This window comes from Dyella sp. 2HG41-7 (assembly GCF_021390675.1).
In the GTDB taxonomy this organism is placed as follows: Bacteria; Pseudomonadota; Gammaproteobacteria; order Xanthomonadales; family Rhodanobacteraceae; genus Dyella_B.
In genome coordinates this window covers 2,233,539-2,291,209 of sequence record NZ_JAJEJV010000004.1, presented here as the reverse complement: position 1 = coordinate 2,291,209, position 57,671 = coordinate 2,233,539, and the positions used below count along the sequence as shown (strand labels likewise).

General features: G+C 59.2%; 54 protein-coding genes (2 of these 54 cut by a window edge). 23 read left to right on the top strand and 31 right to left on the bottom strand.

Translation table 11 applies throughout. The features are described 5' to 3' along the window. The 3 genes from L0U79_RS11705 to L0U79_RS11695 all read right to left on the bottom strand — a co-directional run. On the bottom strand, positions 1-539 hold the 5' portion of the coding sequence (locus tag L0U79_RS11705; protein WP_233842455.1) for a DUF3857 domain-containing protein. The gene continues 2,170 nt to the left of window position 1, outside the view; only the first 539 of its 2,709 coding nucleotides appear in the window; the start codon lies at positions 537-539; its stop codon lies beyond the left edge, outside the window. 201 nt (positions 540-740) lie between these two features. Further along, on the bottom strand, positions 741-1,157 hold the full coding sequence (locus tag L0U79_RS11700) for a hypothetical protein (protein WP_233842454.1): 417 nt from the start codon (positions 1,155-1,157) through the stop codon (positions 741-743). A gap of 169 nt (positions 1,158-1,326) precedes the next feature. Then, a complete protein-coding gene (locus L0U79_RS11695; protein WP_233842453.1) occupies positions 1,327-2,769 on the bottom strand; it encodes a hypothetical protein in 1,443 nt (480 codons plus the stop codon). Between the two features lie 253 nt (positions 2,770-3,022). On the opposite strand from L0U79_RS11695, the gene L0U79_RS11690 reads away from it, so the two are divergent. Beyond that, positions 3,023-3,628 (top strand): DUF4124 domain-containing protein, encoded by a 606-nt coding sequence (locus L0U79_RS11690; protein ID WP_233842452.1) that lies wholly within the window; start codon positions 3,023-3,025, stop codon positions 3,626-3,628. Positions 3,629-3,718: 90 nt separating this feature from the next. Here the strand turns inward: L0U79_RS11690 and L0U79_RS11685 are convergent, their stop codons facing one another. Next, entirely contained in the window at positions 3,719-3,919 is a 201-nt protein-coding gene (locus L0U79_RS11685; protein WP_233842451.1) for a hypothetical protein, read from the bottom strand. A 217-nt stretch (positions 3,920-4,136) separates the two neighbouring features. Here L0U79_RS11685 and L0U79_RS11680 point away from each other — a divergent pair, with 217 nt between their 5' ends. From L0U79_RS11680 to L0U79_RS11665, 4 genes are all read left to right on the top strand, one after another. Next, positions 4,137-4,406: a hypothetical protein gene (locus tag L0U79_RS11680; protein ID WP_233842450.1), complete on the top strand. Its 270-nt coding sequence runs from the start codon at positions 4,137-4,139 to the stop codon at positions 4,404-4,406. Positions 4,407-4,719: 313 nt separating this feature from the next. After that, positions 4,720-6,132, top strand: coding sequence for an alpha-L-fucosidase (locus L0U79_RS11675; RefSeq protein WP_233842449.1), 1,413 nt, complete (start codon positions 4,720-4,722; stop codon positions 6,130-6,132). Positions 6,133-6,369: 237 nt separating this feature from the next. Further along, positions 6,370-6,561, top strand: coding sequence for a hypothetical protein (locus L0U79_RS11670; RefSeq protein WP_233842448.1), 192 nt, complete (start codon positions 6,370-6,372; stop codon positions 6,559-6,561). A 67-nt stretch (positions 6,562-6,628) separates the two neighbouring features. Continuing rightward, on the top strand, positions 6,629-7,279 hold the full coding sequence (locus L0U79_RS11665) for a dihydrofolate reductase family protein (protein ID WP_233842447.1): 651 nt from the start codon (positions 6,629-6,631) through the stop codon (positions 7,277-7,279). Positions 7,280-7,349: 70 nt separating this feature from the next. Here L0U79_RS11665 and L0U79_RS11660 read toward each other — a convergent pair whose 3' ends face one another. Continuing rightward, positions 7,350-7,754 carry a hypothetical protein gene (locus L0U79_RS11660; protein WP_233842446.1) on the bottom strand — a complete coding sequence of 135 codons (405 nt, stop codon included), beginning with the start codon at positions 7,752-7,754 and terminating at the stop codon, positions 7,350-7,352. A gap of 302 nt (positions 7,755-8,056) precedes the next feature. Next, entirely contained in the window at positions 8,057-8,299 is a 243-nt protein-coding gene (locus L0U79_RS11655; RefSeq protein WP_233842445.1) for a hypothetical protein, read from the bottom strand. Between the two features lie 298 nt (positions 8,300-8,597). On the opposite strand from L0U79_RS11655, the gene L0U79_RS11650 reads away from it, so the two are divergent. Both L0U79_RS11650 and L0U79_RS11645 read left to right on the top strand, forming a co-directional pair. Then, a complete protein-coding gene (locus L0U79_RS11650; RefSeq protein WP_233842444.1) occupies positions 8,598-9,623 on the top strand; it encodes an aldo/keto reductase in 1,026 nt (341 codons plus the stop codon). Between the two features lie 97 nt (positions 9,624-9,720). Continuing rightward, positions 9,721-10,110, top strand: a complete 390-nt coding sequence (locus L0U79_RS11645) for a DUF4440 domain-containing protein (protein WP_233842443.1) — start codon at positions 9,721-9,723, stop codon at positions 10,108-10,110. An 11-nt stretch (positions 10,111-10,121) separates the two neighbouring features. On the opposite strand, the gene L0U79_RS11640 is transcribed toward L0U79_RS11645, so the two are convergent. Beyond that, positions 10,122-10,526, bottom strand: coding sequence for a hypothetical protein (locus tag L0U79_RS11640; protein ID WP_233842442.1), 405 nt, complete (start codon positions 10,524-10,526; stop codon positions 10,122-10,124). 394 nt (positions 10,527-10,920) lie between these two features. Here L0U79_RS11640 and L0U79_RS11635 point away from each other — a divergent pair, with 394 nt between their 5' ends. Beyond that, entirely contained in the window at positions 10,921-13,854 is a 2,934-nt protein-coding gene (locus tag L0U79_RS11635) for an EAL domain-containing protein (protein ID WP_233842441.1), read from the top strand. 6 nt (positions 13,855-13,860) lie between these two features. On the opposite strand, the gene L0U79_RS11630 is transcribed toward L0U79_RS11635, so the two are convergent. From L0U79_RS11630 to L0U79_RS11615, 4 genes are all read right to left on the bottom strand, one after another. Continuing rightward, positions 13,861-14,169 (bottom strand): DUF3247 family protein, encoded by a 309-nt coding sequence (locus tag L0U79_RS11630; RefSeq protein ID WP_233842440.1) that lies wholly within the window; start codon positions 14,167-14,169, stop codon positions 13,861-13,863. A 99-nt stretch (positions 14,170-14,268) separates the two neighbouring features. After that, positions 14,269-14,538 (bottom strand): hypothetical protein, encoded by a 270-nt coding sequence (locus L0U79_RS11625; RefSeq protein ID WP_233842439.1) that lies wholly within the window; start codon positions 14,536-14,538, stop codon positions 14,269-14,271. A 311-nt stretch (positions 14,539-14,849) separates the two neighbouring features. After that, positions 14,850-15,788, bottom strand: coding sequence for an alpha/beta hydrolase (locus L0U79_RS11620; RefSeq protein WP_233842438.1), 939 nt, complete (start codon positions 15,786-15,788; stop codon positions 14,850-14,852). A 153-nt stretch (positions 15,789-15,941) separates the two neighbouring features. Continuing rightward, a complete protein-coding gene (locus L0U79_RS11615; protein ID WP_233842437.1) occupies positions 15,942-16,439 on the bottom strand; it encodes an Lrp/AsnC family transcriptional regulator in 498 nt (165 codons plus the stop codon). Between the two features lie 152 nt (positions 16,440-16,591). Between L0U79_RS11615 and ald the strand changes: the two genes are divergently transcribed. Further along, complete coding sequence (ald, locus tag L0U79_RS11610) at positions 16,592-17,710, top strand: alanine dehydrogenase (protein WP_233842436.1); 1,119 nt, start codon at positions 16,592-16,594, stop codon at positions 17,708-17,710. 79 nt (positions 17,711-17,789) lie between these two features. After that, positions 17,790-18,266: a GNAT family N-acetyltransferase gene (locus L0U79_RS11605; RefSeq protein ID WP_233842435.1), complete on the top strand. Its 477-nt coding sequence runs from the start codon at positions 17,790-17,792 to the stop codon at positions 18,264-18,266. Positions 18,267-18,308: 42 nt separating this feature from the next. Here L0U79_RS11605 and L0U79_RS11600 read toward each other — a convergent pair whose 3' ends face one another. The 3 genes from L0U79_RS11600 to L0U79_RS11590 all read right to left on the bottom strand — a co-directional run bounded on the left by L0U79_RS11600 (position 18,309) and on the right by L0U79_RS11590 (position 21,654). Next, entirely contained in the window at positions 18,309-18,662 is a 354-nt protein-coding gene (locus L0U79_RS11600; RefSeq protein ID WP_233842434.1) for a general stress protein, read from the bottom strand. A gap of 236 nt (positions 18,663-18,898) precedes the next feature. Next, a complete protein-coding gene (locus L0U79_RS11595; protein WP_255682795.1) occupies positions 18,899-21,232 on the bottom strand; it encodes a heavy metal translocating P-type ATPase in 2,334 nt (777 codons plus the stop codon). Then, positions 21,229-21,654 carry a heavy metal-responsive transcriptional regulator gene (locus L0U79_RS11590; RefSeq protein WP_233842433.1) on the bottom strand — a complete coding sequence of 142 codons (426 nt, stop codon included), beginning with the start codon at positions 21,652-21,654 and terminating at the stop codon, positions 21,229-21,231. The genes L0U79_RS11595 and L0U79_RS11590 overlap by 4 nt, the downstream gene beginning before the upstream one ends. 228 nt (positions 21,655-21,882) lie before the next feature. Between L0U79_RS11590 and L0U79_RS11585 the strand changes: the two genes are divergently transcribed. After that, the gene (locus L0U79_RS11585; protein ID WP_233843892.1) at positions 21,883-23,655 is read left to right on the top strand and encodes a chloride channel protein; all 1,773 of its coding nucleotides are present in this window, start codon (positions 21,883-21,885) and stop codon (positions 23,653-23,655) included. Positions 23,656-23,700: 45 nt separating this feature from the next. Here L0U79_RS11585 and L0U79_RS11580 read toward each other — a convergent pair whose 3' ends face one another. After that, positions 23,701-25,542: an ABC transporter ATP-binding protein gene (locus tag L0U79_RS11580; RefSeq protein ID WP_233843891.1), complete on the bottom strand. Its 1,842-nt coding sequence runs from the start codon at positions 25,540-25,542 to the stop codon at positions 23,701-23,703. A 173-nt stretch (positions 25,543-25,715) separates the two neighbouring features. Between L0U79_RS11580 and L0U79_RS11575 the strand changes: the two genes are divergently transcribed. Further along, positions 25,716-28,142 (top strand): DUF3772 domain-containing protein, encoded by a 2,427-nt coding sequence (locus tag L0U79_RS11575; RefSeq protein WP_233842432.1) that lies wholly within the window; start codon positions 25,716-25,718, stop codon positions 28,140-28,142. 94 nt (positions 28,143-28,236) lie between these two features. Further along, positions 28,237-28,665 (top strand): VOC family protein, encoded by a 429-nt coding sequence (locus L0U79_RS11570; RefSeq protein ID WP_233842431.1) that lies wholly within the window; start codon positions 28,237-28,239, stop codon positions 28,663-28,665. 61 nt (positions 28,666-28,726) lie between these two features. Here the strand turns inward: L0U79_RS11570 and L0U79_RS11565 are convergent, their stop codons facing one another. From L0U79_RS11565 to L0U79_RS11550, 4 genes are all read right to left on the bottom strand, one after another. Beyond that, on the bottom strand, positions 28,727-29,218 hold the full coding sequence (locus tag L0U79_RS11565; protein WP_233842430.1) for a hypothetical protein: 492 nt from the start codon (positions 29,216-29,218) through the stop codon (positions 28,727-28,729). A gap of 193 nt (positions 29,219-29,411) precedes the next feature. Next, the gene (locus L0U79_RS11560) at positions 29,412-31,052 is read right to left on the bottom strand and encodes an alpha/beta hydrolase-fold protein (protein WP_233842429.1); all 1,641 of its coding nucleotides are present in this window, start codon (positions 31,050-31,052) and stop codon (positions 29,412-29,414) included. Positions 31,053-31,127: 75 nt separating this feature from the next. Next, positions 31,128-32,804 (bottom strand): serine hydrolase, encoded by a 1,677-nt coding sequence (locus L0U79_RS11555; RefSeq protein ID WP_233842428.1) that lies wholly within the window; start codon positions 32,802-32,804, stop codon positions 31,128-31,130. 127 nt (positions 32,805-32,931) lie between these two features. Further along, positions 32,932-33,927, bottom strand: coding sequence for a hypothetical protein (locus L0U79_RS11550; RefSeq protein WP_233842427.1), 996 nt, complete (start codon positions 33,925-33,927; stop codon positions 32,932-32,934). A 164-nt stretch (positions 33,928-34,091) separates the two neighbouring features. Here L0U79_RS11550 and L0U79_RS11545 point away from each other — a divergent pair, with 164 nt between their 5' ends. From L0U79_RS11545 to msrA, 4 genes are all read left to right on the top strand, one after another. After that, a complete protein-coding gene (locus L0U79_RS11545; protein WP_345778431.1) occupies positions 34,092-34,529 on the top strand; it encodes a ribonuclease domain-containing protein in 438 nt (145 codons plus the stop codon). Further along, a complete protein-coding gene (locus L0U79_RS11540) occupies positions 34,526-34,969 on the top strand; it encodes a barstar family protein (protein ID WP_233842426.1) in 444 nt (147 codons plus the stop codon). Before L0U79_RS11545 ends, L0U79_RS11540 begins: the two co-directional genes overlap by 4 nt. Beyond that, entirely contained in the window at positions 34,966-35,190 is a 225-nt protein-coding gene (locus L0U79_RS11535) for an RNA-binding S4 domain-containing protein (protein WP_233842425.1), read from the top strand. The genes L0U79_RS11540 and L0U79_RS11535 overlap by 4 nt, the downstream gene beginning before the upstream one ends. Positions 35,191-35,276: 86 nt before the next feature. After that, the gene (gene msrA, locus L0U79_RS11530) at positions 35,277-35,960 is read left to right on the top strand and encodes a peptide-methionine (S)-S-oxide reductase MsrA (RefSeq protein ID WP_233842424.1); all 684 of its coding nucleotides are present in this window, start codon (positions 35,277-35,279) and stop codon (positions 35,958-35,960) included. A gap of 177 nt (positions 35,961-36,137) precedes the next feature. Here the strand turns inward: msrA and L0U79_RS11525 are convergent, their stop codons facing one another. From L0U79_RS11525 to panE, 5 genes are all read right to left on the bottom strand, one after another. Next, on the bottom strand, positions 36,138-38,885 hold the full coding sequence (locus L0U79_RS11525) for an EAL domain-containing protein (RefSeq protein WP_233842423.1): 2,748 nt from the start codon (positions 38,883-38,885) through the stop codon (positions 36,138-36,140). Positions 38,886-38,978: 93 nt separating this feature from the next. After that, positions 38,979-39,767, bottom strand: coding sequence for an iron-containing redox enzyme family protein (locus tag L0U79_RS11520; protein ID WP_233842422.1), 789 nt, complete (start codon positions 39,765-39,767; stop codon positions 38,979-38,981). Between the two features lie 314 nt (positions 39,768-40,081). Then, positions 40,082-41,764, bottom strand: coding sequence for a hypothetical protein (locus L0U79_RS11515; RefSeq protein WP_233842421.1), 1,683 nt, complete (start codon positions 41,762-41,764; stop codon positions 40,082-40,084). 412 nt (positions 41,765-42,176) lie between these two features. Beyond that, positions 42,177-44,009, bottom strand: a complete 1,833-nt coding sequence (locus L0U79_RS11510) for an FAD-binding oxidoreductase (protein WP_233842420.1) — start codon at positions 44,007-44,009, stop codon at positions 42,177-42,179. Between the two features lie 122 nt (positions 44,010-44,131). Beyond that, positions 44,132-45,061: a 2-dehydropantoate 2-reductase gene (gene panE, locus L0U79_RS11505; protein WP_233842419.1), complete on the bottom strand. Its 930-nt coding sequence runs from the start codon at positions 45,059-45,061 to the stop codon at positions 44,132-44,134. Positions 45,062-45,211: 150 nt separating this feature from the next. Between panE and L0U79_RS11500 the strand changes: the two genes are divergently transcribed. From L0U79_RS11500 to L0U79_RS11475, 5 genes are all read left to right on the top strand, one after another. Further along, on the top strand, positions 45,212-45,766 hold the full coding sequence (locus L0U79_RS11500) for a hypothetical protein (RefSeq protein ID WP_233842418.1): 555 nt from the start codon (positions 45,212-45,214) through the stop codon (positions 45,764-45,766). An 83-nt stretch (positions 45,767-45,849) separates the two neighbouring features. Beyond that, on the top strand, positions 45,850-47,352 hold the full coding sequence (glpK, locus tag L0U79_RS11495; protein ID WP_233842417.1) for a glycerol kinase GlpK: 1,503 nt from the start codon (positions 45,850-45,852) through the stop codon (positions 47,350-47,352). An 89-nt stretch (positions 47,353-47,441) separates the two neighbouring features. Next, positions 47,442-48,650 (top strand): M48 family metallopeptidase, encoded by a 1,209-nt coding sequence (locus L0U79_RS19265; protein WP_304488653.1) that lies wholly within the window; start codon positions 47,442-47,444, stop codon positions 48,648-48,650. Between the two features lie 123 nt (positions 48,651-48,773). Next, positions 48,774-49,322 carry a YbhB/YbcL family Raf kinase inhibitor-like protein gene (locus L0U79_RS11480; RefSeq protein WP_233842416.1) on the top strand — a complete coding sequence of 183 codons (549 nt, stop codon included), beginning with the start codon at positions 48,774-48,776 and terminating at the stop codon, positions 49,320-49,322. Between the two features lie 66 nt (positions 49,323-49,388). Continuing rightward, entirely contained in the window at positions 49,389-49,874 is a 486-nt protein-coding gene (locus L0U79_RS11475) for a GyrI-like domain-containing protein (protein ID WP_233842415.1), read from the top strand. Between the two features lie 24 nt (positions 49,875-49,898). Here the strand turns inward: L0U79_RS11475 and L0U79_RS11470 are convergent, their stop codons facing one another. From L0U79_RS11470 to L0U79_RS11440, 7 genes are all read right to left on the bottom strand, one after another. Beyond that, positions 49,899-50,309 (bottom strand): hemerythrin domain-containing protein, encoded by a 411-nt coding sequence (locus L0U79_RS11470; protein ID WP_233842414.1) that lies wholly within the window; start codon positions 50,307-50,309, stop codon positions 49,899-49,901. Between the two features lie 121 nt (positions 50,310-50,430). Beyond that, on the bottom strand, positions 50,431-52,635 hold the full coding sequence (locus L0U79_RS11465) for a hypothetical protein (RefSeq protein WP_233842413.1): 2,205 nt from the start codon (positions 52,633-52,635) through the stop codon (positions 50,431-50,433). 92 nt (positions 52,636-52,727) lie between these two features. Then, a complete protein-coding gene (locus L0U79_RS11460; protein WP_233842412.1) occupies positions 52,728-54,026 on the bottom strand; it encodes an amino acid permease in 1,299 nt (432 codons plus the stop codon). Further along, complete coding sequence (locus tag L0U79_RS11455; RefSeq protein ID WP_233842411.1) at positions 54,023-55,111, bottom strand: SRPBCC family protein; 1,089 nt, start codon at positions 55,109-55,111, stop codon at positions 54,023-54,025. The genes L0U79_RS11460 and L0U79_RS11455 overlap by 4 nt, the downstream gene beginning before the upstream one ends. 71 nt (positions 55,112-55,182) lie before the next feature. After that, complete coding sequence (locus L0U79_RS11450) at positions 55,183-55,629, bottom strand: hypothetical protein (RefSeq protein ID WP_233842410.1); 447 nt, start codon at positions 55,627-55,629, stop codon at positions 55,183-55,185. Next, on the bottom strand, positions 55,626-56,045 hold the full coding sequence (locus L0U79_RS11445) for a DUF302 domain-containing protein (RefSeq protein ID WP_233842409.1): 420 nt from the start codon (positions 56,043-56,045) through the stop codon (positions 55,626-55,628). Before L0U79_RS11445 ends, L0U79_RS11450 begins: the two co-directional genes overlap by 4 nt. A 3-nt stretch (positions 56,046-56,048) precedes the next feature. After that, a complete protein-coding gene (locus L0U79_RS11440; RefSeq protein WP_233842408.1) occupies positions 56,049-56,711 on the bottom strand; it encodes a hypothetical protein in 663 nt (220 codons plus the stop codon). A gap of 169 nt (positions 56,712-56,880) precedes the next feature. Between L0U79_RS11440 and L0U79_RS11435 the strand changes: the two genes are divergently transcribed. Further along, positions 56,881-57,671, top strand: the 5' portion of a protein-coding gene (locus tag L0U79_RS11435) for an amidohydrolase family protein (protein ID WP_233842407.1). The gene runs 544 nt beyond the window's last position; only the first 791 of its 1,335 coding nucleotides appear in the window; its start codon is at positions 56,881-56,883; its stop codon lies off the right edge, out of view.

The window sequence follows — 57,671 nt, the reverse complement described above, 5'->3', positions numbered from 1 at the left end:
CTATAGGAGTAATCGACCGTGTCGCCCACGCGAACATCGTCCAGCGCGACGTTGACCGTCTTGGTGCCGTCGTATACGCGCGCTTCAAGTTCCGTTTCTCGTTGCAGAATTTGGATGCGTGCCGTCTTCAGCTTGGAAATGACGTGGCCGTTGCGCACGACATCTAGCGAATGCAACACCAGCGTCTGGTACGCCGGATCAAACGGAATTTCGATGTTCGCGACCGCGTCCACGCCATTTGCATTCAGCGCAGTGGTGACCACTCGACGGTACGTAACATGGTGCTGGCCGCCGGCCAACACCTGAGTGTCGGTGAGAAGGTACAGCTCGCCGTTGCTGGCTTGGCTGACCAGATCCGGCGTTGGGGCGCCGGGCGCAACGGAAACGATCCAGGCAGGCGCAGGACCGACGGTGTAGTCGGCGGCGTGCGCGGCGGTTGGCATTAACGCCGCCATCCAAATCAGCATCACCGCCGCCAGCAAGCCGCCCCTTTGGCGCACGCCGACTGCCCCCTTGGCGAGGCGCAACACGTTCCTCATCAATACCCCCAGATTCCCCTTGTGCCTGGAATCCTACCGGATTCGGCGTCCGTCGCCAGCGGTCCCAGAGATGTGCTCAGGACGCGCAATGCAATGCCTATGGCGTCACTTCATCTAACTCTTTCACATGCACCAGTTCGAACGCGCTAGCGGGGTAATCGCTAACCCCAAGGTCCACTGTGGGTCGGATGCGGACATGTCCTAGTGCGTCAAATCTCGATCGGTTTCTGCTTGAATTACATAGATGCCGTACGGGCCATTTATCGATAGATAGAGGTTCTCTCCAACGTTCTTAAGGAAGAACAGGTAAGTCTCTCCGACCTTGCAACACAGCGGATTGTCTTCAGCAATGTAGCCGTTGTAGAGCACCCTCAATCCAGGGGCGACCGTTCCTTTTAGTTGCTTCAAAACATGGACAGTTGCGCATGATGACTTCCTTTCGCACTTCTCTAACGTCGTTTCCACGCGAGCAATCATCACGACGTCGGAATCTCTAACCTTCTCTTCGAGCGACATTTCGCGCACATAATTTGCACGAGCAGGATCTACTAGCCCAGCAACTAAGATGCTGAATACCGCTATTGAGAAAGCAAAAAAGCGAGATCGAACGAGATTCATACATCAGGATCCTCTCATGCGATGATGCGTGGCCAAAACTGTCCGCTTCGGGTCGAAAGCGGACATTTCAAATTCTACCCACGATGAAAGACCAAGTGCTTGCCGATTAGAAGACGCACTCTGCTTTTCATGAATATCAAAGCGATTCGAACAGTTTATTGGACCGCATCTAGTGCAAAACCGAATAGCCAGTCAGGTGCAAATACGCCCCACCCTCTTTCCCATTCTCAACCCCAGGCATAAACCGAATCGTGTGATGCCCCGCTTTCGGCCAACGCCACGCAAACAAAATCGCATCTGGGGTTTTCCATCCGCTACTGGATTTGTTTTGCCAAATCCCGGTTTGATCGAAGGTCTCGACACCATCCACAAACACGCGCGCATGCCCTGCTTCGCAGCAGTTGTCGCCGATGGTGCCGATGAGGGTGATGGCGGAGCCGTCGAAGGTGATGGGTTCGGAGTTGAGGGTGATGTCGCGGGTGGTGGTTTGGGCTTTGGACCAGTCGTTGGTGTTTTCGATGTTGGTATTCGGCGCGACGGCTGCGGCGGCGACCTCAATGGCGAAGCCGCCGTTGCTTTGCCATACGCTGGTTAATGCCGTGGGTGCGGGGCCGTCGAAGAAGCGGCTGAAGGTGCCGTCTTTTCCGCGTGCGGACCACGCGGCGGTGGCGTTGCGTATCAACCACTGTTTGGCTTTGGCGTCGTGGTGGTCGGTGGCGAGTTCGTAGAAGGCTTCGACTAAGGGTTCGACGATGTCGTTTTCGGCTTGCAGGTCGGCGAAGATGCCGCGGGGGTCGGAGAGGTGTTGCTCGACGGCGTTGGCGGTGGCGAAGGCTTCGTGCAAGTACATGTCTTTCTTTGTCGCACGATACAAATGCAATCCGTTCCAGATCATGTCGCCGTTGACGGAGGCGAAGAAGCGGTGCGGGGTTTGTTCGCAGGTTTTGCCGTTGTCGAAGACGTACACGCTATAAAGCGGCACTTTGGGGTCGAGATAATATTTGCGGATGGCTGCGTAGCGCGCGGTTGCAGCCTTTAAATAGCGCTCTTCATGAGTGGTTTCGTAAAGCAGGATGGCGGCTTTGACGCCGTTCGCATCGGTTTCTAGAGTTTTTAGATTATTGGTGCCACCGTCTGTGAGCTGATAATTGATACTGGGACAGGCGCCGCGCGCGAACACTTGGGCGTTTTCGACAAAGTCGAATGCTGCACGCGCTTTTTGCAAGGCGACGGGATCGTGCGTGATTTCGTATTCGCGCGATGCGGCGATCGAATCCCATTCGGGTACGTCGCTCCACGAGCTGCACTTGGTGCCTCCGGTACATGGCGCGGGATACGACGGCGCGGTTTTAATCAGCGCACTCATCAACGGCGCGACTTTCGCATCTTGGGTGGTCTTCCAATCGAGCCACAGCGTGTACGTCATCGAGTCGACACCCCAATCCTGATTGGATGTGTGGCAATCCGCCGCGCCGCATTCTCGCCATTTTCCGTCGCCGGTGTAGAAGACGCGCACCAGGGTGTCGACGGCCTCGGGGCCGGCTTGCTGAAACGTGGTGGCGCCCGCGGCGGCGGAGGCCAAGGCCAAGCTGGCAACTATCAATCGGATCACGCCTACTCTCCATTCGCTCGATGTGCGTCGAACATCCCAGCACAGAAAGAGGTTTAGCGGGGTCATTCGGCATTAGCTCTGCGAGAGGAAACGATGCGCGCCGTAGGCTTCGACAACGCCTCAATAAAATGCATGGCAAGCACCCGCACATATTGCGAGTAGCAACCCAGGCTTGATAGCTTACGCGCTGGCCTGGACACCCAGGCAACGCAGCCGGAAAGCTGCGACCATTCGTTGCCACAGGGGGCACGTCGTGGGTTCACTGACCGGATCGATCTGGTTCAAGCTTTGTTGCGCTTTGCTTTTGCTGTTGATCGCCACGCTGCCGGGCAATGCGCGGGCGGATATCTACAAATGCACCAAGGGCGGCGCCGTCACCTATCAAGACTCGCCGTGCACGGGTGCCAATGTGCAGGCCACGCAGGTGGATACGCCTGGCTCCAGTCATTTCGTCGGCTGCTTTGGTGCAGTTTCGAATAACCGTTATGGGGCATCCATTGAAGTGCGCGCCAATGGCGCGGGCACCTATCAAATGATCGACGAACATAATCCGCTGTCATCCGGCATCACGCTGCGCGCGGCGACCGATGAAGAACTGCGAGCCGTCAGCCAAGGGCTCCATATACATATTATCGAAGGGCTGAGCCGCGATACGGGGCGATCGACCTTGGTGAATGTGTATTCGATTCGCGCGCGTCATTACATCGTGACCAGCTCGCCGGGCTCCACGGCCATTTCGCCTTCCAGTCTTTACGGCATTTACCAAGGTATCGGTTCGGAAGGACAACCGGTGACGTTGCTTTATCGCGGCGGCGGCGAACCGCAAACGGTGATGAAGGGCGCGTGTCCCACGTATTGATGGAACACATCCGTCTTGGTTAGTAGCGAAAACGAACGATAGATAAGGCGCGTTGCTCGACATGCCGTGGTCGAAGCGCGTCCCGCGCACTCATGCATCAGCTTTACCGCCGACACAATTCCGCATCCGCTTACAGATAACCGCACTGCGTTGTGCGAAGGTTTCGAAGTCGGGCGTGTCCATCCGGTTCAAAGTAGCCGACACGCCCGACATGAGTGAAACAGCGCGGATCGCCTGGGTTGCACCCCAAACGATCCGCTGGCCACCACCAACTATCGAGAAGTTGATCATGGTTATTTCCGATCATACGGCACGCTCGCATTCGCGAGCCCTCGCCACGCCGCGTTCTTCACTGTTTCACCGCCGCTCATACTGGACGGCGTCGGGCCTAAGTGGGCGCTTGTAGAGCTCTCAGTAAGAAAACCCCTCTACATAGGCAGGATTTTTCCTGTAGCCCTTCGCGCCACGCGCAATGCGTGGCGCGACCTACGCGTTTGGACTAAAGCCGATGAAAAACTTCTTGATCGATCTTCCCTCCGAGGGAGGCTACGCCCTGTCCCAGGGTGACTACGAGCAATTGTGCGACGTGCGCGACAGGCTGTTTTTGATGGCGCAGTTTGCGGGCGTGGCGTCGTGTGATGTCGATAATCAAGCGTTGCTTGTTATTCGACGCATGCCTTTGGGGCATTTATTTGGCGATTTGAGTTGTCAGGTTGGTGAGGTACTGGCCGCTTTGACGCACATCGTGCCGCTTGCGAATTCGGCGCAGGCGCATTGAGTGAGATTGATGCGACCAACGTTCCTCACATTTTCATAGTCCGTCGCCTTGGCGAAAGCCGGGGCCTAGTGTCTTTCGCTTTTAAGAAATGCAAAGTCGCTGGGTCCCGGCTTTCGCCGGGACGACGGTGAGGTGGCTTGAAAGATCGCGGAGGAATTGAGCGGCGCGCCTGCGCACGAGCCACCTCACACCGTGATCACTTGTAAATCTATATTTCATAGGCGCACACTACCCGGCATTAGGGAGGCAAGTCTGCCCAGGGGCGCAGGCGATCCGATTCCACTGGCGCAGCACCACCGGAGCAGCACAACCTATGAAACGCCGCATTGCTCGATTCGCCGTTGTTTGTTCGATCGCTACATCCGTCGCCGCCGCACTCGCGCACGCCGATGCGCCACCCTCGCCCGCTAAGCATCCGGTGGCCGCCATCCAGGACACCGAGACCGCCGCGCAGCGTGATGCGCGCATGGCGTGGTGGCGCGACGCGCGTTTCGGCATGTTTATTCACTGGGGTCTTTATTCGGTGCCGGCCGGTTACTGGAAAGACAAACCGGTGCCCGGTCTCGGCGAGTGGATCATGAATGACGCGAAGATCCCCGTCGCCGATTACAAGAAATTCGCCGCGCAATTCGACCCCACGCAATTCGATGCGCACACGTGGGTGTCGCTCGCCAAAGCCGCCGGCATGAAATACATCGTGATTACATCCAAGCATCACGATGGTTTTGCGATGTTTCCATCGAAGGCCAATCCGTTCAACATTCACGACGCTACGCCGTACAAACACGATCCGTTGCGCGAACTGGCCGATGAAGCGCGGCGGCAAGGTCTGAAATTCGGCTTGTATTACTCGCAAGATCAAGATTGGACAGCGCCTGGCGGCGCGGCGATGGACGGTCGTTGGGATAAAGCGCAAGACGGCGATTTTGCGCAGTACTTGCACACCAAAGCCATTCCGCAGTTGAAAGAAATCCTGGCGCACTATCACCCGGATGTACTGTGGTTCGACACGCCCACCAAAGAGATGACGCCGCAGCTCGCGTCGGAAATCGTCGCCCTGCTCAACCAATATCCACAGCTCATTTGGAACAACCGCCTTGGCGGTGGTTATCCGGGCGATACCGAAACGCCGGAGCAATTTATTCCCCCGCAAGGTTTCCCCGGCAAAGATTGGGAAACCTGCATGACGATCAACGATACGTGGGGCTACAAATCGCACGACACGAATTTCAAATCGACCGACGTGTTATTGCGCAATCTGGTCGATATCGCCAGCAAAGGCGGCAATTATTTGCTCAATGTCGGCCCGGATTCGCACGGCGTGATTCCCGCGCCCGAAGCCGAGCGCTTGCGCGCGATCGGCCATTGGCTCGACGTCAACGGCGAATCGATTTACGGCACGCATCCCACACCGTTCGCCGATGCGCACGGCAGCTTCTCGTCAACCGAAAAAGACGACAACGGCAAGCCGCGATGGATTCCCACCTGGGATTGGCGCGCGACCAGCAAGCCGGGCAAGGTGTATGTGCATTTGTTCGAATGGCCTGGCAAAACGTTCCATGTCGCCGACGCCACGGTTCATGCGACGGGCGCTTATCTGCTCGCCGATCCGCATCACACGCCACTGAAGGTTACGCAGCATGGCGAGCAACTCGATGTGCAGTTGCCGGCTAAGGCGCTCGATCCGATTGATACCGTGTTGGTGATTGAGACAAAGGCTGGCTAACAAAGCCACCTCTCACAATCACCTTATCGTCGCTCCGGTTTGACCAGCTTCACCGTTGAAAAGCGCCTCGCCGGAGCGACGAACATTGCTGCGATGTCAGCTATTGCTTTTTGTATCGGTTTAAACATTGATACGGCACGCTGCGCGCTCAAGTGAAGAAGTCGTGACGACTTCTATGACGCCACGTTGCCTTACCAGGCCGCATGATCGCGGCGACCTTTATGTAAGGAGTCGTGCATGAGCACCATAACGTTTTCGCATCAGGACAAAGCGCGAATGCGCGAGGCTTATCGAGAATTCAAGGCTGCGAATCCCGGCACGGTAGATGGCATGGGCGCCGTCAAATCCTTCAAGGATTCCACTTACTTTCAATGGAGTGGAACCGCCGAAGACATTTATCATGTGGTGATCGGTCGCCAAGGCGATTAAATTACGCTTCTCCAATCCCCGCAGCAAAAACTGCTGACCTCCCTCATTGGCAAAAAAGGAATAGGCCATGTCGAAGTTGGTTGTTCGAAGCTTTGCAGTATCCCTCGATGGTTACAGTGCCGGCCCGCATCAGAGTCTGGAGAATCCATTAGGCGTACGCGGCCCCGAGTTGATGGAATGGTTTTTCCACACGCGGGTTTGGCAGTCGATGCACGGTAAAGGCGAAGGCGAAACCGGTATCGACAACGACATGGCGGAAACGGGCTTCGCTAATCTCGGCGCGTGGATTATCGGGCGCAATATGTTCGGCCCCATTCGCGGTTCGTGGCCAGACGACAGTTGGAAAGGTTGGTGGGGCGACGAACCGCCTTACCACGTGCCGGTATTCGTGCTCACACAATATCCTCGCGCGCCGTTGGAGATGAAAGGCGGCACCACGTTTTACTTTATTACCGACGGCATCGAATCCGCGTTGGCGCAAGCCACCGATGCCGCGCATGGTCGCGATATTCGATTGGGCGGCGGCGTGGCGACGATTCGTCAATATCTCAGCGCAGGGCTGGTGGACGAGATGCATCTCGCCGTGCGGCCTTTGTTGCTCGGCTCGGGAGAGCGGCTGTTCGACAACAGCCTTGATATGCACGCGCTCGGTTACGCGTGCTGGAAAACCGTTGCTGGCGAGCGCGCTACGCATACGTTTATACGTAAGCAGTCGTAATGCATGCATTCAAAAGAAAAGCCCGGCATTAGCCGGGCTTTTCTCGTTCTCCTCTTGGCGACGGCGCTTATCAGTCGTCGTCATCGTCGCCGCGTCGCACCACATAGGGCTGGCTGTACACGACAGTCCGCGTGACGACCGGCGCGCTTTGGTAATACACAGGCGCCGGCTGGCTATACACCACGGTCGGCGGCGGAGGCGGCGCGTAATACGTCGGCGCCGTTGCGCCTTCCACCAAACCTGCGACCGCACCGGCTACGACGGCGCCAGCAATCCAGCGACCGCCGCTCCAATAGCCGCCGCGACGCCAGCCGTCGTGATCGTGATGCCAACCGCCGCGGTCGCCACGATCCCAACCGCGGTGATGCCAATCGTCATGGCCCCACCCGTCGTGCGCCGATGCACCGAACGGCACAGCGACCATCGCCGCAACAGCCAACCCGATCAACATGCGCTTACTTACGTGCTTGGTCATGACATACCTCCGTTGGTTCGGTTCCGATGCTGAGTTTGTGGCGCTTAATAACTACTGAAGAATTTCTTTCACATTCGCGCTTTCACAAAATCAGTTAGCGAGCGTTTTCCCAACGGGGGTTTTCTTAGTCGAGTCTTAGTTGTGACTTACTTGAAACTTAGTGACACGAAAAATCTTTATCTCGTCGCCCCGGCGAAAGCCGGGGCCGAGTGACTTTGAGCTTTGACAAACATGAAGGCGCTGGACCCCGGCGTTCGCCGGGGCGACGAGCGAGGTGTCGCGCGTATCACATGAGTTATGCATCACACTTTTGCAATCGCATCGAACGGCTTCGGCGCTTGCGTTCCATCGGCCGGCAACGATTTGATCGCCATATCGCGCACGGTGCGCGCTAACACCACGCCACGCACAAACGCATCCTTGGCAGGGCCAGGATTATCGGGCGACTGCACCACGCTCATAAAAAACGTGTCGTACAGACCGGCCAGCCGTTGCGCATACGCATCGCCGATGATGTCGGCGTCGGTCCTGTTTGCGTCAGCCATGGTGCTCTCCTTTGACAATAGGACGATCCGCGCGAATGTCCTGCGCGCCGCATCGGGACTCTACCGCATCCGAAATCCAGGCGAGTTGACGCGGCGTGCACGGTTTAATGCGCTTTTACGCCCTGCTCGTTTATCTTCCCCGGGATATAAACGGCCCCCCGCACCTTACTCGATCATCCGATTTTCATGCCCGATTCTCCGAACCGCCGCGCCGCGCGCTTGCAATCGCGCGGCGCGGCGACAAAGTAATCCGCTGATGTGTTTGCTCCCCTAACCTTTCAGACCAAAGGATGCTTGTATGGAATATCGACGACTCGGCGCATCGGGCTTCAAAGTGCCGGTGCTCAGCTTTGGAACCGGCACATTCGGCGGCAAGGGCGAGTTTTTCAGCGCATGGGGTAATACCGATGTCGCCGAAGCGCGTCGCCTGGTGGATGTGTGCCTGGACGCGGGTGTCACCATGTTCGACACGGCCGATATTTATTCGTCTGGCGCATCGGAATCGATTCTCGGCGAAGCGATCAAAGGCCGCCGCGACAAAGTGCTGATTTCCACCAAGGCCACGTTCCGATTCAATGACGAACCGAACAACGTGGGATCGTCGCGTTATCACTTGATCGAAGGCATCGACGCCGCGCTTAAACGCCTGGGTACCGATTATATCGACCTGTTCCAATTGCACGGCTTCGATGCGATGACGCCCGTGGAAGAAACGCTTTCCACCCTGGACGACATGGTGCGCGCCGGCAAGATCCGTTATCTCGGTGTGTCCAATTTCTCCGGTTGGCATTTGATGAAATCGCTGGCCGTCGCCGACCGCTACGGTTATTCGCGTTACGTGGCGAATCAAACGTATTACTCGCTAATCGGTCGCGATTATGAGTGGGAGTTGATGCCGCTCGGTTTAGATCAAGGCGTCGGTGCGGTGGTGTGGAGTCCCTTGGGATGGGGTCGCCTCACTGGCAAACTGCGTCGCGGTCAGCCGTTGCCGGAAACCAGCCGTCTTCACAAGACCGGCGATGTGGGTCCACAAGTGACCGACGAATATTTGTATCGCGTGGTGGATGCGCTCGACGAGGTCGCCAAGGAAACCGGCAAAACGGTGCCGCAGATCGCGCTGAATTGGCTGCTGCAACGCCCGACCGTTTCCACCTTGGTGATCGGCGCACGCAACGAGGAACAACTGCGCCAGAACCTCGGCGCGATCGGTTGGAATCTCACCAAGGAGCAAGTCGCCAAGCTCGACGCCGCCAGCGATATCGCGCCGGTTTATCCGTATTGGCATCAGCGCGGCTTTGCCGAGCGCAATCCGCCGCCGGTTTAACGCCGTCAATGCGCCCCTCTCATTGCGATGAGAGGGGCGATGCGCTCGCACCGTATCGTCGGTATGCTGTTGATCGATTTCCATGCAGCGCGCCGATATGGAACCTCGCCTCGTTACCGACCCCAAGTTGCTGCCGATACTGGATGAGCTTCAACGCCGCGAACCGATTTTCCATCGGCCGGAATTCGGCACGGCACGAAGCGATTTTGAGGCGATGACCGAGACGAATTTTTGGGAAGTGGGCGCGTCCGGCCGTCGCTATAGCCGCGACTACGCGTTGCGTGTGTTGGAAGAACGCTATAGCCGGCCATACGACGATCATTGGGAAACCAGCGATTTCCACTGCCAGGAAATCGCCACCGACAATTACCTGCTCACCTATACCTTGAAGCAAGGCGCGCGCATCACGCGACGCACCACGCTATGGCGTCATGCGTTGCAAGGCTGGAAGATCGTCTTCCACCAGGGCACGGTGGTTGCCGATTAACAGCGAATCGCTTATTTGCCCGGCTGCGTCATCGGAATATCGCCCTGGTTGAGGTTCCCCAGGTCGCTCGGTCCCTGATTGCTTTGCGCAGATGAGTTGGACCATGAGCGAACGAAATGTCCGTTCTGATCGAAGCTCAACATGGTGGAAACGGTTTTTTCCACGTGCTTGGGAACATGCGAGCCGGTGGTCGCCTCACCCGACACTTCGTTGTGCTTGGTCACATATTGCAACTGCTGACCGCCATCCGGCGTTTGAGTGATTTGAAACGGCTGGCCAAGAGCGCTCTCGGCTTGAGCAACGGTTGTTACGCCAGGTTGAAAAGATGAGATCGCTCCCTGATCGCCCTTGGGGCTCGATGAAGCGCAACCTGCAAGAAACATCGTCGCCAGGGCAGACGCAACAACCTTGTTCATTTCCTCTCCTTTTTATCCTGAGACGTTCTGTAAATACCGGGCGGGTCATACTCGGCGAAAACCGGGCATGAAGAAACCTGCCTAAAGTCACATCGGCAACCATCTTTACGTAAATAGATTTATTCGCGCGTTCCTGCGAATCGCGAGCCATTTCTCGCAGAAATCGCAAAGCGTTTCGCGCGCGAATATCCTTTTGAAAGCCTTGCGCAATCAACAATTAAGCCGGCTTACCGTGCCCCGCCGATAATCGGGCATCCATTTTTAAAGTGGTCAGTGGTTTAGCCGATACATTGACAAAGTCACGACAACATTGCCTCATTACTTGCAGGGGTTCACGTTCCTTCCACCGGATGTACTCGTTGATAGGCGTGCGACAAAGGCAGATTGGGTAGCCATGAGCAGAACGCTTCCTGTCCCAGCCAAATCTTTACAAGAGCCGGAGAACACGGCCTGGCTCGGCTGCCTGATCGAAGCCGAAACGCCCGGCGAAGTGTGTACGCTCCTGGAAACCCTGCTTGAAGCTCAGCCTTATTGCATTAATGCCAAAGCGGTCATGCTCAACCATGTGCAGGATGACGCGCAGCCGCTCACTGCCGACGAGCTGAGTCTTGCGCAAACCGCCTTGCAAGCCGCGGACGGCAATCCCGTGACGGTGGATGGCAGGCGTTACGCCGTGCCGTTGCTGGCCGGACAACAGGTTGTCTTGTTGCTCTCGCTCACCGTCGACAGCGCGATCAAAAGCCTGCTTGCCAACGTCAGCCCTTATTTGCAACTGGGTGTGCGTCAGCTTCATCACACCATCAAGCTGGCCGAGCTCCACGATTCGCACAGTCAGCTTGAGCATTCGGAAAATCTGCAGCGCGCGCTGTTTTCGATCTCCGAGCTGTCCGGCTCCAAACGCGACATGCCCGATATGCTGTGCGAGATCCACCATATCGTCAGCGGGCTGATGTACGCGGAGAATTTTTTCATCGTCCGCTATTACCCGGAGCGCGAAACACTGCGCTTTCTGTACTACGCGGATATCAATGATCAGGACAAACCCGATACCAACCGCGATATGCAGTTGGAAGACCGTCGGCACACGCTAACTTGGTATCTGCTCGCCCAGGGCAAACCGCTGATGGGCAGCAACGAGCAATTGCTGGAACAGGTCAATGGCCCCCTCGTGATTGCCGGGCCGGATAGCGACGATTGGCTGGGCGTGCCGATGGTGCGCGACGGTCAGGTCGAAGGCGCGCTGGTCGTGCAAAGCTACGGCACGGGCCTGGTGTATTCGCGCGACGATCTTGCGCTGCTCGAATTCGTCGGCAACCACATCCTTACCGCGCTCGAACGCAAAGAAAGCAAAGACGAACTTGAGCGACGCGTGCGACAGCGCACCGAAGAATTGGATCTGGTCAATCGCGGCCTTCGCGCGGAAGTGCACGAACGGCACCGCGCCGAACGCTTGCAGGAAGCGTTATTCCAGGTCGCGCAATTGGCCACCGCGGATATCGACGAGAACACATTCTACGAACGCGTACATCTGGTGGTCGGGCGATTGCTGGATGCGGAAAACTTTTTTATTGCGTTGCTAAGCGACGATCGCACCAAGCTGGAATTCCCCTATTACATGGATGCCGGAGAACGGCACCAATTGTCGCGCCCGATCGGTCGCGGCCTGAGCGAATTCGTGTTGCGTCGCGGCCAACCGTGGTCCGGCACGCGCGAAGACATCAAGGCGTTGGGACGCAGCGGCGAAGTGGTGCCGCATCATATCGGCGAACCTTCGGCGTTCTGGCTTGGGGTACCGCTGAAAGTGGATGAGGACGTGATCGGCCTGGTCGCCGTCCAGAGCTACGATCCGAATGCCACGTATGGTTCGCAAGAGCAAGAGCTGCTGAGCTTCGTGGCCCTGCAAATCGCCAACAGTATCTACCGCCGCCGTTCCGCCGCGGCGCTGCATCTCGCCAATTTAAAACTGGAGCATCGCGTCGAAGAACGCACGCGCGAACTGCGCGCGGAGATCGTTCGGCGCGAACAGATGCAGCAGCAATTGCATCATCAGGTGATGCACGATCCCTTGACGGGCTTGCCGAATCGCGGCTATCTGCGTGATCGTTTGGATCACGTGCTCAACCGCATTCAGAGCGATCCCGGCCGCCGTTGCGCGCTGCTGTATATCGACGTCGACCGCTTCAAAGTGATTAACGACAGCCTGGGACATCTGGCCGGCGACGAGTTTCTGAAAGCCGTCGCCATTCGTTTGCTGACGCACGTGCGCGAACCGGATATGGTGGCGCGCCTTTCGGGCGACGAATTCGCCATCCTGCTGGAAAATATCGAAGACACCAACACGGCCACCATTATTGCCGACCGCGTATTGCAAGCGGTGGCGGTGCCGCTGCGTATTTCAGGCAAAGAACTCGAACCTTCCGTCAGCGTAGGTATCGCTTGCGGCGATCAAAGTTATCTCGACGCCGATGAATTAATTCGCGATGCGGATATGGCGCTTTACCAAGCCAAAGAACTCGGCCGCAAGCGGTTCGCAGTGTTCGACGAAGCGCTTGCCAAAGGTATGGTCGACGTTCTCGCCATGGAAAGCGAACTGCGCAAGGCGCTGCGACAAAACGAATTCGAACCGCATTTTCAACCCATTTGTCGGTTGGGCGACGGCAAAGTCGTGGGTTATGAAGCCCTGATTCGTTGGAATCATCCGCAACGCGGTTTGTTGCGGCCGTCGGACTTCGTAAAAATCGCCGAGGACAGCGGCCTGATCGAAGCGATCGACTGGCGATTGTTCGAGACCAGCTGCCGCTTGCTGGCGCAGCGTTCGCTTACGGATCGGTTTATTACCTTCAACGTATCGGCGCTGCATTTACGCCATGCCGATTTCGATACGCGCATTTTAAAAATGCTCGAACGCACCGGCCTCGCGCCCGACCGACTAATTACCGAAGTGACCGAAGGCGCCCTGCTGGATAATCCGGAAAGTGTGCGCTCGTTGTTGGATCGTCTGCGCAGCGCCGGCGTTGGCGCGGCGCTGGACGATTTCGGCACCGGCTATTCGTCGCTGAGTTATTTGCATTCCCTGCCCTTGCGCATGCTGAAAATCGATCGCGCGTTTGTGCAGGAATTGGATAAACCCGGCAGCAGCAACACCACAACTGTGGTCGCGGCCATTCTCGCTTTGGCGCATGCGCTCAATATTCAAGTGATTGCCGAAGGCATCGAAACGCAGGCGCAACTCGACGCGCTGGTGAGCATGGGCTGCGAAATGGGGCAAGGTTATTTACTGGGCAGCCCCGCGCCGATTACGCACTGGGTCGACAACCAGAAGAAGTAAGTTTCGCTACGCCCTGCTGGTTCCCGTCCGCACCGAATCCAGGTGTTTGACGTCGCGAATATCTCCCAACCAGATCAACCCATCCCAATCCGGGCGATCCTGATCGATAAGCCGCACGACGCTGTTCATGCCTTCTATGTCGTGCGAATCCAAAAACACCTGCACGGTCGGCGTAACGCTGACGACGCCTTCAATCACTTCGCCATCGTTTTTGACGATGCGCACGGCGGCGTTGACCGCCAATTCGTCCACGCGCTTTTCCAGCATGGCGATATCGTCGGCATCGATATAAACGTGTTCGGCTCTGCGTCCCATGTCGCGCTCCGCTGATTTACATGCCATCAGCGTGGACGCCTGCCCGTAAAACGAACGTGCCCGGCCCGTTACGACACGGGCCGGGCAGATCGGAATCAATCAGGCTTTGAGTTTGGCCGCCTGCGTGGGGTGCTGGTGTTTTTCCTTCACCTCTTGCAATAGCTCCAGAACATGTTCGCGATGTTCTTTGCGCTTTTGCTCTTGCGCCGCAAGCAGCTGCTGCCGACGCGTCATATGCATGGGCGTCATCGGTTTAATGACGGGATGCACCATGCGATTGATGTAATCGGACCACGTACTGAGATGCCAAAGCGACCGGGTCGTACCGGTAGACCTTGAGCCCGGGGTCATTGAGCCAGGGGTATTCATGAATCGGCCTCCACCACGACAGGGTTGCCGTGGGGCAGTCGCCGCACGGGTATTCAATGTGCGCTAAGAGTCGTTAGGCCGCTGTAATCCGGGTGGTGTGCATCACTGACAATTGGCGAACAATCGTCCTTGAAAGCCAGCCCTGACCGGCGCGATTAGCACGCCACATTTTCCTTTCTAATTAAAGGTTTTGATGACTTGCTTCGTGCAAAACATCGCAATTTGATGGGCTGCGTACGGGAAATTTTCCTAGGTCCCGCAGAGCCATTCGGGCGGCATGGATGACAGCGAGACCCGCGCCGGGATGTCCGTTAGTCCGTCACCACGCCAATCGTTCGTAACCACACGTCTACCAGCTTCGGCCAATCGGTAATCGGGAGTTTCGTGTGACGCAATCCAAACGCGTGGCCGCCCTGCGCGTACAAATGCATCTCTGCCGGCACGCCTGCTTTCTTGAGTGCGATGTAGTAACTCAGCGATTGATCCACACCGTCGACATAGTCGTCTTCGGCTTGCACTAAAAATGTCGGCGGTGTGTCGTGGGAAACCGGAACGTTGGTATTGAATACGCCATCGTCGGTCACGAGATGCCCCGGATACACCGCAACGGCAAAATCCGGACGACTGCTTTCTTTATCGGCCGCGTCGATCGGTGCGTATAACGTGTGATTGAAATTCGTGCTGGCTTCCGCGACCAGATAACCGCCAGCGGAAAATCCGAGCACGCCAATCTTGTGCGGATCGATATGCCATTGCGCGGCATGAAAGCGCACCAAACGCAGCGTTCGTTGCGTATCCTGCAACGACGGCACCGATAGCTCGTGGTTGTGCGGGCGACAATCGCAATGCCAATCGTAAGGTTTGCCGGGAACGCGGTATTTCAACAAGACACAGGTGATACCCCGCGACGTGAGCCAGTCGCACACTTCGGTGCCTTCAAGATCCATCGCCAGAATTTCGAATCCGCCGCCGGGTATCACCACCACGGCGGCGCCGGTGTTTTTCCCGGTGGGCGAATACACCGTCATGGTGGGTTGCGACACGTTGTGTTCGGCGAACGCCGTCTTGCTGGCGATCAGGCCTTTGGACGTCTCGCCATATTCCGGCCCCGGCATGGGCTGCAGATCGGGCGCGACTCCAGGCCAGATCGGTACCTGCGTATGTCCGGCAGTCGGCTGCCAAACGGTGGTGGCCGCCTGCGCGCTTACGCATGCGATCAATAAACACAGAGCGATAGCCCACAGCTTCATGACGCGCCTCCCTTCATGCCGAAAATCAAGTGGAAACTCTCTTCCAATCCTGCCGGCCTACTAGGGCGAGCGAAGGTCGTTACTGTGGAATTTTGCGGTCAGCCTCTGCGCAGTCCGATTGACCGCTTCGGCCTTATAGACTGCGGACTATCCCTACAGCGGCAGCGCTGTGGTCCGTTTCACTGTTCGCAACGCCAAGGTCGACTGCACGCGTACCACGCCCGGCAGCTGCGTAAGGATCTCTGTATGGATGCGTTCAAAGTCGACCGAATCGGCGTAGGCGACGCGCACCATGTAGTCCGCTGCGCCAGCCAAAAGACAGCATTCGGTGACCTCCGGGTGTTTTTGGATGGCTTCCTCGAACGCATCCAATGCGGCGCGGCCTTGTTGATCCAGCGTCACCAGCACAAAGGCAGTGCCCGATAGACCTGCCACTTTTTCGTCCAACAGCATCACATAGCGGGAAATCAGCCCCCGCTCCTCCAGCAGCTTTACTCGCCGCAGGCATGCCGACGGCGACAGATTGATCTGCATGGCCAGCTCGGCATTGGCCAAGCGGCCGTCCTCTTGAAGCAGGCGGAGGATGGCGCGATCGCGATCGTCGAGCGGCGGATACGGAGTCGTCATAAATTTCACTTTCTGGCCATTCATTCGCATCCAGTGCGAAAAAATGGCTCAGACCATGGCTTAATCAGCGAGAAATTGCGTGAAGAGTCGATCATACTGCGCGCCGCGTGTGTCAAGAAAGACCGGCGCGCTCACCTTCCACCACCCAGTTTCCATCACCAGAGAGAAGTCCAGCCATGCGTATCGGTGTGCCGAAAGAAATCAAAAATCATGAATATCGCGTGGGCCTGGTCCCCTCGTCCGTGCAGGAACTGGTGCATAACGGCCATCAGGTGATGGTCCAGAAGGATGCCGGCATCGGCGCTGGCTTGTCGGATGCGGACTACGTGGCCGCTGGCGCGACGATCGTCGAATCGGCCGACCAGATCTTTGCCGAAGCCGACATGATCGTAAAGGTGAAGGAACCCCTCGCCGTGGAGCGCAAGAAGCTCCGCAAGGGCCAGATCCTCTTCACCTACCTGCACTTGGCGCCCGATGCGGAACAGACGCACGACCTGATCGCCTCCGGCGCGATCTGCATTGCGTACGAAACGGTCACCGCCAACAACGGTTCGCTGCCGCTGTTGACGCCGATGTCCGAAGTGGCCGGCCGCCTGGCTCCCCAGGTCGGCGCGCATGCGCTAGAAAAGGCCCAGGGCGGTCGCGGCATTCTGCTGGGCGGCGTCCCGGGCGTACCGGCGGCTGAGGTGGTGATTCTCGGCGGCGGCGTGTCGGGCACGCACGCAGCGACCATTGCCGTCGGCATGGGCGCGAAGGTCACCGTGGTGGATCGCTCGCCCGACGCGCTCAAGCGCCTGGCCACGCAATTCGGTACGTCGATCTCCACCGTGTTCTCGACGCGCGCCGCGCTGGAAGAACTGGTTCCGCGCGCCGACCTGCTGATCGGCACCGTGCTGGTTCCGGGCGCAGCGGCTCCCAAGCTCGTATCGCGCGCGATGGTGCAGACGATGAAGAAGGGCTCGGTGATCGTGGACGTCGCGATCGACCAGGGTGGCTGCGTGGAAACCTCGCACGCCACCACGCACTCCGATCCCACTTACGTGGTCGACGACGTGGTGCATTACTGCGTGGCGAATATGCCGGGCGCCGTGGCGCGCACGTCCACGTTCGCGCTCAACAGCGTGACGCTGCCGTTCACCCTTTCGCTCGCCAACAACGGCTGGAAGAAAGCGCTGTCGCAGGACGTGCATCTACGCAACGGCCTGAACGTCTTCGAAGGCAAGGTCACCTGCGAACCCGTTGCTCAAGCGCACAACCTGCCTTACGTGAAAGCGGAAACTGTGCTCGGCATGTAAGCGCTCTCAAGGCGACCACTCCGCAACGGGGTGGTCGCCTGTTTTAATGATGGCGCGGACCATCACAGGATCGAAGGCCATGATGCGAATTGTTTCGGGCGACCTCGATGATCCGCGCGTTGTCCGCCTACTGAATATCCACGTGACAACCGCCCGCGCGGAAACCGCACGAGACAGCGCTCATGCGTTGGATATCGATGCGTTGCGGTCGCCGGATATTCGCTTTTGGGCCGCGTGGAACACCGACGAACTTCTCGCCGTCGGCGCACTGCGACAACTGTCCGCGGAACTGGGCGAAGTGAAATCCATGCACACGGCGCATGCGGCTCGCCGTCTTGGCGCGGGCAGCGCGATGCTTCGCCACATCATCGACGCCGCCGCGAACATGGGTTTGTCGCGCTTGGCGCTTGAAACGGGTTCGTGGGATTACTTCATTCCCGCACGTGCGTTTTACAAGCGCCATGGTTTCGTGGAATGCCCGCCGTTTGGCGACTATGTGGCGGACCCGAACAGCGTCTTTATGACGCTGGCATTGAACCAAGCGAAAAGCGACTAACGGAGACGTACGTCAGATTCCTTGCGACGTACGCCCCTGCGCTCACGTCGTGCCTTGATCTTTGGCAGGCGCTTGAGCCGCGTGTTTTCCGCCGTGGCTGCGCTCGCCGCCTTTGCGGCCGATGGCGGCCATGTGCTCGCGATTTTCGCTGACGGCTTCGCCGCCTTTCTGACCGATGGCGGACATATGTTTACGATTCTGACTGATGGTCTCGCCGCCTTTGCGGCCCGCTTCCCGTGCTTCTTCCGAGCTGAATTCGTGGGCGTGCCCACGCTCGTGCGCTACGCGTCCGCCAAGACGGGCGATTTCGCGCTGCCGCGCTTCGTCCATCCCGGCGAATCCTCGTCCGCCGCTGCGATCGTTGCGAGGGGTGTCTGCGTTTTTGAAATCTGTCATAGCTGTCACTCCTGATCGATGTCACGCACAACACGCTTGCGTGTCGTACGGTTCGATCATGGCGACGCTCATCTATAGCGAAAGTCTCGACATAGTGAAAAGCGTTTGCACAAAATTCAGCGTTCAAACGCCTGCTTGTCTGCGCACAATAATGACTTAAAGCCGTTATGCGCGGGTCGAGCAGCCTCGTCAGCGCGCAGCGCTTAACGAAGCTTTTATTTAACGCGTGTCGCCACTCACGTTGCGCGACGCAAACGCAGCGCGTTGCTCACTACCGATACGGAAGAAAGACTCATCGCCAATGCGGCGATCATCGGCGATAGCACCATACCGAACAGCGGATACAGCACGCCCGCCGCCAACGGCACTCCAAGCGCGTTGTAGACGAACGCAAAGAAAAGATTCTGGCGAATATTGCGCACGGTCGCCTGCGACAACGTGCGCGCGTACAGGATGCCGCCGAGGCTGCCTTTCACCAGCGTGAGTTGCGCGCTTTCCATGGCGACGTCCGTACCCTGCCCCATCGCAATGCCGATATCCGCGGATGCGAGCGCCGGCGCATCGTTGATGCCGTCGCCCGCCATCGCAACGCGCTTGCCTTGCTTGCGCAGCGACTGAATCACGGCCGCCTTGTCGGCAGGCGACATATCGGCGTGAATGTCGTCGATGTCCAATTCGCGCGCCACGCTGCTGGCGGTCGTGAGGTTGTCACCCGTCAACATTACGAGATGCAAACCGCCCGCTTTCAGGTCCGCGACGGCTTGCCGCGTATCAGCCTTGATGCGATCGCTTACCGCGAACAAACCTTCGGCTTTGCCATCTACAGCAAGGAACATGACGGTTGCGCCGCGAGCGCGGTGATCGTCAGCTTGAGCAAGAACGCTTGCATTCAATGCAATGCCGAATTGTTCCATCAGCCGCACATTGCCAAATGCCAATCGACGTTCTTGCACGCGCCCGCTAACACCGCCGCCCACGTGATACTCAAAATCCTCAGCATCGTTGAAACCGACCTGCTCCTTGTTTGCTGCCGCGACGATGGCTTTGGCCAGCGGATGCTCGCTCGAACGCTCGAGACTGGCGGCGAAATGCAGCAGATGCTCGCGACTCACGTCGCCCAAAGCGACGATGGATGCGAGCAAAGGCTTGCCTTCCGTCAACGTGCCGGTCTTGTCCACCACCAGCGTGTCGACATCGCGCAGCGTTTCAATCGCAGCCGCGTCTTTGAACAGCAGACCGTGCTGCGCGCCGCGCCCGCTCGCCACCATGATAGAAATCGGCGTCGCCAAACCCAAGGCGCACGGACACGCGATGATCAGCACGGATACCGCTGCAATCAACGCATGCGCGAAACGCGGTTCCGGCCCAAACGCGATCCATCCGATGGCGGCCAATAAAGCGACACCGATGACGGCCGGCACAAACCACGCCGCCACGCGATCGGCCACGCGCTGCAGCGGTGCTTTGCTGCGTTGTGCCTGCGCAACTTGCGCAACGATCTGCGACAGCATCGTCGATGCGCCGATTTTTTCCACGCGCATCGTCAGCGTGCCCTGCTGATTGACTGTGCCGCCGGTAAGCGGATCGCCTGCCGTTTTAGAGACTGGCATCGGTTCACCGGTCAACATCGATTCGTCCACCTGCGTGGCGCCGCTCAACACGACGCCATCCACGGGAATTTTTTCGCCGGGGCGTATGCGCAATACGTCGTCGATCTGAACATCGCTTACAGGGATATCGTGTTCTTCGCCATGGGTTATGCGGCGCGCCGTTTTCGGCACCAACTCCAATAACGCTTTCAACGCCGCACTGGTGCGCCGACGCGCTCGCCATTCCAGAAAATCGCCCAAGGTCACCAAGGTGACGATGACAGCCGCGGACTCGAAGTACACGCCGACGCGACCGTGCAAATCGCGGAAGCCCAAGGGAAAAAGCTGAGGCGCCGAGAATGCGATCACGCTGTAGAGCCATGCGACACCCGTACCGATGGCGATCAAGGTGTACATGTTCGGTTGCCACGGCCGCAACGAACGCCAGCCGCGCGCAAAGAACGTTGCGCCGCCCCACAATACGACGACGCTGCCGAAAATCGCCTCGATCCACGCGCTCGTCCCCGACCATGATTGCGGCAAGCGCATGCCTGCGTGCGGCAGCATCGCGATAAGGAAAACCGGGAGCGTCAACGCGATCAGCAGCCACAGCTTTCTGCTCATGGCTTGCGCTTCGCCAGCGTCGTCATCCTCCAAGCTCGGCATCATCGGCTCCAGCGCCATGCCGCATTTGGGGCAATCGCCCGGGCCGTTCTGTTGCACTTCCGGGTGCATGGGACAGGTGTAGATCGCGCCGGGAATCGCTGGCGGCAGCGCACGATGCTCGTGCAAATACGCTTCGGGATGCGCGATGAATTTCTGACGACATCCGGCCGCGCAAAAGTGATAGGTGTGTCCGTGGTGGTCGGCGTGATGCGGCGTAGTGTTTGGATCGACCGTCATGCCGCATACCGGATCTTTCGCGGTGGCGTTCACGTCGGTCGAAGGCGTCGCATGGCAGCACGAGTGGTGTGCGCTCATGCTTGCGGCTCCTCGTCCGCCAACGCACGCAAGATCGGGCAATGTTCCGGATCGCCCTTGCCCGGGCAGGCCTCGATCAGCTGCTCCAGCCCCTGGCGGATACGCATGAGCTCGGCGATCCGTGCATCGATGCTGGCGAGACGCTGCTCCGCGCGTTTGCGCACCGCCCGTACACCGCCGCGGCGATAGGATGAGAGCGCCAAAAGATCGCGAATTTCGTCCAGGCTGAAGCCCAGATCCTTGGCGCGCCGGATAAAGCGCAATCGCGCGACCGCCGTGTCGTTGTAACTGCGGTAGCCGGAGGCGCGCCGCAATGGTTCGGGCAGCAGGCCCTCCCGCTCGTAAAAGCGGATCGTGTCGATGGCGACGCCGGCGCGCTTGGCGACGGCTCCAATAGTCAGGGAAGCGGCTTGAGTAGTCATGCGACAAGTCTAGACCCTTGATCTAGGTCCAGAGTCAAGCGATTCGTTTATCCCTTAAAAAAACGGCCGAACGGGTAATTCATTTTCCAGCCAGCTACTTTGCCTCGACCCCAGTAACCTTGCCGCACCGCACAGGGGCTCCACATGCATTCCGAGAACACCGAACAACACACACGCGCCTCGCTTCCGCTGGCGCCTTCGCTTGATCCCACGCTTGCCGCCGCGCATATGCCGCGGCAATTCCGTCCCTTGGACGCCCGCGTGCTCTGGATCGGGTTTGTCGCCGTCTTGCTCGGCGGCGTGGTCGCCGTCGTGGCGAAAGTCCTGACCGCCTTGATCGGTCTGATCACCAATATCGCTTTCTATGGGCGCTGGAGTTACGACTTTGTCAGTCCGGCGAACAATCACCTGGGTTGGTGGGTCGTTCTGGTTCCCGCCGTCGGCGGCTTGATCGTCGGCGTGATGGCACGCTGGGGCTCGCGCGCGATTCGCGGGCACGGCATTCCTGAAGCGATGGAACAAGTGCTGCTCAACGAGAGCCGCATTCCGCCACGCATCACCTGGCTGAAGCCGGTTTCCTCCGCCATCGCCATCGGCACCGGCGGCCCGTTCGGCGCGGAAGGTCCGATTATCGCCACCGGCGGTGCGCTGGGTTCGTTGATTGCGCAGTTGATGCACGTCACCGCCGACGAGCGCAAAACGCTGCTGGCCGCCGGCGCCGCAGCCGGTATGGCGGCGGTGTTTTCCGCACCGATTTCCGCCGTGTTGCTGGCGATCGAATTGTTGTTGTTCGAACGCCGTGCGCGCTCGCTGATCCCCGTGGCGCTGGCCGCGACCGTCGGTACTGGCGTGCGCTATGTGCTCGAAGGCAACGAGCCGATGTTCCCGATGCCGCACGTCGGCACGCCGACGCTGCCTGCCATCGCGACGTATATCGTGCTCGGCTTGATCGTTGGCGTGTTGAGCGTGGGTATTACGCGTCTCACGTACGCCATCGAAGATCATTTCGAAAAACTGCCGATCCACTGGATGTGGTGGCCGGCAATGGGCGGCATCGTGGTCGGCGTGGTCGGCTATTTCATGCCGCTGACGCTCGGCGTTGGCTACACGAATATTTCCACGGTGCTCAGCGGGCAGATCGGCCTGACGGCGATGCTTGCGTTGTGTCTATTGAAACTGTTGTCGTGGTCGGTCGCATTGGGCAGCGGCACCTCGGGCGGTACGCTCGCACCGTTGTTTACCATCGGGGGTGCGATGGGCGGCGTGTTCGGCATGGTGCTAGCGTCGGTCGCGCCGTGGTTGCAGGTCGATCCGCATCTGGCGGCGCTGGTTTGCATGGCGGCCATTTTTGCCGGGGCATCGCGCGCGTTTCTCACCTCGGTGGTGTTCGCGTTCGAAACCACACAGCAGCCCCACGGCCTGCTGCCCCTCCTCGGCGCATGTGCCGCTGCGTATCTCATTTCCGGATTGATGATGCGCAATACGATCATGACGGAAAAGATCGTACGCCGCGGTGTGCGTGTGCCTTCCGACTACGCAGCCGATTACCTGGATCAGATTTTTGTGCGCGACGCGTGCAGCCGCAAAGTGGTGAGCCTGCAAGCCGAGGACACGATCGAACAGGTGCACAACTGGCTTGCCACTGCCGGAAAGAGCACCAAGCATCAAGGTTTCCCGGTGCTCGATGCGAACGGCCAGGTGATCGGCGTGGTAACGCGACGTCAGCTTTACGACGCGACACTGGCCAACGATGCGACGGTTCGTTCGCTCGTGCAGCGCCCGCCGATTGTGGTGCGCGAAGATCACACGCTGCGCGAAGCCGCCGATCATATGGTGGAACGCGATGTGGGGCGCCTGGTGGTGATGAGCAAAAAGGCGCCGCACGAGATGATCGGCATTATCACGCGCGGTGATTTGCTCGCGGCGCATGCGAGACGGTTGCGCGAGGCGCGACTTGCTTCGCGGCATTTGGATTTAACGGGGAAGCCGAGCGCGCCCTGATCCATACGTATTACTCGTCGCCCCGGCGAACGCCGGGGCGACGATCTATGCAAGCGCGTCGTCTGCGGCGACAAAACCGCCCGTTTGCCGCTGCCACAACCTCGCATACAAACCGCCATGCGTAATCAACTCCGCATGCGTTCCGGTCTCTACTACCCTGCCCTTGTCCATCACCACCAATCGGTCCATGCGGGCAATGGTGGAAAGACGATGCGCGATGGCGATAACGGTTTTGCCTTCCATCAGCAGTTCCAGGCTTTCCTGAATCGCCGCTTCCACTTCGGAATCGAGCGCGGATGTCGCTTCGTCGAGCACCAGAATCGGCGCATCTTTCAACAGCACGCGCGCAATGGCGATGCGTTGCCGCTGACCCCCGGAAAGTTTTACGCCGCGCTCGCCGACATGCGCATCCAGGCCGCGGCGTTCTTCGCCGTCGATCAAGTTCGGGATAAATTCGTCGGCGCGCGCCTTGCGAATCGCATCTTGCAACTGCGCTTCGCTTGCGTCAGGACGGCCATACAGAAGGTTGTCGCGCACGGAACGATGCAGCAGTGACGTATCCTGCGTCACCACACCGATTTGAGAACGCAGGCTTTCCTGCGTCACCTGCGAGATATCGCTGCCGTCGATGCGAATATGACCGCCTTCCAGGTCGTACAGGCGCAACAGCACATTCACCAACGTGGATTTGCCCGCGCCCGACGGCCCCACCAAGCCGATCTTTTCGCCGGGACGAACCGCCAGATTCAATCCCGAGATCACGCCGCCCTGCTTGCCATAATGGAAGTGGATATCGTCGAAATGCACTTCGCCCGCGACCACTTCCAACGGCATCGCGCCTTCGCGATCTTGTACGGCGCGCGGCTCTGAAATCGTGGTAATGCCGTCCTGCACGGTGCCGACGTTTTCGAAGATGCCGTTCACCACCCACATAATCCAGCCGGACATATTGTTGATGCGGATCACAAGGCCCGTGGACAGCGCAATCGCGCCGACCGTCACGCGGCCTTCGCTCCACAACCACACCGCCAGCGCCGACGTGCCGACGATCAGAAAGCCGTTCAACGTCGTGATGGTGGTATCCATTGCAGTGGTGAGCCGGGTCATGGCGCGCAGCTTTTCGGTCTGCTCGCCCATTGCATCCGCCACGTAGGCTTCTTCGCGTTGCGTATGCGCGAAGAGTTTGAGCGTGAGGATATTGCTGTATCCGTCGACGATGCGGCCCATCAGCTTGGAGCGCGCTTCCGATGCGAGCCACGAGCGTTGGCGCGTGCGCGGAATGAAGATGTACAGCGTGCCGACGTACAAGAACAACCACACTACCAGCGGCGCGGCGAGCCACACATCGGCCTGTGCAAACATCACGATGGCGCTGCCGGTGTAGATCGCTACGTACCAGATCGCATCCACGATCTGCACCGCCGATTCGCGCAGCGATGCACCCGTCTGCATGATGCGGTTGGCGATGCGCCCGGCGTAATCGTTTTGAAAGAAACCGAGGCTTTGGCGAATTACATACCGATGGTTTTGCCAGCGGATGCGGTTGGTCAAGTTGGGCACTACCGATTGATTGACCAGCAGATCGTGCACGCCGATAAAAAGCGGACGCAGCACCAGCGCCACAAACCCCATCCACATCAATTCGTGGCCGTGCTCGGCGAAAAACGCCTTGCCAGGCGCGCCCTTGGCCATATCGACAATGCGGCCGATAAATCCGAACAACGACACCTCGACCAGCGCGACGCCGAATCCGATGATGATCGCCGCCGCGAACACTGGCCAAACCTGGCGCAAATAAAACGCATAGAAGCGCCACACCGACTTGGGCGGCATGGTGTCGACGGGGTCCTTGAAGGCGTCGATCAGGGATTCGAACCAGCGAAAGATCATGGCGCGGTGTCCATTGGGCGAGCCATTGATATGGGGATGAACCGGCAACTATACAGGGCCGTCGTTTCAGGGCATTCGCGCCCACCTTGCCTGAATGCTGACTACCCCTGAAAGGCCAATTCGGGCGAGAACAATTGACCGTGAGCGACGTCATTCGGATCATGCCCGTTATGCGCACACTCATCTGCAAGCTTTTCGCCTCATCGATGCTGCTCGGCTCACTCTTGCTGAGCGCCCCATCCACGCTCGCGCAGAACGCGCCTGCACCGGCCAGCGCCAGTTCGACGCAAGACCCGGCCCAGGCGCTGAGCGGCCTCAGCAAACAGCTGGACAACATCAAGACGTCGTTCAACAGCAAATCCACGACGGCGACGCTCAACGATCTACGCAGTCAAACCGGCGATGTGCAGCAACACGCCGACCAGCTGATCCAGACGCTGAGCCCGGAGCTCGACGGCGTGCAGACTAGACTCACGGTGCTGGGACCCGCACCCACCGCCGGCGCGCCACCGGAAACGTCGGCGGTCAGTCAGCAGCGGCATCAGCTTGAGCGCGACAAATCCAAGCTCGACGGACAGATCAAGCAGGCGCAGCTGCTGAGCCAGGATGCGTCCAAGTTGGCGTCGCAGATCGTCGAGGCGCACAACGAGCAATTTCAGGCACAACTGGGTTCGCGCACGTACTCGCCGCTCGGCTTGGGTTTCTGGAGCGAGTTGAAGAAAAACTTTCACGACGACATCGGACATATCAGTTACGTCAAAGGCCTGTTGTCCGAAGACGCCAGCATTGCGTGGCAACCCGACAACCGCCTCCCGTTCGCGTTGTGCCTGGTCGGCGCCGTGTTGCTGATTGTGCCGGGCCGCTGGCTGGTGGAGCGTTGGACATTGGCGCTGGCCACACGTTACATGCCCGATGGGCATCTGCGACGCAGCGCGTTGGCGGTGATCTTCACGTTGGCGGTGACGCTGTCGATCGGCTTGGCCGCGCGTCTTGTGTACCTCGCGTTCAACTGGAACGACACGCTGAGCGAGGAAGTCGAAACGTTTGCGCAGTCCATCGTGCGCACCGTGTTTTTCTCGGCCTTTATCGCTGGACTTGGGCGTGCGCTGCTTTCGGTCAATCACCCTTCCTGGCGTTTGCCGGCGTTGACGAAATTCACCGCACGCACGCTGCGCTGGTTTCCGTGGTTGCTAGGCGGCGCGTTTCTGCTATTGGGCGCCATGGAGCGGTTGAACAACCTCGCGGGCGCCAGCTTGCCAGCGACGGTTTGCACGCGCGCATTTCTTGCGTTGCTGATCACAGGCTTGGTGGGCTCAGCCTTGGCTCGCGCCAAACGCGCACGCAATACGCAACGTTCGCAAGGCGAAAAGCCGGCGAGTCATGCGGTGTGGGTCGGTCTGTTGTTCGGGCTGGCCACGCTGGGCGTGGTTGTGGCGTGGCTGTCGGTGTTGACCGGTTACGTGGCGCTGGGCTTTTTCATCTCGTGGCAGATGATGTGGATCGGCATGATCGTCGCGTCGCTCTATATGCTTTCTCATCTGCAACGCGATCTGTTCGAAACGCTGCTCGCACCGAAAGGACGTAGCGGGCAACGCTTGCAAGCGTCGTTCAATGTCGCATCGACCACGCTGGAGCAGGCGTCGACGGTTTTGTCGGCGGTCTGTCAGATTTTGCTGCTACTGGTGGCGGTGGGCACGTTGCTAGTGCCATTCGGCGGCGGCCCGCAAGATATCTTCTCGCATATCGGCAACGTATTTACCGGATTGAAAGTCGGCGAGCTCACTATCAAACCGGGCGCGATTTTCAATGCCGTGCTGGTGTTTGCGTTGGGCCTGTTCGCGGTGCGCATCGTGCGGCAATGGTTGTCGCATCAACTGCTGCCCAAGACCACGCTCGATGTCGGGATGCAGAACTCCATCGTCACGTTGCTGAATTATGTGGCGGTGGTGATCGTGTTCGCGCTGGCATTGCGCACGGCCGACGTGAGCTTGGAAAGCTTGACGTGGATCGCCAGCGCGTTGTCGGTGGGTATCGGTTTTGGCTTGCAGGCGATCGTGTCCAACTTTATCTCCGGCCTGATACTGCTGGCCGAGCGGCCAGTGAAGGTTGGCGATTGGGTCAGCATGCCGGGCGTCGAAGGCGATATTCGCCGCATCAACGTGCGCGCGACGGAAATACAGTTGAGCGACCGTTCCACGATGATCGTGCCGAACTCGCAATTCATCACGCAAAACCTGCGCAACGTGACGCATGGCAATGCATTGGGTCGCGTGAAATTGAGCCTACCGATGCCGTTGGACAGCAACGCCGACAAAGTGCGCGAGATCATGTTGGAAGCGTTGCATGCCAATCCGTCGACGCTCGATACGCCTGCCCCGGCGGTAACCCTGGACGACATCACCAGCGCGGCAATGACCTTTACCGGCGTGGCTTATGTCCGCAGTCCGCGCGAGGCATCCGCGGTGAAAAGCGCGCTGTTCTTCGACATCCTGGCGCGACTCGGCCAGGCACAGATGCCCCTATCGACGCCGCAAAGCATGATCGTGCGCAATTTGGGGCCGTTGGGCGAAGACAGTCCTGCTGCGCCTAGCGTTTAAGGCAAGTCGGCGATACAGCGATTGCAATGAAAACCATGCTCCACTCAGAGGGCGCAGATTAGGTTGTAGCAACTCTCCACGGGAGACGAAGCTCATGAACGACAAGATCACCCACGGCAGCACCATCATTCCCGGCATGCGCTACCGCGACGCACACGCCGCTATCGATTGGCTGTGCAAGGCGTTTGGGTTCGAGAAGCATGCCGTGTACGAGGACGCGCAAGGTCGCGTCGTGCACGCGCAGCTGGTGTACGGCAACGGGATGGTGATGCTGGGCGATATCAATTCCGGCGCCTTCAGCGAGCACATGGTGCAACCGGATGAGGTGCAAGGCCGCGAAACGCAATGCGCATGTGTGACCGTTATCGATTGCAAAGCGCACTACGAACGGGCGAAAGCCGCCGGTGCGGAAATCATCGAGGAATATGCCGAGAAAGAATACGGCGGCGCGGGTTATGCCTGCCGCGATCCGCAAGGCCACCTGTGGTGGTTCGGCAGTTACGACCCGTGGCAAATCCCGTAAAAAAAGAAACGGGACGGTCGGCCCGCCCCGTTCTTTATGAAACGGTAGTTAGCGCAAAGGATTATTGGCACTTCTCGTTTTTGGCTGCGTGATAGCCGGCCGCTTGCGCATCGGCGGCGCTCATGTACTTGCCTTCTTTGGTCTTGCCGTACCACTTGCTACCTTCGCAGTGATAGGCCTTGGTCTTGGAACCAGTATTGACCCACACCTGACCCGCACCGCCGCCAGCCGCTTGCGTGGCGGCAGGCGTCATCTTCGAAGCAGCCGACGACTTGGCGGCAGGCGCTGCTGCCGCAGCCGGCGCGGCGGCTGCAGCCGGAGCGGCCGACTCTGCCGCCGTGCTGCTACCCGACGAGCTGGAGCTGCTGGACGCTTTCTTGTTGATGCCCTTGTGCCCATGGCAGGCACCCTTCGTGGTGGTGACCGTCTGGGACGTACCATCGTTGCACTGCACCGTCATGCTGCCCGCGGCGGCGGGAGCTTGCTGCGCATAAACACCTGGAGCAGCCATAAACGCGGCCGCCAGCACTGCCATCAATCCAAACGACTTCATTGCGATTCCCTCCAGCTAGACATGCCCCAATGTAGGAAACGCCCCGCCCACATCTCGAAGATGAGCGGGGATTCCTACGTGTCGTTTCGCTTGAAACGACAACCCCAAGCGCCAGTCACCTACAGCGCCTGCGGCGGCCACTATGCCTCAAAAACAGGGTAACCAACATGTCAGTAGAGCAAATTCCTACGCGTCAGTGAGCTTGGTTCACTTTCGGTTTCAACTTGGAATCCGGCCGGGCCACGGCGTACATCGCCCAGCTGATCTCGTGGATCAACCCGAAGCGGTCGTCGCCCACCTGATACAGGTCGAAGTGCGTACGGCCAGGAATAAAGCGGAACTCAGAATGCGCGCCCAACCCGTCGAGCACCGCCTTCAGACGATGCGCCGCACCATCCAGGTAGAACGTATCGGCGGTACCGACAAACAGATGGATCTTGCCGTCGAGATCCGACTTCAGCGTGGGCCAGTTCGCCTGCAAGCGGTGGGCGATGTCGTAGTGATCATGCCAGTAGGCGACGACCTGCGGATCGACATCGCCGGTATCGCGATCGAACATCGGCTCCGGCCGACCATCCTTGCCGCGTGGCGAGAACACCCATTCGAACGACGCCATCTGTCCGCCGTAAGGACCCAGCACGCGCTCCATCTTGGCGAACTGCTCGAAGGTCGCAATCACCTTGCCCTTGTCGCGCACCAGCGGGTACGGCGTGCCATCCGGCTTGCGGTACACGTTGGCGTGCGCCGCATACAGATCAGGACCGGTGAAGTCGTGGAAATCGCTCGGATCGGGCGACGTCGACCACGTACCGCCGAAGATGCCGGGATAACGCGTCTGCAACCACAGCGTCGCCCAACCGCCGGACGAGTGACCGTTGAGGAAACGGCCATGCACGTTCGCGTCCATGTGGTACTTCGATTCCAGATACGGAATCAGCTCCGTGGTCAGCGCTTGCCCCCACGGTCCGTTGTTCACGGAGTCGGCGAATTCGTGCGTGCCGGTTGCGCTGGATTCGTCGAGAAACACCCAGATCATCGGCGGCATTTCACCGCTGGCCATGCCTGCTTGCACATACGCCATGGGACGCACCAGCCGGTCGTAATTGCCGCCGAATCCGTGCGTGTAATACACCGTGGGATAGCGCGTGCTCGACGACGGATCGTAACCGGGTGGCAGCACCACATGCGCAAGCATATGAATCGGGCGTCCCCAGAATTGCGTCAATGACGGACTGACGAAATCGACCGACGGCGATTGCTTATGCAATGTTTCGGCCGCGTCGCGCAACGGCTTGGGTATGGAGCCGGGCAAGGTCCACGGGTCATGCGCAGGCACGGTCGTGTCGAGCGTCAGCGTCGGAATATCGGTATCGGGCAAATGCACCGACACCACCTTGCTCACGATATCGCCGGTATCGCGTCCCACGTAGTTGTAGTTGCGATGCACGTCCAACACCGCCTGCACCACGTAATCGCCGGGAGGAAGTTTGGACCAGGCATCGGGAAACGCTTGGCCATCCGCATCGATATCGATGATCTGACCAGGAACGAGGCGATCGATATCGCGCGCGGCGATCGCCGTTTGCGTAGGAAAGAAAGGATTGGTGTCGACTTCCGTCACCGCGCCGTTTTCCGCGCCGGCCTTGGCGGCATTGGCTTCTTCCGCAAACAACAACAATCGGCCCGATACGGGTTGCGCTTCATCGCCGCCCAACTGCACGTGAAAGAAGCGGTGCGTAGGAACGGTTTGCGCCTGTTCGCGCGCATAGGTGTAAACCCCTGCGAACAAGCTCAGGCCGAGTACTGCACTCAGAACAAGCTGACGTGAACGCATCGATATCTCCCCACATAAATGACAGTTGCGTCAATCGCGATATTCGATCGGGGCGCATCGCCCCGACACACGTTATTAGTCTGCTTTGGCTTCGGCCTTGACCGGCGTCAATCGCAGATCCTGGAAATCGAAGCTGAAATCCGTCAACGGCGAAACCGGCTGCATGCGCATTTCGCGGATATCGCCGTCCACATCGAGCGCAAAGTTAACGAAGGCGTCCGCGTTCAACGCGCGGTCGTCCCAGCGCACGACAAACGTGTCGTGTTGCCACGGCGTCATCGTGCCGATCAGCTGCTTGGTTTTGCTGAAGCGCAAACGCAACTTGCCACCTTCGTCGCTGATCACGATATCGCCGTACCACGGATCGCGATACGTGCCGGCGTAGTTGAGCAGCGGCAACGAAGGCTTGCTGTTGACGTTGCGCGAAGCCTCGTGTTTCTTCCAGCTATCGTCCGCATTGCCTTGCGCGTGCTTGACGAGTTTGTCGTACACCGCCACCCAGTCGGTCTTTGCGTTGCCGTTGATATACGCATCCAGCACACGATACGTTACCGCGTTGAACGCTGCGCCCGATTCCTGATTGGTAAGCACCACCACGCCCAGCTTCAAACCCGGCACCAGCGTTACGCGCGACACCATGCCCGGCCAACCGCCGGTGTGCCACACCAGTTTTTGTCCGTGATAGTCGCTGAGGAACCAGCCTTCGCCGTAACCGGAGAAGTTCGGCATCACGGATTGCAATTCGGGAATCGGCGGCTTGCTCACCGGAATCGGCGTAAGCATCGTCCACATCTGATTTTGACTATCCTGCGAGAACAAGCGACTCGGCTTGCCATCCGCATCGGCCGTCGGCAATTCACCGCCGGCCAGTTGCACGTTCATCCACTTGGCCAAGTCGTGCACGCTGGCATAAATACCACCTGCTCCCGGATCGTTAAGCCATGCCATCGGCGGTACGGGCTTCAAATTCTTGAAGTCGAACAGCGCATGGCCCATCGCATAGTCCATGCCGGGCTTGAGATACGTCATGTCGACCAGCGATTCGTTCATGCCAACCGGCTTGAAAATATGATCGCGAAGGTAATCGGCGTAACTCTGCCCCGATGCCTTTTCGATAATCAACGTCGCCACGGCGAACAAAATATTGTCGTACGCGTAGTGACTGCGGAAACCGTTCGTAAGCGGCACATTGGCCAGACGTTCCACCACATCTTTGGTGCTATAGCTGGTCGGCGGCCAATACAACAAATCGCCCGCGCCCAGACTCAAGCCGCTGCGATGCGCGAGCAAATCGCGTACGCGCATTTCGTGCGTGACGTACGGATCGGACATCTGGAACCACGGTAGATAGTCGGTGACGCGACCGTCCATGTCCACCTTACCCTGCTCCGCCAGCATCTGCAGTGCGGCGGCGCTAAACGCTTTGGTATTTGAGGCGATCGCAAACAACGTGTGCGCGTCGACCTTGTCCGGCTTGCCGGATTCGCGCACACCGAACCCTTCTTCCATCACCACCTTGCCGTCCTTCACGATGGCGACGGCGATGCCAGGAACGTTGAAGGTTTTGCGCGCGTTATCGACATACGCGCCGAAATCGCCAAGCGACGGCGGCAACCCGGGCTGCGCGATTTGCTGCGCTGCATCTTCCGGCGATGTGGGCGCGCCGAACACGGGCGACGCCTGGAATGCCGACGCGAACGCCAGCGCAGCGCAGCACCCAGTCAGGCGCAAGGACAAGGTCGGAAGAGGCATATCGGCTCCGCAAGAAAACAAAGCCGCAGTCTAGCGGGACTGTTCCGATTCGGCTGCTCGCCAGAAGTCACCCATCTCGATGCTTGACGATGCGAGGCAGGCTTGCCCTGCCCCGCATCAGGTTCGATTACGAGCCTTTTTTCGCATCCGCGTGATGCGCGTCCAGCCACGGCGCCAAGGACACCGTCCAAATATTGTCGCCGCCGTTATCCCAGCTTTCCATGCGCGCCAGTGTCGCCTTGGCCTGCTCGGGGGACAGCGGATACGTCACATCCGAGCGCCGATCGCTGGTGTAGTAAAGCGTGCGACGGTCAGGCCCGATATGCGCGCCCCATTGGCTCCACTTGCCCGGCTTGCCGTTGATCGCTTCGCCCAGATCGATGGGTTTGCCCCAGCGATCGCCCTCGCGAAACGCGATGTAGAAATCACCCATGCCGCCAGCTTTGGGATCGGCCGAATTGAACACCATAAACGATTGATCCGGCGCAATAGCCGGATCGTGCGTCGTGGCCGACGGGTCGCCCACTGCAACCATCGCCTGCGGCTGATACGCGCCTTGCGCATACGACGAACTGTAGATGTGGAAGACGTTGTTCGCATCGGGATGGATGAAATACAAACTGCCATCCGCCGCGATGCTCGGCGCATACGTGCGGTCGCTGGCGTTGACGGTTTCGGGCAGATGCACTGGCTCGCCCCAGCCATTGCCTTTGCGATCCACGCGCCACAAATTTCCGCCGCGCGCGGGATAGAAGATGCCCTTTACGGTGACGCCCAGCGCATCGGCGCCCGGCTTGATCGGGCGGTTGGACACGAACACGAGATACGAACCGTCGGGCGAAATCGTGGGATCGTGATCGAGCCATTGCCCGGAGAACGGCGCGATGTCCGGTTTCGACCACGCGCCATGCACGCGATGCGACACCAGGATCATGTTGCCGACATCGAAATACACGGTATTTCCATCGGGCGTAAATGCGGGGCACGCTTCGCCGGCGGGCCCTGAAATCACGCCCGGCGCAAAAATCTCGGGCGCGCGGGTTGACGTATCTGCTGCAAACAACGAACCGGTCGCGGCACATAGGCCGACCGCTACCGTCCACCATAAAGGCTTGCGGACCATGTCGCTTCATTCCTGCAGGATTGGGGTGAGCGCTGTATATCCTTCGCTCCGAACCGCTGCATGTCCTTAAAGTCACTCCCTGCATGCTGCGCTGAACCATTGCATGCGAGGCACGCCGTCGCGCAACGCACTACACTGCGCGTATCGCCAACAAGGAGTCCGCGGTGTCTTTGTCTCGTTTCGTTCCTCTGGTACTGATCGCTGGATTGATCGGCGCGATCGTTTTCTGGAACCGGCACGCACCGCCGCCGCCCGACATGGTGTCGAACGGCAACGTGACGCTTCGCGCCACCGGTAACGAGAATTGCCCCGCCGCGCATACCAACTTACCGGCGTTTATGCCCGCCGAAGCCTGCGTCACCTTGACGGCTATTCTGCAAAACGGACCGTTCCCCTACAGCCAGGACGGCGTCGTATTCGGCAATTACGAAGGTCTGCTGCCGCAACAACCGCGTGGCTATTACCACGAATACACGGTGCCAACGCCTGGCGCGCAGAACCGCGGCACGCGGCGCATCATCACCGGCGGCACACCACCGGCAATCTTCTATTACACCGGCGATCACTACCGCAGCTTCCAAACGTTTCAGGTGAATCGATGAGCGCGGAAGGCGCGCTCGATCTCACGCATGCCAACGACGGCGGCGTGTATTTTGTCGATGCCGCCGATTTCGACGCCTTGGCGGCCGCCGCGGAAGAAGGTCACTTATATGTATGCCGCGCCGACCTTGCCGAATGCCACGACAAAGTCGAACTGCTGCGCCGCCTCGCCACCGCGCTCAAGCTGCCGGCCGGTTTCGGCCAGAATTGGGATGCCTTGGTCGATACGCTGCGCGATCTGGGATGGTTGCAAGGGACGGGGCACGTGCTGCTGCTCGATCACGCCAACGATCTGCGCCAAGCCGCAGCGAAAGATTTCGATACGCTGCTTGGCATTCTTCATGAATCGGCCAACTTCGCCATCGGCGAGAATCGGCCGTTCTTCGCATTTCTCAGTCTGCCCAAACATCCTATGGCGATGCCCTCGCCACGCCACTCATGACCCATCACATCGATTTCGAACTCGACCGCGACTACGTCGAACTCAACCAGCTGCTTAAATTGACGGGGCTGTGCGACAGCGGCGGCCAGGGAAAAATGATCGTCGCCAGCGGCGCGGTTTACGTCGACGGCGAACAGGAACTTCGCAAAACCTGCAAGATTCACGCGGGCCAGCGGGTTCAGCTCGACGATATCGAAATTCACGTGGTAGCGGCCGAATAAATCAATGATTTAGCGCATCGGTGACCGCCGCGTAACCGTATAGACCTCGTCAGCGAATACCAGACAGATTCTTACGGAGACATGCCATGCAAACCCGTCGTTTCGCCACGCTGTCCGCCCTTATCGGGTTAACCGCTTGCACGGCTGCCGCGAGCAACGCGCCCGTGCCGGACCCCACGCTCGATACGCCCAAAACGACGGCGCACGGCACCGAAACCGCCGTGCTGGCAGGGGGCTGTTTCTGGGGCATGCAGGCGGTGTTCGAACATGTGCACGGGGTACGCAACGTGTTGGCCGGATACAGTGGCGGCGACGCCGGCACGGCGCATTACGATCAGGTAAGCGACGGCAATACCGGGCACGCCGAATCGATTCAAGTGCAGTTCGATCCCGCCGTCGTCAGCTACGGTCAATTGCTCAAGATCTATTTCGCTGTCGCCCACGATCCCACCACGCTCAATCGCCAGGGACCGGATGCGGGCACGCAGTACCGCTCGGAAATCTTTTATGCGACCCCTGAGCAGGAAAAAATCGCCGAGTCATACATCGCACAACTCAATGCAAGCAAGGTGTTCGACAACACCATCGTGACCCTGGTGCAACCGCTGAAAGGCTTCTATCCCGCCGAGCGCTACCACCAGGATTACGCGCGCAACCATCCCAACGATCCGTACATCATGATCAACGATGCGCCGAAAGTTGCGCAGTTGAGGAAGACGTTTCCCGATATGTATCAGCGCGAACAGGTACTGGTGGAAGTGAAGCTTTGAGCTTCATGTACGCCTAAATATTTGCCATGCCTCAGCGTCATTCCGGCGAAGGCCGGAATCCAGTACAAATACGCTGTGCGAAGCACTCAATACAAAATATGCTGAGTCCTTCGGACGCATTTTTTACTGGATTCCGGCCTTCGCCGGAATGACGGCGAGGCGAGACTAAACGCGCCGTTATTTCGGCGGAACCAGCCGCAACCGCGACGGCTCATGTCTCGGATTGGGCGACAGCATCCGCTCGATCTCTACCGGCGGCAAACCGCGCGCGTAGAAATAGCCCTGTCCTTCCGTACAACCGGCGCGCAGAAGGAATTCGTGCTGCGCAGCGGTTTCGATACCTTCGGCAATCGTGCACATGCCCAAGCTCTTGGCGATCGCCAGCATGGCTTCGACAATCGCCACGTCGTTCGCACTGTCGGGTAGATCCGTGACGAACGAACGGTCGATCTTGAGGTAGTCGATGCCCGAAAGCTTCAGATACGCGAGCGAGGAATAACCCGTACCGAAATCGTCGATGGCGATGCCGATGCCGAGCGCGTGTAACGCGTGCATGGTCTGCTCGGTGGCTTCGCCCAAACGCAGAATCGCGCTTTCAGTGATTTCGAACAGCAACCGCTTCGGCGAAATCTGCGTGGCCTGCAAGGCCTGCTTCACGCTTTCGATAAAGCCTGGGTGTCCAAACGTACCTGCGGACGCATTGATCGCCACGCGCACGGGCGGCAATTTCATCTGATCCCACTGACGAATCTGCGCGCAAACCGCGCGCATGGTCCAAGCGTCGATCCGACGGATCAGACCCAGACTTTCCGCCAGCGGAATAAATTCATCCGGCATCAATTCGCCGCGTTCCGGATGGCGCCAGCGCAGCAGCGCTTCCACCGCGACGATCTTGCCAGTACGCAATTCCACGCTGGGCTGGAACACCAGGTGGAATTCGTCGCGTATCAATGCCTGCCGCAAATCGGCGCCGAGCATCAGGCGCATGCGCGCGTCGGCGTGCATCAGCGGCGTGTAGAAGCGATACGCGTTGCGTTCCTGCGTCTTGGCGGCGTACATCGCCGCGTCCGCGTTGGCGATCAGCGTGACGGCATCGCTGCCGTCCAAGGGATAGCCGGCAATGCCGATGCTCGCGCTCATCACGATTTCGTAATCGCCGATCAGCATCGGTTCCGACAGGCTCAGCAACAAACGACTGGCGAATTGCGCCGCCTGCTCGCGCGTGCGCAAACCGCCGAGCAATACAGTGAATTCATCGCCGCCAATACGACTGGCCACATCGTTTTCGCCCAATTCGCGGCGAATGCGTTGCGCCACTTTCACCAACAGGCGATCGCCGATGGCGTGGCTGTAGCTGTCGTTGACGGCCTTGAACGCATCCAGATCCACAAACAACACCGCTGCCGCACCGCTCATGCGCGCAGCCGCTTCGATGGCGTGCGAGCAATGGCGCTGGAATTCGCTGCGGTTGGCCAATCCCGTCAAGGGATCGTGCGCCACCATGTATTCCAGCCGCTGACGATCCGCCTTGCTGCGTGTGATATCGGTGATTACCGCGACGTAGTGCTGCACCACGCCTTCGGCATTGCGGATGGCGCTGATGCTGAGCAATTCGGGATACGACGAACCGTCCGAACGCCAGCTCTGCACCTCACCCACCCAGTTGCCGCCTTCGGCGACCATTTCCCAGATCGACGCCGGCAACGGCGCGCCATCGGCGAGGCGACGCAATTCGTCGAAGCGGTGATGTTGCAGATATGGCAGCGTATAGCCGGTGATGCGCGTATGCGCGGCATTGACGGTGGTCACACGTCGCTCCGCGTCGGCGATGATCACGCCTTCGGCCACGCTCGCCAGCGCTTCCGCAGCGATGCGGCGTTCTTGCTCCATCGTCACGCGATCGGAAATATCGCGCATGATCGCCTGGCGCACCGGTTGTGCCCCCCAGGTCGTCAGACTGCTATGCGTTTCGACCGTGCGGACCAAGCCGTTGACCGCGCGCAGCAAACCGATGGTCGACGATCCCGCGGAACGCGTACTGCCTTCCATAAAAAGATCATGGAAGTTCATGCCGATCAATTCTTGCGAATCGCGTCCGGTCCAAAGCGTGGTCGTTCGATTCACCCCGAGGATGCGGCCATGCACCTCATCCACCATCACGATGCCGTCGGCCGCACTGTCGAACAGCAAGCGATAACGCTCTTCGGTGCCGCGAATGCCCGCTAAAATGCGCTGCGCCATGCGCATCCACAACAGGGAGGCCGCCAACGCGGTTCCCAACACACTGATGAAAAGCACCTTGCCCAGCCACGCGGCGCCTAAGGCGATCTGCAACGAAAAGTCGTCGCTGCGCGGCTGGATGAAATTGTTGAGGGTATCGATTCGATTGCGCTGCCGGGAAATTTCTTCCGGCGTGGGTGTGCCCTGCGCATAGGTTTGCTGCAACTGGTCGGCAATGCCGTTGAGTTGTTCCAGGGCCACATCGACCGAACGCCAGTCGGTCAACGCCTGTCCCACATACGGCGCCTGAGCGAAATCGTCGAGGATAAAAATCATGCCCGGGATCGCGGCAGGGATCACCCCGCCCCGCCGGAACGCCTCGCCTACGGCGTGCTTGTCGTAATGGCCGCTGGCGATGGCGTCGCGCGCCCAGCGGTCCGTACGGATGACCTCGGCATGTTGCCTGAAGCTTTCCAGCCGACTCCCGTCACCCGTACGGGCATACGCGGTCAGGTCGATAACGGCCTGCTTTTGCGATTTCGACCAAAGGCTTTCGCCATTCAAAAAACCTGCAAGTGTTACCTGGACCTGGAGCGCCCCCCAGGTCAGGCATAAAACCAGGCCAACGACCGCCGCCAAGCCGTATGCCAGCGGCATAAGACGTTGTGACAGCGGTCGTTGCTGAGCATTACGGGCGGTACGCATTGTGCCCCTATCTTAGAGCCTGTCATCTACAGTTCGAACCAAACTGCTGACTTTGCTTGATATGTATCGCCCCCCTGTGGCTTAACTTAAGCCTTAAGCAGCCACCTCACTGGCCACCGCATTGGCTACCCACGGGTCGCGACGCACATCCAGACACCGGTCCAGAGTAATCCGCATACTTAGATAACTGCGTTTCACGCATTCTTGCAAATACGCCACTTCATCCGGTCGGGGTGAAGTGCCCACCAAGGTGCATACGATCTCCAGCGCCTCCCATGGATGAGTATCGTCATAGGCGGCGTGAAGTTGGAGCCAACGCAACGACCCGGCCCGGATGGCCTTGGGGAAGCTTTCCGTATAGGTGGCACTGTCGAACACCCATTGCGACCATTCCCCCGTCGCTCCTTCCACCGCGTAATTGGTGGCGAGCATGCCGGCGGCCAGCGGTGCGCTACGGCTTACTTCTTCGCACCAGTTGGCCAGCGCATCCGTTCCGTACGGCGTGGTTCCGTTCAAAACCTCGTCTTGCGCAACCCCTGCCCCTTCGGCCCAGTTGAGCCAGTATTCGGCGTGATTTTGCTCCACTCGAATGTTGCGTACCAGCCAGCGGCGGGCCATGTTTTCGCCGTGGCTGCGGCCATATCGGGTCTTCAGCAGGTTGTGCGCCATATAGCCCGGAAAGCGCTCGATGACGGGCCATACGCCCACCATAAAGTCGCGGGTGCCGGTGGCATCCAGGCGGTTATCGCGCATCAATGTCCAGACGTCGTGTCGGACGACTTCCTGTTTGGTCGCCTCGCAGGCAATGACCAGGTCTTGCGCCCAATGCGGGTAGCTGGACAGTTCGGTCAGCGGGCCGGTGCGTTCGAATTGAGAGTACATACGTGATTCTCCACTAGCTAGATTGAGGGTAATTCGGCGGTGATCAGCGCCGATGCCGAGGCCTCGAGCGGCCCCAGCCCCAACATAGTGGGCGTCTCTCTCGGTGGTTGCGACCCTCGTTTTCCTTAGGGATAGCGACGTTATGTCTCGTCGAGGGCTAAAGCCCGCCATTTCGCCATGCGGGCTACCTCGCACCCTGAATCGTTAAAAACGGCAACCGCCATTCCAAGCGGAATAACGGGGCGCCCCGACATAAGCCAAGCATCGACAACCGCGGGCATGCCATGGCCGCATGCCCGCGATCGATCGTTTACTTAGTGCTTGCCTTTGCCCTGCTTGTCCGTACCCGGGGCGAACGACACGCCGCGCAGTACTTCGCCGAACTTGGCCGAGCGCAAGGTAACGAATTGCTCGTTCGCTGCGCCGGCAGCCGTGGTGTTCGACAACTCATCGCGAATCGCCACCAGCTTGTTGGGATCGGCGCCGGTATCGCCGTTGCCGCTGATGGTGGAGGTGACCGCCCAGATGGTGACCTTGCCGTCTTCATCGACGCGACCCGTAATCTGGCGCAAACCATCGGTCGCCGGCGACCACGGCAAGTTCGTCGCGACGTTATTGCCAGTCGGATAGTTGCGCACGGTGTACGCCTGACCCAGGTTCAATCCCGCTTGCAGCGTATAGGCCAGCGACCAAGTTTGCGTCGTTTTGTTGAACACCCATTTCTGCAAACCGGCGGTGGTCTGTGCGGCAGCATGCGTGTACAGATCCGTGCCGCCGGCATAACCATCGCCTTCATCCGCCACATAGACGGTATTCGCGTCCGCGAACCAGATCGCAAACGGATACGCGAGCGTTTTGGCCGTCTTGTTCGGCGTGCTCGGGAAACCGGAGAGGATGCACATGTTGGTCGGCAAACCGCTGGTCTGCAGCGTCGCCGCGTTATACGACAAGGCAGACGTCGGCAGCGCCGCGCCCGCCGCCGGCACGCCCACACCATTCGTACACGCCTTGCCGGTCGTGTCGACGAAATACACGGTGTTGACGCCGTTGCCGCCGCTGCCCTTGGTGAGGTACAGCACGTTGTTGAACACCGTCATACCGCGGAAATTATCGTCTTTGCCGATTTTGTCGGCCTTCGCACCGAGCGCGGTGATGGAGAAGCTCGCGAGCGGCGTGGGTGTCGTCGGATTCTGCAACGCTTCCGGCAACGTCGACGGCACGATGTATTGCGTACCTGCGCCAAGCACTACGCCGTCAGGCTGCGGATTACTGCCATTGCCGGCGTTGCCCGCGGTGTAGAACACATTTGCGCCGCCAACGTTATTGAAGATCGCAACGCGGCCGTTGTTGCCACTGTACGCATTGGTTTCGGTGAAACGAAAATGACCGTTGCGATCCACCAACGCGACGGCGCGATACGCGACGTTGCCGTCGGGGTTGGTGTTGTCCACCACCAGCGGCGTGTTGGCGTTGGATACGTCGATCGCGTTGACCGGCGCGACATAACCCATAAACGAGAGATAGCGGCCATCCAGCGACAGATGCAGACCGAGTTCCGATTTCGAGCTGAAGCTCGTCACCAACTCGCCTTCGTGCGCCGTCGGACGCATGCTGTTGGGAACTTCCAGCGTGTCGATCAACCAACCGTTCGGCGTGATCTGATCCAGGTAGATGCGTGACGTGATGCCGAAGCTTGCGTCGTAGATATCGTTGTTCCACACATAGGGATACGTGCCGTCGTACGGCGCACCCGTGGCGTCGCCGCATGCGCCGCTGGCCGCGGGACAATTCGGCGGCAACACCTGGCCCACCTGCACATTGCTGGCGTTGTTGTCGTACACGCTACGACTGACGACCAAGTTGCCTGGCCAGAAATGAAAATCGCGGCCATGCGAATCATCGTCGGCATACGCGGCGACGCCGGCTGCCAAAGCGGTGAGAGCAAGCGTTGCGACGATGTACTTGCGGCGAATGCGAAAGCGGGAACGGTTGGTCATCATGATCTCCGGTTGGGTGGGATGGCGGAGCAACTGCGCACAACCCGTCCACGGTAATCACGACAAATGAAGACTTTTTGACAGCGATGCGTAAGGCGTCGATATGTAATTAGGGCCTGTTCACACTATTTGCGTAGCCCGCGTTGCCGTTGAGTGGCCGACAGGTGGTAGTGCGAGGTGCCGGCTTGACGGCTGTCAAGCCAAGCCGCGCGCTGCCGCATGGCGGCCACTCAATGGCAACCCGAAGGGCAGGGTCTGTTTGCCCGCCATCCGGCGTCATCGCTCAGTCGTGTACGGACGTACACTCCCTCGCTCTTCCTTGGCTGGCGTGCAAACAGCTCCCGGCGCGGGCTACGCAAATAGTGTGAACAGGCCCTAATACGTGAAGACAATCACGAACGACCGCGACTTATTACGACGATGACAAATGCGTAAACCCGTCCGCGCTCCACGCTTCGCTTCCCACGCCGTGATGCACAAAGAACAATCCTTCCGGATCGTATTTCCGCTTCACCGCCGCAAGCTTCGGATAATTCGTTCCCCAAAAGGCGGTCTGCCAATCGCGTTGGAAATAATTGCTTTCCGAAACATAGGCGCCGGCATCGGGAGCCGATTTCAATAGCGCGGCCATGGCGCGGTCGATGGACGCCGCCTCGTCGCGCCCATGCGCCAGATCAGGCCCAGGACCAGGCATCCCTGCATAAGCAGGAGGACCATTGCCGGCAATGATGGCGAGCGCAAACGCGTCGAGCACTTGCGGATTAGTAGCCGTATCGCGCGAGGCAGCGATAGCTTCGGCCGGCGCACCAGCGAGACCCTTATTGACATGAAACTCGACATCCCAAATGCGAGAGCACGCAAAGATCGATTCCGCGAATGACGCCTGCCGGTCTTGGCGCAGCAACGAGGCAGGCAACCACGCGGATTGGAAGCCGTGAATAAACCAACCCACCTGCCCCTGATCGCCCGCCCATAACACATGGTTGCGTGGCGCACCTTCTCGATCGTCGTCGACCATCACGCCCGGAAAATGTTGGCGAGCGAAATCGGCATCCCAAAAATGCTGCGCAGGCACTGCCACCACCAGCATGGGCTTGGCAAGGGCGTATTCCGGTTGCGCATGGACCCAATCGAGAAACGGCTGCCATATCGTTTGCGCCTGTTGTTGCGTCAATCCCTGAAACACCATGGAAATGCGCAACACGTTGTCGCCGCGAAAAGCGATTTGCTCGCCCCAATGCGGATTGAACAAATCGCTTTGATAGAAGCTCACGATCTTCGCGATAAGCGCGCGATACGCATCGTCCGACGCAGCTTTGATTTCGCCGAACACGGCGCCGAAAAACTCCGGCAATGCATGCGTGCGTAGCGTCAAGCGCGTCACTACGCCGAGACTGCCGCCACCGCCGCCCTTGATGCCCCAGAACAGATCCGGATTCGTGCACGCATTGGCGATGCGAGCCACGCCGTCGGCCGTAACAATCTCGGCTTCGATCAATCCGGACGCCGCCGTGCCGAAATTTTTGGAGAAGCTGCCGAAGCCGCCGCTCTGGATCAACCCGGCCACGCCGACCGTGGTGCATCCGCCGCCTTGCACATAGCGACCGCCATGCGTGGTGACCGCGTCGTACGCGTCGATCCACATCGCGCCCGATTGTACGCTTACCGCCGGCTGTGGCGGATGCATGCCCTCGCAACCGTGCGCCACGAACGCATCATGCAGCGTTACCGCATTCATATGCCGCGTCCACACCAGCAAGGAATCGGGCGCATCCGAGGTGCCCTGATAACTATGACCACCGCCTTTCACCACCAGACGCAAATGATGCTCGCGCGCAAAATTAACGGCCGCAACAACATCCGCCGTGTTTTGCGCCACCACGGCATAAACGCTCGGCTGCGACCGCCACGCGTCGACCCAACCGCTGGTCTGGGTCAGCGCGGGCTGATCGCCGATATAGAACGGATTCTTGATGTGCTTGAGCGCTTCGGCACACGCGGCATCGGAGGCCGAGCAATGCGCAAACGGCGACTGCAATGCCTGCAACCGGCCACCGACGGAGTGGTTCAGCTCGCCCCACTGCGCGGGCGTTGGCCAACCCGGTTGTCCGGGTCGCACGCGTGAGCGAAACAGACGGGAAACTTTCTTACCGGTAGCGGCCCACGCCGAGCCGAGCCCGCCGGTCATCATGCCCGGCAGAAACGGAATCGCCAATGCCGCCTTCAAAAGCTCTCGCCTGTTCATGATCGAACTCCGTATCGGGATGTTGACCATCGTGGCGTTTCGCGTCCCCGGCGCCATCGTCATGGGATCGATCGCGCCGAGCGAGTGACGAACGGCAGTGCATCAGGGACGAATCGGAGCCCTCAGCTCGACCGGCCGCGCCGGATCTCGTACGCCTTCAGATGCGTGTAAGCCAATCGCAACATGGGCAACGTCAATCCCGACGCCTCGCCGCGCGCCAAAAGATCGCCAATGACGTGATCGGCTTCCACCGCACCGCCCTGCTCCAGATCGCGCATCATCGAAGCGCTCAAGGTCGAACCGGCTTCCGTCAAACCGGCGCGGGTGCGCTCCATCACCTTCTCCGCCGGCGCGAAACCGTGCGCCTCGGCGACCCGGTAGCCATCGTCCAGCAGATCGAGCGTCGCCCGCTCGCCGCCCGGCGCGGCCACGATGTCGCCGATGGTCGCGCGCATCAAACAGGTGATGCCGGCCAGCGACGCGAGGAACACCCACTTGTTCCACATATCCTGCAGGATCGCCGTGCTCAGATGCGATTCGAATCGCGCGCTGGACATCGCTTGCGCCACCTCTGCGATGCGTTCGGAATGCGTTCCGTCGCGCTCGCCGAACGTCAAACTGTGCCATGTGCTGAGATGACGCACCACGCCTTGCGCATCCAGCGTGACAGGAATCGCGCATAAACCGCCCAGCACGCGTTCCGCGCCAAAGCGCGCGTCCAGCAAATCCAGATGCTGCATGCCGTTGAGCAACGGCAAGATGGCCGTTTGCGGGCCGACCGCCGGAGCCATGTCTTTGATGGCTTGTTCGAGGTGATACGCCTTGCAACTGAGTATCACCAAATCGAACGGCTCGCTAAGTGCTTGCGCCTGAACGGTGGACGGCGAAGCGAGCGTGACATCGCCGGTGGGACTTTTAATCACCAGCCCGTCGCGAGCCAGCGCTTCAGCGCGCGCTTTGCGAACAAGAAACGTCACGTCCCGCCCGCTCTCAAGCAGACGACCGCCGAAATAGCCGCCGATTGCGCCCGCACCCACCACCAGAATCTTCATGTTTGTATCGCCCACGCAAGAAAACACCCGGCATTATCCGCCAACCTCGCAAGAATTGGCGCGCCAAGAAACGCGCATGACAGATGCCGGAAATCGGCGCATGCTCCGCAAAGGAACGATTGGCACGAATCCTCCTTGGAGGTCGTTATCATGTTTATTTCACGCATCGCCCTGGCAACGATTATCGCCGCATTCGGTTCGCTATCCATCGCCCACGCCACGGATATGTCCGCCTTCAACGTTTTGGTGAATGGCGATGACGGCAAGCCAATTATGTTTCAGAGCACGTCCGCGCTAAAAAAGGGCGATGTGATCAAAGTGCACGCCTTCAATGCACGACCCGTCATGATTTTGCAGGTGGCGATGTGCGATGCCGACTGCCCGCATATGCATCTGGTGCAGACGGTGCCCCTGTTTCCTTATTACGCGGGCACTTCAGGTGTAACGAATCACCGCTTCGTGGTTCCCGAAGACGGACGCATCTCGTTTTGGGTGCAACAGCTCAGCGGCACCGCCACCACGCCAGTGATTACAATGAACGGTGCGTGGAGCGTCAACTTTGTCAATCGCTTTATGAGTTTCGCCACGCCAATGCTGTATCCGGATTCCAAGCCTATGCACGCCAATGCATTGACGGTCGATGACGACACGTTGCGCGCCCGCTATTTTCACGACACTTTTGTCACGGTAAGTCTGGCCGATTAAAACGGCTGACGTCTTCCCTCGCCCGACTAGCCTTGGCACCATGCGCGTACGCCGATCGTGGCATCGGGCATGCGGGACGCAAGATGGATCGCCGTTACATCCTCGCCATCGACCAGGGCACGACCAGTTCCCGCGCGATGCTGTTTAACCGGGACGGCGCGATCGTCGGCGTGGCGCAACGCGAATTCGGCCAACTGTTTCCCCACCCGGGGTGGGTAGAACACGACCCGCGCGAAATTCTTGCGAGCGTACGCAGCACCATTGTCGAAGTACTGACCAAGACGCAAATCAGTGCGTCGCAGATTGCCGGTATCGGCATTACTAATCAGCGCGAAACGACGGTGGTGTGGGACCGCAACACGGGGCAAGCGATCTACAACGCCATCGTGTGGCAATCTCGTCAGACCACGGCTATCTGCGAGCAACTGAGAGCCGACGGTTACGAACCGCTTGTGCGCGAACGCACCGGATTGCTGATCGATGCCTACTTTGCGGGCACTAAGGCGAAATGGATTTTGGATCATGTCGACGGCGCGCACGAACGCGCCGCACGCGGCGAATTATTGTTCGGTACGATCGATAGCTGGCTGATCTGGAATCTTTCGGAAAATCGCGCACACGTCACTGATATCACCAACGCATCGCGCACCTTGCTTTACGACATCCATCAACGGCGCTGGTGTCCCGCGTTGCTCGATATGCTCGGCATACCGGCGGCGATGCTTCCGGAGGTTCGATCCAGCAGCGAAATCTACGCTTACACCGACGCCACACAATTCTTCGGCCAGCGCCTTCCCATTGCGGGCGTCGCGGGCGATCAGCAGGCGGCGCTGTTCGGGCAGGCCTGTTTCGAACCTGGCATGGCGAAGAACACCTACGGCACCGGCTGTTTCTTGTTGATGAATACCGGTGCGGAGGCCGTGCGTTCGGAACATGGCTTGCTCACCACGGTCGCGTGGGATGTGGGTGGCCACGTGGAGTACGCGCTGGAAGGTAGCATTTTCGTTGCGGGGTCCGCCGTGCAATGGCTGCGGGACGGTTTGCGCATGCTCGATAACTCGCCCGATTCGGAAGGCTACGCCGAACGCGTGCCCTCCACCGAAGGCGTTTATTGCGTGCCGGCGTTCGTAGGCCTGGGCGCCCCCTATTGGCGCAGCGATGCACGCGGCGCCATGTTCGGCATCACCCGTGGCACGCGCAAGGAACATTTTGTGCGCGCGGTGTTGGAATCCCTCGCCTATCAGACGCGCGACGTGCTCGATGCGATGCAAGCCGACGCCCAGCTGACGCTCAAAGCATTACGCGCGGATGGCGGCGCCATCGCCAACGATTTTCTCGCGCAGTTTCAGGCGGATATTTTGGACGTCACCCTGGCGCGACCGAAAGTCTACGAAACCACGGCGCTGGGCGCCGCCTATCTCGCCGGCCTCGCGACAGGCTTCTGGGAAAGCCGCGAGCAGATCGGCAAACAATGGCAAGCGGAGCGCGAATTCGTACCCCGAATGCCGGCCTCGGAAAGGGATGCGCTCTATGGAGGCTGGAAGCGCGCGGTGCAGGCCACGTTGGCGTTTGGCCACCATCCCTGAGTGCTCCGAAAATCGCTGGATTCGGCAGCCAGCGCTGGTCTAGACTGACTCGGCGCATCGGGGGATGCGCCTTACAGGGGACAAGGGAAATGAACGAACTCGTCTATAGGAACGAGACGACGTTGCGCACGATTGCGCTCGGTTTGTCGATCGTCATCTGGATCGTATTGCTGTTCGGCACCTTCGGTGCTTTGTTGATTTACATCCTGGTCTTTGCGCTCTTCGCGCTCGTCGCGCATTCCGCGCTGATTGCGCATCTTCGCGGCAACGCCATTCGCATTACGCCGAAACAAATGCCAGATTTGTGTTCGCGTATTTATCGGTGCGCGCGCAAATTGAATATGGAGCAAGTGCCAGAGGCATATCTGGTCAACGGCAACGGTGTGCTCAACGCATTCGCCACGCGCTTTCTTGGTCGCAACTTTGTCGTGCTGCTTTCGGATGTGGTCGACAGCATGGAAGACCGGCCCGGCGCGCTGGATTTTTATATCGGTCACGAACTGGGGCATTTGCGTCGCCACCATCTGACCTGGTCCAAAATTTTAGCGCCAGCGCTGTTTCTGCCCGTGATTGGCGCTGCGTATTCGCGCGCACGCGAATACACCTGTGATCGTCATGGCTTGGCCGTTTGCGAAAATCCGGAAGACGCCCAATACGGACTGGTGGCTTTGGCCGCCGGCAAGCGCCGTTGGCGCAACGTCGATCTGGAGGAATACAGCAAAAGCGCCGCAGCGACGCCGGGCTTCTGGATGTCGCTGCATGAGTTGGTCGGCGACTATCCGTGGCTGAGCAAACGCCATGCGTGGATGCGCGCGATGGCGGATCGTCGCACGCCAACGTTGGGACGGCGCAATCCGTTCGCCTACGTCATCAGCATCTTGTTGCCGCGCGTTCCCGGGCTCGGCATTGCCGGTGGCGCTGTCGTGGTGGCCTATATCGCCATTCTTGCCGCGATCGCGATTCCCGCTTATCAAAATTATGTGGAACGCGCCGCGCTGACCAGCGCGATGATCGATAGCGCACCCTATCGGCAAGCCGTCGCACAATTCGGCGTCAGTCACCAGCAGTGGCCGACGACCCTGCAACAGGCCGGCTTGGCGGATTTCCCAGGCGACCGCAGCGTTGCCGCTATTGAGCTTGGCGAGAATGGCGAAATCAGTATTACGTTCGTAAATGCGGCGTTACGCGGTCACACGTTGCTGCTGACACCCGGCGTAAGCAATGGAACCATTCATTGGACCTGTGGCGGAAACATCCCCGCAGCCGTTCTGCCGCAGGAATGCCGCACACAGCCTTAGCGTTTAAATGGGTTTTAGATCCACAGTCGAATGGAGCAGCGCGAGCTGCTCCATTTTTTTTGTTTCGCGCATCCCGTTCGGCGTTAAGCTTGACCTGAATCCATCACAAAGCGGTGCACTGCGATGAACCGCAAGACATCGTCCTTCCGCGCCGCGACGGGCGCCTTGATTCTCGTTTCGCTGGTTGCGATCGCATGGGCGGCGCCAGCTTCGCTTCATGTAGCAAGCTCAAGTTTCAGCGACGGTGGAAACATGCCGTCGAAACTCACCTGCGAAGGCCCCAATCTATCGCCGGATATTGAGCTCCCTACGCCGCCGGCCGGCACCCGGAGTTTCGCCATCGTCGCGACGGATCCGGATGCGCCAATGGCCTTTACGCACTGGCTGGCTTACAACATTCCCGCCGACATTCGCGATCTTCCCGAAGGCGCATCGACGCGCTCGCGTCGCCTCATGCATGGCGCGGAAGGTCTCAATAGTTTCAGCACCACGGGATACAGCGGCCCCTGTCCGCCGGAAGGAAACGCGCATCACTACGTGTTCCATGTTTACGCGCTGGACGTAAATCCGGGGCTGCCGCCCGGCGTCGTCACCGAGCAACTGAAGACTGCGATCGAAGGACATGTGCTGGCGGAAGGTGAAATAACGGGACTGTACGCGCGTGGTAGTTGAGCCCGTACACTGCAGCGCTCTATTGCGCATTCCGTATCGCCGATAGATACGCTAAGGATTCTCTGCATGTCCACCGAAACGCCAACGCACGCGATACGTATCGTGGATTTTCCGGAAACCAAAGTCGCCGTGTTGCAGCACCATGGTGATCCCAAGCGCATCGGCGATTCCATTCAAACCTTTGTCGCCTGGCGTAAGCAACAGCATCTACATCCCAGCGAGCACGCCACGTTCAATATCTTCTACAACGATCCGTATCGGGTTGCGTCGAACGATTTTCGTATCGATTTGTGCGTGGCGGTCGACCGCGATATGCGAGATGACTCGCTTGGCATCGCAACCCGGACGCTCCCCGCCAACCGTTGCGCGGTGCTTAGGCACGTCGGTACGGACAACGGGCTTTGGCAATCCGTTGCTTATCTTTATTCCGAATGGTTGCCGCAAAGCGGTGAACGCGCTGGCGACTTTCCGCTGTTCGCGCAACGCGTGCGCTTCCCTCCGGATGTGCCGGAGCAGGAAGCCGTGGTAGATATCTTCCTGCCGCTCAAGTAATCCAAAGAAACCGGCGGATTCGGCTCAAACCGTCTCGGCGAGCGGATAAAGCTCTCGATTCTCGCGCTGCACCCGCATGTGCAATGCCTTAAACACGGCATTGGCTTCGTCTTTGAAGCCGCTCGGGCTGGCGGCAATTTTACTGGCCAGATTCCAGCGCGATACGAACGCTGTAAACGTCTCGGCGATCCCGCCCATTTCCTGCTGGAATTGCTTGCCAACCTGCGCAACGGACGGGTTCTTCGAATTGGCGAGCGCCGGATAAAGCATCCGATCTTCCGCCGCCAAATGCAGCTTGATCACAGCGGTCATCGACATAAGTTGTTTGCAGATCGCCTCCGCGTTTTCCGACACGCCCGCTTGCACAAATTCGCGCAAAACTGTTACCGCGCCGAGCAGATCCACATGCTCTTGCTTGAACTTCTCGAGGTTCATACGCCCACCCTTCCCATCTTGGAACGCCCTTGACGGAGGGTTATCGGCAAGAAACCTAAACCCCTTAAATTGTGGGTTTAGGCATAGCCGGTGGCGGTGAGCGCCCCGAATGGGGCGCCGGTCATTCGGCCCCTGACTTAGAGGAGCTATCCAACCTAAGCGTGACTTCGGTCGCCGTGTGTATATTCGGGCGTAGTTCCACCTTGAATAGTCCCGTCCGAGAGTCGTGAACCGTCGAGATGACGGTTGCGCCGGTGGCATGGGCGGCGATGGAGGAACGTGAATAGCCGGCTATTGTGATGGCGGGGTCGTTTGCCGCAAACGCGAGTTTCAACTGCACGCCATGCGTTAGATCTTGGTACGCGACGACACGCTTGCGCCCCATCGTCACGAATTTGCCCAGGTCGCCGATGACGGCGATGCCGGATGCTGAGACTGGCGCGACAATCCGATACGCATAGGCATCCGGTCCGGTCAGCTCTCCGCTGATTGCAGCGTTACCCTTTACAAGGGCTAGCGTTTCCGACATCGGGTCGAATACAACCACGTCCCCGTAAAAACCCAGCGCCGAGGGCGTTACGGTGAAATCGGCGGATGCTTTCGAGGGATCGCCGGCAAATGCCAAGAGATACGCGGTCGAGTGATCGCCATCACGACTAAAGGTGGCGCCAAGGATCGGCGCACCGGTCTGTTTTACCTGCGTGAGATAGCTGATGTCCAGCGGCATCAACGGCTCATCCGGCTTAACCAGCTCGCCATCCGCGCGGGCGGATTTGAAGATGTTGGCACGATCGAGATCTTCGAACGCATCCCCTACCCCAACCGGCCCACCAGAGAGCGTGGCGAACAAGATGGCCGCCGTATCCTTGGATGGCAGCACGTCCGTCGCCGGCCATGCGCCGAGCTCGTGGATCAACCGCGCATTGAACGCCAGCTGCGTCCATTTGGAGCGTGTCAATCCATCGCCCGCAGCGCGTATCGTGGTGAGGTTCGGATACTTCACCCCCTGCAGCATTTGCAGCGGATACGCCATGCAGTACTGCATGGTAATGCCGCGCGCCGCCATCGCCGCCGCCATGCCGTCCATCACCCTCTCGCCCAAACCTGGCACGTTGTGCAATGCCGGCGAGAATCGATAGATGGCGTCCAGCCAATCCTGCAGATAAATCGCGATGCCGTTCGCTGCGGCGTAGTTGGCAAGCTCGTTCCAATAACGCGGATCGACTGCGGCGACCCCGGAAATATCGAATCGCTTGTGATAGGGGCTGTCTTTGTCGATAAACCGATTGTGCGCGAGAAAGGGAACATTTACGCGCTGGTGAAACTCCGCCATCCCCTTGGGAAATACGCCGGGCTGCGCTTTCCATTCGAGCAGACCGCCGTAGCGATTCCAATCTTCGTCGGGTAGCGCGGGATTCTTGATATGGCCGACTTTCTCTTCCGGATTCCACGAACTCTTGGCATACCACCAGCTGTCGAGCTGCAGATAACCGAAGGGATAACCGGCTTTGCGCGTGCGCTCGAAGAATCGCACCAGCGATTCTTCGTAACTCAAACCTTCGGCATATTCGTAGTTGTAGTAATAGTGACCGCCTGCATTGTCCGTCAGCACGCCGATATAACGCAGAATAGGATCGGCATCGGCGGAAGCCGGCGTGCGACGGTAGAGCCCGCGAAGCGATGCGCCCCAGTGCTCATACGCCGCAGCAATGTCCGCACCCGATGCGACCAGCGCCGTCGCGCTAAACCCAGTTGGCAGCGTTTTTACTTCCGCGTTGAATCCCACCGCGATACGCGTCTTGGCGTCGCCGAGCATGCTCGCGAGAAAGAAATCCGATGCCGGAGAGATAATAAGCGCGCGGCCATCGTCATTGAAAAGCACCCATGGCGTCGAGGCATCTTGGGGCGAATCGAAAACCGGCGGCGCGAAATTCTGTTGTTGATGGGAAAGCGAATGCAGTCCTGCCGGCATTTGACTGAAATCGGGAAATGCCGGAAGGTTTGTCACGGGATTCTTTCCCGCGATTTTCCATGAAAAACACAGCGCATTCGACTTGCCCGGCGCCGGCGAAACCGTGGCGTCGATATCTTTCGCTAACGCAAAATGCAGTCCCGTTTCCGATAGCGATACATGCGTCGCGCCCTCCGGCAGATGGCCGCCGAAACGCAGCGCGCCATCATCGAGCGTATACGCGCCGGTCGCATCGTCGATGGCGAAGATCAGCCCGCCGCTTTTAATCTCGTGTCGCGTGGCTGCGCTTGGGCGCGGCATCAATACGCATACGCATAGAAAAAGCACGACGCGAAGCCCGAACCGATGATTCATGCCGAAGATATCCCGTAGATAACCCAGCGATTGTTCTTCGTATCGCTACGCTGCGTCAATGAAGCGCGTCAAGCTCAACTATGAGCTTCTCATCACTCGCTTTTCGATACATTCAACGTGGCCGCGCGTCGCTGCCACGCATAGATCGGCAGCCCCGCCAGCACCAGCACCCCGCCCCACATCAAGGTCTCGGCACCGGTACCGATAAGCGCCCATACGCAGAAGGTAAGTGCGCCAAGCGCGACGAACCTTCGCCATTTATTGGCGTTATCGATGCGCCACCAGGCCAGCACGGTAATCAAATAAGGCAGCAACGTCGCTGCGGTAGAAAGAAGAATCGTGAAGGTAAACAGCGCCACCAACGTGCGCGTGTAATTGGAGACGATCAGCGCGCTGGACAAAAGACTGCCCGCCCATAATCCAAACCACGGCGTACCGCGTTTATCGAGAAGCGCAAAGGGTTTCGGAAACAAACGGTCTTGCGCAGGTGCAAGCGTGGTTTGCGCTTGCAACAGCACCCATCCGTTGAGTGCCCCGAAACAGGAAATGGTGGCAATCACGCCAATACCGATTCCTGCCGTATTGCCCCAAATGCGTTTGGCCGCTTCGGCCATGGGCGCCGCGGAGGCGTGCAACACGTCCGCCGGCAGCATGCCGACCACCACCGTGCACGCCAACATCGTGGCGAGCCCCGCGATAGTCATGCCTAGAACGGTTGCGCGAGGAACGGTACGTTGCGGGTCGCGCACGACGCCCGTAGGCACCGTTGCGGTTTCAAACCCCAGAAACGCCCATAACGTCAGCGCAGCAACCGCCGACGCAACGCTTATCAGTGGCGCCCCGCTGGCATTGAACGGATGAAACGCGCTTGCATGCACATAGCCCAGTCCGAGCAAGCCGAATACCACCAGCGGCACCAGCTTGAGCGATGTCGTGATGATGGCGGTATAACCCGCTTCGCGCACGCCAGACAGGCTGATGGCGGTGCAAATCCAAAGTGCGGCCAAAGCGCACAAGGCGCTACGCAATGGCGTGGCGGTAGCTGCCGGCAACACCGAACCTAGGCTGCCGGCGAATGCCACCGCAATCGCCGCATTCGCCGACCACACGCAGACGCAATAGCTCCAGGCGGCGAGAAAGCCGACACCGTCACCGAAAGCGCGGCGCGCGTACGCATACGCACCGCCGTGATTCGGAACGATTTGCGCCAGCCACGCGTACACGAGAGCGAGCATCAGCGCGCCGCCTAAGCTGATCGCCCAACCCAGCAGGCTAGCCGCGCCGTAAGGCGCCAGCGCCGCCGGCAGCACAAAGACGCCTGATCCAATGATGTTGCCGATCACCAGCGCAATCAGCATCCATAAACCGAGCGACCGCTGGCCGCTACTCATGCGCGACCAAGCGAGTCGCGATACGCACGGCGCACCATTTCATGAAAATGGTGCACGGCGTTTTCGCGCAGCGGATTCAACCGCCCTGCTTCGTAAGAACCCGAGGCAAGCCCACGCTGCACGTCTTCGCACATGGTCACGTCCTCGTCTTGCACTTCGTCGCTGAACTCGATGTCCTTGGCGCGCCGCGCTTGCGCTTCCTGACTGCTGTCCGGCGCGTAATAGAAATCGAACTCCACCCGACACCGATCTACGCCAAGGGGAAGCACGCGATTGGTCTGCAATCGCCCCGGCAAGATATTGAGCATCGCATTGGGATACAGGAAGTAATACAGCGCTTCGCCGCTGCCGTAGAGATCGTCGCCGCTTTCGAGCGGACTGAATTGGAACGAATACCACTCGGCCGTTTCGGTGATGTAGCTGCGGTAATCGAGCAAGCTATTCAATCCAGGATGGATGTGCGGCACGTGATAGCCTTCAAGGTAATTGTCTACGTAGACCTTCCAGTTGCAGGCCACGTCGTAACTGGCGCGATGATGGAATTCGTAACCGTCCAGCGCGCGATGTGCACCAAGACGTGTATCGATCCCGGCGACAAATTCCTCAAATGGCGGCGCGTCGGCAATAGCGACAAATACCAACCCTTGCCACACGTGGACTCGAACCTCGGGAAGGCGAATATCCGACGGATTGAAATCCGGGGTACGCCCCATTTCCGGCGCGCCGCGCAGCACGCCGTCCAAACCGTATGTCCAGCCGTGATAACGACAGCGCAGGTTTTGCGCGCCGCGTCCGTCGCATGTCGCGATCGGCCCAGCGCGATGCCTGCACACGTTATGAAATGCGCGGATGCTGGATGGATCGCTGCGCACCACCAGCAACGGCAATCCCGCGATCTCGGTGACGACATGATCGCCCACGCCAGCCAATTGCGATTGATGACACACCAATTGCCAGCTGCGCGCGAAGATCGTCGATGCGTCCAGCGGCGGCATGCGCGTGTCGGTATAGAAACGCGCCGGTAACGTAACGGCGTGATCGAGCTGCTGCGAAACGAGTGCGTCGGGCGAAAGTAATTCAGTCATGGCGACACCAGGCTGCGGTGATGGCCGAGTATTTCTTGAACCGCAGTGCAGCATCAATGTCTGGCAGGCCGCTACGTACCTTTCGTTGACGCGGCAGGCCCGAGCATGGCGAGCGCTTGGTCCGCGCCAAGCTGTTTCGCTTCGTCCAGAACGTCTGCCGGCACCCATTGCGGAAACGGTACTTCGCGCGTTTCGTGGCGGCCTTTCGCGGTGTGTTCCTCATGAACTTGCGCGAGTCTTGCAGGATCGTAGCGATCGGCCAGCCGAACCAGCGCCGGCCACAGCCGACGATGCACTAGCGTCACCTTTCCATCCACGAAACGGCAAACCAGGATATCGGGCGAGTCGGCCAACTCTCGAAATATCGCAAAAATGTCGCGCCCCTTAGGGTGCGCCCACCAGCTTCCTTTGATTGGCTCGCCTGCAATGACTTCCGACAGACGCGGCACCGGCCCGCGCGCCGCCGTCAGCACCATGCCATGTTCGCGAACGAAAGCCAGCGCTTGTTCGACATTCACGCGCGTGCCGGGGTAGCGTCACCCAGAACGTGCGCGATAAGCGCTTCGACCGGCGCAAGATTCGTTGCCAGAGCGGTCGGCAGATCATGTCGTTCGATCACATATTGGGTGGCGTTGATATACACGTCCACCTGGCCCTGCGCAGGCTCCGCCACCAACACCTTCAACGGCAAATCGATACCTGACGCCGGATTGGCAAGCATCAACGGCGTGCCCGCTTTAGGATTGCCGAACACGATCAGCGTTGTCGGCGGCATCGACAAGCCGACGGCCAACGCCTCCGCTTGCTGATCGATGGTGGCGAACACCTTGATATGGCGCTCGGCAAACGCAGTTTGCAGATGCCTTACCGTCTCATCAAACGGATAAGGACTGTTGAAACGGAGAATGCCTGCGCCCGAGTGTGATGTCGTCATATGTCATTGTGTCCCATGATCGGCATGCATACGCCGAATTCGCACTGTGCTGCCATCATCGTAAGTCACCACAAAGGTGGAACCTTCGTGCGATTGCGATTTGACTTGCACATGATCTTCCGTGCGCGCGGTCAGCAATGCGTCTTTGTTATCCGCCGCCAATTCACCGCTGGGCATCAACACCATCGGCGGACTGAAGGGTTCGAAGCGGGTGTAATAGTGATATTGGCAATCGTCGCAACCGAACGTGGAAGGTTCGGGAAAATGTTCTACCCAGATCCAATATTTATTTTCGTGTTTGATGAGAATGCGATTTTCGTCATTTTGAAAAGCGGTCGCTGCGCCGCCAGCATTCCATACACGCACGATGCTCGCCTGACTGCAATCGGCCGAGGCGCACTCCTGCACCACGAGATAATCGTCGTCGGCCAAATGGACAGGATCGACGCTCAATAAATCGTCGGCCACCAGCGCCTGCGCCGGAAACACCACCGAAGGAATATGCGGATTGGTTTGAAAGTCCCCGGATATGAGATATCCGCCGTGATGGGAGGTATACGGCGGCGCCGTCACTTGCACGGGCGACAAAGTCGTTTGCGCTCCCGCGACGGCCGGCAACCACATCGCGGCAAGCATCCAGGCACGCCAAGATGTGGTTCCATTCATACCGCCTCCTCATTCAGGAGTCTGATCCCTCGCGGGATCGTACTCGCTTAGGTTTCGAAATACATCGACAAAAGAGCCCCGTGCGGGCACGTGACGAATGGCGTGTTATCGCCATTCGTGCGTTCTTGCTATAAATGACCGATCCGAAGACGAGTACTTGGGGAAGGACATGTCGAAGCATCGGTTCCAGCGCCTTGCCGCGTTGATCGGCAGTATCTTGATCGTTAGCGCCGTCGCCGCATCGACGGTCGTTGCAGACGAGGCGCCCATCGCAAAACTCGCCGACCATGCCTGGCTGTTGAAAGCCGATCGCGTCTTCGATGCGCGCAGCGAGCAGACGCACGCTGGTTGGGTGGTGCTGGTGCAAGGCGACAAGATCGCCGCCGTCGGGCCGGAATCGGATGTGCACGCGCCCGCCGGCACGCAAACCATCAACCTGCCCGGCGCCACCTTGCTGCCTGGATTGATCGACGCGCATTCGCACATCTTTCTGCATCCCTACAACGAAACGCTGTGGAACGATCAGGTACTGAAAGAAACACTCTCGTACCGCACCATCGAAGCCGTGCAGCATGTGCACGACACCTTGATGGCCGGCTTCACCGCCTTGCGCGATCTCGGCACCGAAGGCGCCGGCTATTCCGATGTCGATGTGCAACGCGCGATCGACAATGGACTGATTCCAGGCCCGCATTTGTTCGTCGCCACACGCGCTACCATCGCCGCGCATTGCTACGGCCCCGGCCCGCTGGGTTTCCGCACCGATATCGATCTGCCGCAGGGCGGCATTCCGGTAAGCGGCACCGCTGAAATGATCGACGCGGTACGCGATCAAGCCGCGCACGGCGCGGACTGGATCAAAATCTACGCCGACTACCATTGCGGCAAAAGCAAAGGCTCAGTACCCACCTTTACGCAAGAAGAATTGAACGCAGGCGTGGAAGCCGCGCACTCGCTCGG

What these genes read in the sequence shown, in the direction of transcription:
- L0U79_RS11700 (WP_233842454.1), bottom strand. Translation starts at nt 1,157, where the DNA reads ATGAATCTCGTTCGATCTCGCTTTTTTGCTTTCTCAATAGCGGTATTC.
- L0U79_RS11685 (WP_233842451.1), bottom strand. Translation starts at nt 3,919, where the DNA reads ATGATCAACTTCTCGATAGTTGGTGGTGGCCAGCGGATCGTTTGGGGT.
- L0U79_RS11680 (WP_233842450.1), top strand. Translation starts at nt 4,137, where the DNA reads ATGAAAAACTTCTTGATCGATCTTCCCTCCGAGGGAGGCTACGCCCTG.
- L0U79_RS11675 (WP_233842449.1), top strand. Translation starts at nt 4,720, where the DNA reads ATGAAACGCCGCATTGCTCGATTCGCCGTTGTTTGTTCGATCGCTACA.
- L0U79_RS11670 (WP_233842448.1), top strand. Translation starts at nt 6,370, where the DNA reads ATGAGCACCATAACGTTTTCGCATCAGGACAAAGCGCGAATGCGCGAG.
- L0U79_RS11665 (WP_233842447.1), top strand. Translation starts at nt 6,629, where the DNA reads ATGTCGAAGTTGGTTGTTCGAAGCTTTGCAGTATCCCTCGATGGTTAC.
- L0U79_RS11660 (WP_233842446.1), bottom strand. Translation starts at nt 7,754, where the DNA reads ATGACCAAGCACGTAAGTAAGCGCATGTTGATCGGGTTGGCTGTTGCG.
- L0U79_RS11655 (WP_233842445.1), bottom strand. Translation starts at nt 8,299, where the DNA reads ATGGCTGACGCAAACAGGACCGACGCCGACATCATCGGCGATGCGTAT.
- L0U79_RS11650 (WP_233842444.1), top strand. Translation starts at nt 8,598, where the DNA reads ATGGAATATCGACGACTCGGCGCATCGGGCTTCAAAGTGCCGGTGCTC.
- L0U79_RS11645 (WP_233842443.1), top strand. Translation starts at nt 9,721, where the DNA reads ATGGAACCTCGCCTCGTTACCGACCCCAAGTTGCTGCCGATACTGGAT.
- L0U79_RS11640 (WP_233842442.1), bottom strand. Translation starts at nt 10,526, where the DNA reads ATGAACAAGGTTGTTGCGTCTGCCCTGGCGACGATGTTTCTTGCAGGT.
- L0U79_RS11635 (WP_233842441.1), top strand. Translation starts at nt 10,921, where the DNA reads ATGAGCAGAACGCTTCCTGTCCCAGCCAAATCTTTACAAGAGCCGGAG.
- L0U79_RS11630 (WP_233842440.1), bottom strand. Translation starts at nt 14,169, where the DNA reads ATGGGACGCAGAGCCGAACACGTTTATATCGATGCCGACGATATCGCC.
- L0U79_RS11625 (WP_233842439.1), bottom strand. Translation starts at nt 14,538, where the DNA reads ATGAATACCCCTGGCTCAATGACCCCGGGCTCAAGGTCTACCGGTACG.
- L0U79_RS11620 (WP_233842438.1), bottom strand. Translation starts at nt 15,788, where the DNA reads ATGAAGCTGTGGGCTATCGCTCTGTGTTTATTGATCGCATGCGTAAGC.
- L0U79_RS11615 (WP_233842437.1), bottom strand. Translation starts at nt 16,439, where the DNA reads ATGAATGGCCAGAAAGTGAAATTTATGACGACTCCGTATCCGCCGCTC.
- ald (WP_233842436.1), top strand. Translation starts at nt 16,592, where the DNA reads ATGCGTATCGGTGTGCCGAAAGAAATCAAAAATCATGAATATCGCGTG.
- L0U79_RS11605 (WP_233842435.1), top strand. Translation starts at nt 17,790, where the DNA reads ATGATGCGAATTGTTTCGGGCGACCTCGATGATCCGCGCGTTGTCCGC.
- L0U79_RS11600 (WP_233842434.1), bottom strand. Translation starts at nt 18,662, where the DNA reads ATGACAGATTTCAAAAACGCAGACACCCCTCGCAACGATCGCAGCGGC.
- L0U79_RS11595 (WP_255682795.1), bottom strand. Translation starts at nt 21,232, where the DNA reads ATGAGCGCACACCACTCGTGCTGCCATGCGACGCCTTCGACCGACGTG.
- L0U79_RS11590 (WP_233842433.1), bottom strand. Translation starts at nt 21,654, where the DNA reads ATGACTACTCAAGCCGCTTCCCTGACTATTGGAGCCGTCGCCAAGCGC.
- L0U79_RS11585 (WP_233843892.1), top strand. Translation starts at nt 21,883, where the DNA reads ATGCCGCGGCAATTCCGTCCCTTGGACGCCCGCGTGCTCTGGATCGGG.
- L0U79_RS11575 (WP_233842432.1), top strand. Translation starts at nt 25,716, where the DNA reads ATGCGCACACTCATCTGCAAGCTTTTCGCCTCATCGATGCTGCTCGGC.
- L0U79_RS11570 (WP_233842431.1), top strand. Translation starts at nt 28,237, where the DNA reads ATGAACGACAAGATCACCCACGGCAGCACCATCATTCCCGGCATGCGC.
- L0U79_RS11565 (WP_233842430.1), bottom strand. Translation starts at nt 29,218, where the DNA reads ATGAAGTCGTTTGGATTGATGGCAGTGCTGGCGGCCGCGTTTATGGCT.
- L0U79_RS11560 (WP_233842429.1), bottom strand. Translation starts at nt 31,052, where the DNA reads ATGCGTTCACGTCAGCTTGTTCTGAGTGCAGTACTCGGCCTGAGCTTG.
- L0U79_RS11555 (WP_233842428.1), bottom strand. Translation starts at nt 32,804, where the DNA reads ATGCCTCTTCCGACCTTGTCCTTGCGCCTGACTGGGTGCTGCGCTGCG.
- L0U79_RS11550 (WP_233842427.1), bottom strand. Translation starts at nt 33,927, where the DNA reads ATGGTCCGCAAGCCTTTATGGTGGACGGTAGCGGTCGGCCTATGTGCC.
- L0U79_RS11540 (WP_233842426.1), top strand. Translation starts at nt 34,526, where the DNA reads ATGAGCGCGGAAGGCGCGCTCGATCTCACGCATGCCAACGACGGCGGC.
- L0U79_RS11535 (WP_233842425.1), top strand. Translation starts at nt 34,966, where the DNA reads ATGACCCATCACATCGATTTCGAACTCGACCGCGACTACGTCGAACTC.
- msrA (WP_233842424.1), top strand. Translation starts at nt 35,277, where the DNA reads ATGCAAACCCGTCGTTTCGCCACGCTGTCCGCCCTTATCGGGTTAACC.
- L0U79_RS11525 (WP_233842423.1), bottom strand. Translation starts at nt 38,885, where the DNA reads ATGCGTACCGCCCGTAATGCTCAGCAACGACCGCTGTCACAACGTCTT.
- L0U79_RS11520 (WP_233842422.1), bottom strand. Translation starts at nt 39,767, where the DNA reads ATGTACTCTCAATTCGAACGCACCGGCCCGCTGACCGAACTGTCCAGC.
- L0U79_RS11515 (WP_233842421.1), bottom strand. Translation starts at nt 41,764, where the DNA reads ATGACCAACCGTTCCCGCTTTCGCATTCGCCGCAAGTACATCGTCGCA.
- L0U79_RS11510 (WP_233842420.1), bottom strand. Translation starts at nt 44,009, where the DNA reads ATGAACAGGCGAGAGCTTTTGAAGGCGGCATTGGCGATTCCGTTTCTG.
- panE (WP_233842419.1), bottom strand. Translation starts at nt 45,061, where the DNA reads ATGAAGATTCTGGTGGTGGGTGCGGGCGCAATCGGCGGCTATTTCGGC.
- L0U79_RS11500 (WP_233842418.1), top strand. Translation starts at nt 45,212, where the DNA reads ATGTTTATTTCACGCATCGCCCTGGCAACGATTATCGCCGCATTCGGT.
- glpK (WP_233842417.1), top strand. Translation starts at nt 45,850, where the DNA reads ATGGATCGCCGTTACATCCTCGCCATCGACCAGGGCACGACCAGTTCC.
- L0U79_RS19265 (WP_304488653.1), top strand. Translation starts at nt 47,442, where the DNA reads ATGAACGAACTCGTCTATAGGAACGAGACGACGTTGCGCACGATTGCG.
- L0U79_RS11480 (WP_233842416.1), top strand. Translation starts at nt 48,774, where the DNA reads ATGAACCGCAAGACATCGTCCTTCCGCGCCGCGACGGGCGCCTTGATT.
- L0U79_RS11475 (WP_233842415.1), top strand. Translation starts at nt 49,389, where the DNA reads ATGTCCACCGAAACGCCAACGCACGCGATACGTATCGTGGATTTTCCG.
- L0U79_RS11470 (WP_233842414.1), bottom strand. Translation starts at nt 50,309, where the DNA reads ATGAACCTCGAGAAGTTCAAGCAAGAGCATGTGGATCTGCTCGGCGCG.
- L0U79_RS11465 (WP_233842413.1), bottom strand. Translation starts at nt 52,635, where the DNA reads ATGAATCATCGGTTCGGGCTTCGCGTCGTGCTTTTTCTATGCGTATGC.
- L0U79_RS11460 (WP_233842412.1), bottom strand. Translation starts at nt 54,026, where the DNA reads ATGAGTAGCGGCCAGCGGTCGCTCGGTTTATGGATGCTGATTGCGCTG.
- L0U79_RS11455 (WP_233842411.1), bottom strand. Translation starts at nt 55,111, where the DNA reads ATGACTGAATTACTTTCGCCCGACGCACTCGTTTCGCAGCAGCTCGAT.
- L0U79_RS11445 (WP_233842409.1), bottom strand. Translation starts at nt 56,045, where the DNA reads ATGACGACATCACACTCGGGCGCAGGCATTCTCCGTTTCAACAGTCCT.
- L0U79_RS11440 (WP_233842408.1), bottom strand. Translation starts at nt 56,711, where the DNA reads ATGAATGGAACCACATCTTGGCGTGCCTGGATGCTTGCCGCGATGTGG.